The sequence below is a fragment of the Dehalobacter restrictus DSM 9455 genome (assembly GCF_000512895.1).
Classification (GTDB): Bacteria; Bacillota; Desulfitobacteriia; order Desulfitobacteriales; family Syntrophobotulaceae; genus Dehalobacter; species Dehalobacter restrictus.
Map to the genome: position 1 here is coordinate 1,681,532 of NZ_CP007033.1, position 57,671 is coordinate 1,739,202.

A 57,671-nucleotide genomic window follows, 5' to 3' on the forward strand; every position below is an offset into this window, starting at 1 on the left:
GCAACACCGAATTTTCTAGCCAGTTTTTCGCCGACAATATCGAGTTGCATTTCACCGAGCCCGCTTAAGATCGTTTGTTTGGTTTCTGTATTTTTGCCGACGCTGATGGTCGGATCTTCATCGACTAACCTAGCCAGTGCGGATCCGAGCTTATCTTCATCGCCCTTGCTCTTCGGTTTGACGGAAAGCGGCAGCGCAGGTTTTGGGAATTCAATTCCGTCCAGTTGAATACCTTTCTCTTTCGTTGTAAAAGTATCTCCTGTTTTTGTCTCCTGCAGTTTCGCAACGACGGCAATATCACCGGCCTGGACGCTGGCCGTATTATCCTGGTTCTTCCCTCTCAGATAGAACAGCTGGCCCAGTTTCTCCTCGACTTCCCGGTTTGCATTGTAGACAACTGTCTCACTGGTAAACGTTCCGCCATAAACTTTGAAGAAAGTCATTTTGCCGAGATAGGGATCAGCAAGCGTTTTAAAGACCAACGCAGCCTTTTTGTCGATAGGTGTAGGGGCAGGCACATAGTCAGCCAAGAATTGTGCGAATTCCTTTACGCCCAGATTTTTTTCTACCGAACCAAATAAAACCGGAACGATCATATTCTGAGCGAGCCCTTTGGCTGTGATCGTTTTTAATTCTTCATCGTTTAGGGACTCTCCATCCAGATATTTCATCAGGAGTTCATCATCAGCTTCTGCCGCAGCTTCAGCAAGTGCTTCTTTCAATATGGCAATATCATCTATATATTGATCAGGTATGTCGGGTTGGAACATACCAACCACACCTTCGAATGCTGCCTCTTTGCCAACCGGAATCTGCATTTGAACGAAACGGGTATTCGGGTAAGTTGATTTCAACCGATCCAGTACCTTTTCTGCATTGGAATTTTCTCTGTCCAGTTTATTGATAAAAATAACTTTAGGGAGTTGCTTTTCTTCGACCAGATCCCAGATGATCTCAGCCTGAACTTCTAAACCATCAACCCCGCTGATCACAAAAACACTTGTTTCCACGACGCGCAAAGTACTGATGACTTCACCGATAAAATCGGAATAACCAGGTGTATCGAGAACATTAACTTTAACATCCTTATGCTCGATCGGAATTAATGAAGTGCTAATTGAGATGTGACGTTGTACTTCCTCTTGAAGGTAATCTGATACGGTGTTTCCATCGTTTACTTTCCCGATGCGGTTCGTTACTCCGGCATTAAAAAGCATGGTCTCAGCCAGCGATGTTTTACCTGAACCTCCGTGCCCCACAAGACAGATATTACGAATACTCTTGGTGTCATAGCTTTTCAAGAATAATCTCCCCTTTGTCTATTCTTTTTAATAACTTGACTTAAACAAGACTATAGCAATAACATCACTAATATTAAATTATAACATGTTTAATTCTCTTTAATTCTCTGTGGTTTCCACAATTCCTCTAAAAAAAACTGTATCCCTAAAAAAACTTGGAGCATGACCTTCTTTCCCGGTGCATAAGTTGAATAGAAATCAACTATATGTACTCTGACAGAGTATCGGCCAGGGAGGAAGAAATGCCCAGAAATAACCTCATTTTCGGTGCAGTCATTCTTTTTGGGGCGAATCTGGTCAACCGTCTGCTCGGGTTTGTCTACCAATACCTGATTATGCACTATATCGGCAGTGAAGCGTACGGATTGTTCTATATGGTATTTCCTGTCTATATGACTGCACTGGTCTTAACCACAGCGGGAATACCACTGGCTGTCTCCAAAATGGTTGCCGAAAGAGTCTCTATTGGCCGCTATGCTGAAGCCCGGAGAGTATTCCGGACAGCTTTCCTGACTTTATTTATTTCCGGTCTGCTGGTTACCATCACGTTGTACCTGAACAGATCCCTGATCGTTCACAGTTTCTTTGCGGATGAGCGCGTTGGAATTGTTTTTCAGATCTGTATCCCGTCGATTTTTATCGTATCTGTGGCTTCTGCGTTCCGGGGATATTTCCAGGGACTGCAGAATATGGTCCCTTCAGCGGTCAGCCAGGTTTGTGAACAAATCTTCCGGATTGGGATCGGCTTTTCTCTTTCCGTATATTTATTAAAGAAAGGCATTGAATGGGCAGCAGCCGGTCTTGCAGCAGGAATGCTCTGTGGGGAGATCGTTGGTTTGCTTGTGATCCTGATTCAATATCTGATGCAGCGCAAGCACCTGCCTTATGGAAATCAAAACGGCGGGCAATCCAAACCCGTCATGCCGGAGCTGATCAGTTTGTCCTTGCCCGTAACCGGAAGCAGGCTGATGGCTACAGGGCTGTCTTCTTTGGATACCGTCATTATTCCCAAACAGCTTCAGCTTGCCGGCTATTCGGCCAGGAACGCCACCTCTCTCTTTGGAGAGTTCAGCGGGACTGCACTTACGCTGCTCTCGTTTCCAAGTGTCTTTACATTTGCGCTGGCGACATCGCTTGTCCCGGCTATTTCCGAAGCAATGGTCCGAAATGATGTCCGGGCTGCCAGGAATAAAAGCATAGATGCGATCCGCTATACCATTATGCTTGGATTGCCGTGTGTCATTGCACTTTATTTTTTTGCTGAACCGCTTACGCACCTATTCAAAAGTGACCATGTATCTGCAGTGTTGAAGGTCTTAGCCTTGGGCGGGCTGTTTGCCTATATTCAACAGACGACCACAGGAATTCTGCAAGGACTCGGCAAAACCTTTTTACCGCTGGCCCATTCGGTCATCACGGCAGTATTCCGGATCCCGCTTCTTTTCTACCTGACTGGAATTCCGAAATTTGGTCTCGTGGGTACCGCTTTAACTTATGTATTTGGTTTTGCCATGATGGCTTTCTTAAACCTTTATGCCATAAACAAGCACATCGGACTACAAGCTGATCTGAAATCCATGATCCTGCAGCCGGTCCTGGCCGGACTTGGTATGACAGCTGTGCTCAAAAGCATCTTATGGCTGATCCCGGGCCAAACAACGCTGCTTACGAGTCTTACTGTCCTTCTTGCCGCAATCGTGATTTATTTTGGGATCCTGATTTCTCAGGGAGGCATTTCAATAAAAGAAATAAAGAAGACCTGGCGGGCTTTGAGGTTTTGGCCTAAAAATAAATAGTGCCCCATTTACAGCATACCTAGCGTTATGCTTTCACCGCCAAAAATTTCGGATCTTGCTTCCCCACTGCCAATACGTCAGCAGGGCTACCACCAAAACAATCACAATAAGCAAGATCTTATAAATAAAATAAATTTTCACCACGGACAGCAGCGTAATAATGACAGCAAGAACAATCGGAATGATAAATAATTTTTTAAGATTATTCTTTCCACCTTTTTCTCGACTCAGCCAGAAAATAATAATAAACACAGCAAAATAAAAGAAAAAAATCCAAAAGCCCATACATTTCTCCTCCCTATAGTAAATTTCCCATGGTCTTTAACCGTTCATAATCGGTCAGGTCACAGTGTAAAGGCGTAACCGAAACATACCCTTCCTGAATTGCCCTGAGGTCGGTATCCTGTTCTTCTTCAAAAACGAGCGTTCCGGTGATCCAATAATACTCTCTGCCATAAGGAGATTTTCTGTTTTCGAACGCATTGTCGTAAACAGACCTGCCTAGTCTGGTGACTCTTTTTCCCTTCCATTCCTCCCTGTCGCAGGGCGGCACATTGATATTGAGCAGGCCACTCTGATACTGAAGCAAGGGGCTGTTCGTATCAATCAAGCGTTTGATGAGCAAAGCGCTTGGCATATAGTCTTCGTAATCATAATTGGCAAGTGATACCGCAATGGAACGTATCCCTAACAGGGCACCCTCCATTGCGGCTGCCACAGTACCTGAGTAGAATACATCCGAACCGAGATTCGGTCCGTGATTAATTCCGGATATGATCAAATCCGGCTTGGCAGGAAGAATATCCCCCTGTATTGCCAGTTTGACACAGTCTGTCGGTGTTCCGTTGACAGATACACCGATATGATTATCTGGCAAGGAATGATGGGTCACGAAGATTGGTTGAAACAGGGTGATAGACCGTCCAACAGCTGATCGCTGCCCTTCCGGAGCCACAACGTAGATCTCATGCTGATGGTCCGCTGCCAAAGCATCATACATGGTCCTGAGACCGGCAGCAAAATAACCATCATCATTTGTCAGCAGGATTTTCATGCAAAACTAGCCTCCGTCATTCTGCCGCTCATTATTGGATTAGTGTCTGCCCATAATTAATGAGAACGCCTCTGCCCTGGTGGCAGCGCTGGTTTCAAACATTCCTCTGACTGCTGATGTAACGGTCTGCGCGCCGGGTTTTTTAATTCCGCGTACGGTCATGCACATATGCTCAGCTTCAATGACGACAATAACGCCGCGCGGATTAAGCATATCATTCACAGTATTCGCAATCTGGCTCGTCAATCTTTCCTGTAGCTGTGGCCTTCTGGCGTAGTCTTCGGCAACTCTGGCCAGCTTTGACAATCCTGTCACCTTGCCGTGTCTCGGTATATACGCAATGTGGGCCTGTCCAACAAAAGGAAGCAGGTGATGCTCACACATTGAATAAATCGGAATATCTCTAACCAGTACCATTTCCTCGTGGTTTTCCGAAAACAATACAGACAGGTTCTTGCTCGGATCTTCATGAAGTCCGGCAAAAGCTTCCTCATAAAATCTGGCAACTCTTTTGGGAGTATCCTTAAGTCCTTCTCTTTCCGGATCCTCTCCAATTGCTTCTAAAATATCCCTTACAGCTCGTTCTATTTTTGCATGATCTATAGCCATCATGATCGCCTCCTGTTATGGTGTAAATTAGCGGAATATTTTATTAATTAGGTCAACTTGAATTGTATCATTTATTTTCGATTTGACCAAATTTTTTTTACTTTTTCTGCAGATACGCAATTCTCTCGACAATTTTATCATCATAATTTTACTTCTTTAAAGTTTTAACCTGCGTTTCTCAGGCAGCTCCGGCCATTTAAGGATCGGCCCAATTAACTTATACACCAGACTGGATTCCTTGGTCAGTATGGGGCCCAATATGGCGAGAATAAGCACATACAAGGCAGAAAACGGCTGCAGGACTCCCAGCAAGCCTCCTGATAGGGCCAGTGTGGCGAGTATAATCGAAAATTCACCACGTGACAGGATCGTTAAGCCAATCCTGAGTGAAGCGCGATGAGACAGCTGAGCTCTCCTTCCGGCTATAAACCCAGCAATCGTATTACCAAGAAGCGTCAGCAGTACTGCGCCAAGGACCGGCCAAACAGCGCCACCCAGCGTAAAAGGATCGATGCTTAGACCGAAACTGAAGAAGAATAATGCGCCGAAAAAATCACGAAAGGGAACAATAATGTGTTCAATCCGCTCGCGATGCTCCGTCTCCGCCATTACGAGGCCGAGTAGCATTGCTCCGATGGCCTCGGCAATATTCAGGGTTTCGGAAATCCCCGCAACCAACGTCACCGCCGCAAAAGTCACCAGTAAAAACGTCTCGTCCGAAGGAATATCCAGCCGGCGGTTCAGCCACGGAACGAGCTTATGGCCCAAAAACAGAAATGCCCCGATAAATCCAAGTGCAACAGCTGCTGTAAGCAGGACTGTAACGGTCGAAGTCGAACCTGAAAGAACCAAGCCGGAGACAACGGATAAATAAATTGCCACAAACACATCCTGAAACATCATCAGCCCTAAGATAATTTCTGTCTCATCGTTCGCAGCTCGTTTTAACTCGACGATGACTTTAGCTACAATAGCGCTTGACGAAATTGTCATCATCCCTGCTACGACCAGGATTTCTTTGACGGGCCAACCTAAAAGCAATGGGTACAGCAGCGCAACAGAAAAGTTGATGAGCATATAGATGAGGCCGCTGCGGAGAATCGACGGTCCCGATGCCATCAGCTGTTTGATTGAGAATTCTAATCCAAGAGAGAATAGTAAAAATAAAACACCCATCTTTCCCATAAAGTCGATGAGCGCGGCTGACTGAATAAACCTGAAATCAAATACCCCGATATGAGGAGCATGAGGTCCAACAACCATCCCCGCAATAATCAGAATAGGCACAATGGAAATCCGCAATTTACCGGCTATCATCCCCGCCACGGCCGATAAAGCCAGAGCGAGACCAACTTCCAGTAGCAAATGCTCCATTAATGAACACTCCCGTGAAACAGGAGTCCTTTAGCAGCTTTCACCTGTTCTTTTTCTCCCAGAATAACAATCGTTGCACCTTCCTGAAGAACGATGTCGGGATTGGGATTGATCGTTTTATTTTGGTCTTTTTTCACCATCGCAATAATCGTCCCGCCGGTCCGCTTCCGGACCTGCATCTCACCGATTGATTTACCAATCGCATAAGCCCCCGTTTCAATCCTGTACCATTCGAGTACCATATCCCCGATGGCTACCTCAACAGTATCCAGATCTTTGGGGCGATAGGCCATTCCGCCCAGAATTGAGGCAATACAACGCGATTCTTCATCATCAAGTGTTACCATCGAGATCGATTCATTCGGATCCTCGAGGTAATAGTGATACATTTCCCGGCGCCCGTCATCATGGACGATCACGACCAGCTTATCTCCAGACCGGGTGTCCAGCTGATACTTTTTCCCGATTCCCGGCAAGTCTTTTTCCTTGACTAACTTCATGCCAAAAAGCCTCCTTTTCCTTTAAATTTACTTTAACAAATCTACGGATATAAGTAAAGAAACGACAGCATTGGATAAAATAAGAATTCCCCATTCAGACTATGCCTGGTCAGCTAATTACGACACAAAAAAAGACATAACGAAACTTTAGTTCCGATACGTCCTTCTAACTTCTTTTATGTGGTGAAATCTTCATTTTGCCATATCGACGTCAATGTAAATCAAATCACCGCGTTGCTGTAAAGAATACGCGGTCGAAAGTAAATAAAATTTTACCGTCTTTCGAGCCGGCATAATACTTCATAATTTCCAGCATCAGATCACTCTCAAATTCTTTTTGCTTTTTGTCTTCATGAAGACAATCCAAGTAGGGTCTCAGCCCGGTGCTTCGATACAGATCCAGGATATCGTCATAACTGTTCATCAAATGATAATACCTGGTTTCCCATAATTCGATTTCCGGTGTTAATTCACAGAGAATATCATAATAATATTCAGGAGTATGAACCTTATAAGGAATCGCAATGTGATTAAAATAGCCGGACCACTTCGCTGAGGATACCAGGTCTAGAAGCAGCTGATGAATCAGCATTTCATTGACAAACGGAACTTGGACAGCTAATATGCCGCGGGGTTTCAGCATGGCAAACAGTCTGGAGATAAGAAGATCATTATCAGGAATCCATTGGAAGACCGCATTGGAAAATATGAGGTCGAACTGGCCCAGATCGGAAATGTCCCGTCCGGCATCTCGTAATAACCAACATACTGACGGATTTGTTGCTTTGGCAATTTCGAGCATGGCATGTGAATTATCAATGGCTGTGATAGCCGCATTCTTCCATCTCTCCGCTAAAATGCGGGTGCTATTACCCGGGCCGCAGCCTACATCCAGAATGTTTTCAGGCTGTTCAAGCTTAATACGGCTGACTAAATCACGTGACGGTTTGGATCTTTCTTTCTCAAATTTTAAATATGCCTCTGGATTCCAGTCTGCCATGGTAATGCCCCCCAAAAACGTTTCTTTGGTATATCAAACACTCTAAGCACTTTCTGATATATCTAAGTGCAGCTAAGGCTGCCGCCTTCACCAATGGCTTAGCGCCAGCCAAGTTTTCTATAATTGTACCAGAAAATAAATGATAATGAAACCTCTTTGGGAAGTCTGACCTTAAATGGCTTTTTTAACCGTTAAGCCGAAAGATTTATTGTAACAATCAACTGCCACCTTTGTGTTGGACATTTCTTCATACGTATTCCCAAGCAGGATCCAGGCCGCGCTGTTTTTGTTGTCCATGGAGACCAGTCGTTCCAGGATAATTTTAGCGTCGTCCCACAGCCCTTTTTCGGTCATGCAGACACTTAAATTATAGAGCACCGTTTTATCTTCCGGATCAATTTTCAGGGCATTCTGATAATACTCAATTGCTTTGCGCGTTCTTCCGAGCTGAAAACAGATAAAGCCTAAATTATTCAGCAGCAATGTGTCGTTATTCTTCAGCGTATAGGCTTTTCTAAGTAATCGGTAAGCCTGGTCGTCCTGCTGAAACTCGTGGTAAATGCCGGCCAGATTGCATAGGGCATCAAGATCATCCGGGTCATGTTTTAATACTTTCTGGAACAGCTTCCGGGCTTTGCCCTGCTGACCGGTCTGCGCATAGCAGTAGGCCAGCCTGGACATCAGGCTGAAATGCCCCCCGCATTTAATCGCTTTATGGAAAGATTCGACCGCATCCTCGGTCTGATTCATTTTTAGCTGCATCTCAGCTTTCATTTCCCAGTATTCCGGCTGATACGGCTTCACTTTACAGCAGCCGCTGAAACAGTTTAAAGCTTCCCTGTATTGCCCCTGGAACTGATAGATGCTGCCAAGTCGAAAAAGGATATCGGCATCTCCAGGTGAGGAACGCAGAGACTTATCCAGACAATTAATAGCTTCCTGCCATTCCCCAAGTTCGAGGTAACAATCCGTCTGCAGATTCCAGTAAGTACTGTTCGCTTCCAGCTGAAGCGCATTTTCGAGATGAATCAAAGCATCATTGACAAATCCCTGTCCATGACAGCAGCGGGCCAGTAAAAAATGTACTTCAGCCAGCTGTCCGGGCTCTTCGCTATAGATGATTGCTGCTTCCAAATAGGCCTGAGCTTCTTTGAAAACCTTATGATCAATCAGTGTTTTCACCTCTGCCAAATACAGGGCGTCGGAGATATTTTCTGTGTTTAAGATTCCAAACAGGATTTCCAGGGCCTGCTGTTCTTCACCCATGAAAAGCAGCCAATTAATTTGCAGTTTTGTCTTGAGATGTAAGCGGTTTCCCATATCAACACCCCTAAATATAAAATTATCGTCAAAGACGAGTGCCTTGTTAACCTTAAAATTATCATATTACAAAAACTATGACGCCCGGCTAGCTAAGATTTTGGTTAACATGGTACTGGATAGTTATTCTTCTTCCTTCCATTATTTACCTCTTATTTTACTGAAAAACCGCTCCTCAAATAACATCTCAATTAGATATTTTTCCAATTGGAACTATTTTTTTCGTTATTTATTTCTAAAAATATGTATAATAAGAGAAGAGTTGCCAAAGCTCAATTTATTGATAAAGAGGCTGATATTTTGTCCAAAGCAAAAGTACCCTTCTTGATCATCATGATGATCATCATGATAGCAATACCGATAATGTCCGGATGCAGCAAAATATTCTCGTTTTCCGCTGATGAAGAATCCAATCCAGTATCAAACTTGCCACCTGGTGCGCTTTACATAGACGGAGCTGCTATCCGTCCGCTAACTCTGAATGTAATTAATCAGGCCAAACAATCCATTTATATCGAGCTGTCCAGTCTGAATGATCAGGAAATCATTAATTTGCTGATTACAAAAGCGCATTCGGGCATCGAAGTGAGACTGCTGCTCGATCAATGGCAGAGAGATAATACCTCAACCATCAAAGCACTAAAAAATGAAAACATATCGGTCCAGTACTATCCTGCTGAAAAAGGACAGTACCAGACAGTACGCTATATGGTTGTTGATCACAAAACGGCTGTTTTTTATGAAAAGGACTGGACCGCCAAAGGCTTCGATGCGCACAGCATGGCTGTAAAGCTATCCGGAGACTCTGTCGGTGTCATGGACAAATCCTTCGGCAAAGACTGGACCTATACGACAACACTGTCGCTCGATTTACCGGATACTTCCAAATTGCCAGAAGACAATATTACCTTTGCCGTTACTGTCAATGTTAAACAGCAGCTTCTTAATTTAATCAACGCTGCTACGTCTGAGATCTTAATAGAAACCGAACAACTAAGTAAAGACGATATAATTGATGCCCTGATGGAGGCAAAAAAAAGAGGCTGTAACGTGAAAGTGATCGTCAGCCTTTCCAGTGCGATTACCTCGCCCGATGCCATTCAGGAATTAAAGGATGCCCAGATCGAATTACGCTATTACAATCATCCTGACAAAAAAGCGATGGGCGCAAATTTCGGTATTTTTGATCAGACAACGCTGTTTTTTTCCAATTCTGCCTGGACATATCCTTCTTTTGTTATTAATCACGAGAGTTCCTTGACTATCCCTTCCCCTGCTGCCGCCAAAAAAGTTACAGCGCTGTTTGATGAAGAATGGGCTAACAGTACACCTTAATCAGTATTTCTCGTTCCTATCCTTATATAAAACCATATGTAGGGCAAGTCTGTGGGCCACTATACCGCTTTTCGGCAGATTGCGCCCTCCATGGCGAGTCGCCTCCTTGCCATCCATGGCATCGCCGACATTAGGCCATCCGTGGCCGTCAAAAAGCCGCGCTACGCTATCCTGCTCCGCTCGCAGCGGAACTGTGTCCCACAGACTGATCTTAGGGTTATTCAAGCAGGTCTGCATACTAAAATACAGAGCATTTTGCGTAGTTATTATCTGGCATACTGAACTTACTTAAACAACTTTTGACCAGTCTGCGTGCCATAGTTCCAGCGTCAAGCGGAGCAAGGAGGCGAAGTGGCCCCAAATACTTTAGTCTGACTATTATTTACTTATTTACTCAACTTTCCCACCCTGTCGGGTAGGTTGAAACCTTGAAAGTCTTTGAAAGTATGGTTAAATACAACAAGGAAACCACCAAATCTGGTATAATGAGAATAACCACAAACCCAATAATACCAGTACTTTGGAGGTTTCCTATGACCAGTATTATACCAGATTTGACGAGTAACGAAAATGCTGTTTCCTCACGAATCGATCAATATTTTATCCAGAATTCATTTTCCAAGCTCCTTAAACGTTGCAATTTTTATAAAGAATCAGGAATTCCGTGTGTGACTATTTTAAAAGAACTTTTCACCCTTGTTTTTACCGGAAAGAATCTCTTTAGAACACTTGAAATGAAACCCGAAGAATTATCTTTCCGTAAAAATACAGCCTATCGCTTCTTAAACTCCGGTCATTATAATTGGTCAAAACTCCTGTTGTTACTAGCATCTAAGGTCATTGATTTTGTTAATGGTTTGACCAGTGATGATCGGAAATCGGTACTCATTGTTGATGATTCTCTTTACAGCAGAAGTCGAAGTAAGAAAGTTGAACTGATGACTCGGGTCTTTGACCACACAACCCATAAATTTGTGAAAGGCTTTCGAATGCTGACTTTGGGCTGGTCCGATGGAAACACATTTCTGCCTATTGGTTTTTCACTCTTAAGTTCCCAGAAACCGGAGAAGATCTTGAATCCGGCCAAGCCTTTGGATAAGCGAACGATTGCTTACAAAAGAAGAACCGAGGCGATGGGGAGTACAACCGATGCTTTGATTAATCTTCTCCACTGTGCTGCTCATATTCCAGCTAAGTACGTTCTTTTTGACAGCTGGTTTGCCCATCCTAAGACGATCTTAAGGGTCAAACAAGAAAAGCGCGATGTTATTTGCATGTTGAAGATTACAGAGAAAATTCATTACCACTATAACGGAAAATGGCAGCCCCTTCAGGAACTTCGTAAATTGGCAGGTGATATTGCTGATGCTAAAACAGGGATCATCGGTTCAATAACAGTTCAAATACGTGAGACCAAAAATATTCAAGACTTAACCGATGTGAAAATTGTTTTTGTTCAGGACAGACGATCGAAAAACTGGCTGGCCCTCCTGAGTACGGACTTGGAGCTATCTGAAGAAGAAATTGTCCGTATTTACGGCAAACGCTGGGACATAGAAGTTTTCTTCAAAGTATGCAAGTCGTATTTGGCTCTGGCTAAAGAATACCAAGGACGAAACTATGATGCTCAGGTAGCCGCAACATCCATCGTATTTCTAAGATACATTATGTTAGCAGTTGAAAGCAGAAATACTCAGGATGATAGGACAATTGGAGAACTATTTTACTATTACAGTGATGAAATGGAAGATCTCAAACTTTCTCAAGCATTAGTATTGTTAATCGACACTCTCAGGCGTGTTCTAAGCAATTTTCCTGTCATAAGCCAGGAATTAGCCAATATGATTATGGATACTTTTCTTAGCACTATTCCACGGTCTTTCAAAGAACGATTGTTGTTTGCAACCTGATGTGTCAGAAAAATCATGGCTTTAACCATTATTTAATGGTGGGAAAGTTGAGTCATTTATTTAAAATACGCTCTACTTATACTTATTTATTATTGATGGAGGCACCATCCGCACGCGAGAATGAATACGTATTTGATTCTGAAATAACATTATTGAGGCTGTCGATCATCTTTAAAAGAAGCTTGACCGGCTCAGTCTCATTCTGGATTGATTTGGGCAAAGTGGCTGTTAAGACAGTATTACTTACATACTTCGTTTTAACCGGGGTATCATCAATATAAATCTGATAATCCGGTAGGAAGTTTTCTCCTTGAACCTGAATCACATCTTCACTCAGGCGAAGGACCTTTTCGATCTTGGGAAAACGTTCTCCAAGCAGGTACAAAGCATTCTGAACTGGTTTATCCCGTGGTTCCAGCTCATAGGCATACGCATTGCCAATCAGCGAATCATATTGCAGCATTTCATAGTCTGCAGATTCTGTTTCGGTGATTTTTTCATTCTGCTGATAAAGCGCAGCGGTCATAACGTCCGACCCTTTTTCATATAAGGAATAAAGAAAATCCGTCAGGGTATTTCCTTCTTTTTTGCTTTTTTCCAGAATGTAAGGCCCCAAAAAGCTCGAGGAAATACGGATATTTTCTTTATCTTTCGGGCTCGAGAAATTATCCCAGATGATAAAGGGCACCGTATATTTGTTTAAATAATCACTGTAATTATTCCGGTCCTGAAAAAAGTCAGCCTCTTTGTATACTTCCGAGCTATTGCCAAGCAAGGGCAAATGATCTCCGTAAAAAACGACAATCGTTGGTTCGTCAATCTTCTTCAGACCTTCAATCAAAGCTTTCAGGGACTGATCGACATCGGAAATTGTATTCACGTAGTTCTCCAGCAAGGTTTTACTTTTAGCCGAAAAGTTACCCTGGACCTGAATCGTATTTCCGGCATTAGGTTTCTCCGCATAGGGTCCATGAGCCTGCATCGAAATCGCATAGATGAAATCGGGTTTATCATTCTGTCCAAGCTGCTGCAGAATCTTCTTCGTAAGCTCCGTATCGCGGATATAAGTTCCTTTCTTCTCAGGATCTGTAAAAAATTCCTTGCTGATAAATTTGTCAAATCCCATCTCTTCGAAAACAATATTGCGGCGGTAAAACCAGTTATGGTAAGTATGAATTGCCGTAGCCTCATAGCCCTGCTTTTTGTAAATCGCGGGCAGGGCATCCATATCCCTGGTTGCGTACTGGACATACGGAATGATCCCTGCCGGGAGAAACTGGCAGGAATATCCTGTTAGAACCTCAAACTCTGTATTCACCGTTCCTCCGGCAAAGACAGGAACAACCATCTTTCCGCCTGAATAATTTTTTTGCAGATAATGAAAATACGGAATTGGATCTTCGCTGAAGCTTACTTCTTTCATCAGCGTCGGATCCCAGAAAGCTTCACTTTGCACATAGATGACATTTGGGGTGAAATCCGGATCAACCGTGTAATCAGTTTTGGTCTGAGTAATAATCTTTTCAATTTTTCTTTTTGGTAAGAAGCCGGAGCATCATCCGAATAGGCTTTATAATTCATCATAAAGCCGATAATCAAGCCATTTTCTTCATAATTGGACTGCTGGCTCCAGTTTACAAGCCGACAGTTGAAGGTCTTTTGCATAGAAGTATGGGCAACCAGATTAAACAGCAAGAGAAAAGACAGTACCGCAATGGGGACTTTTTGAGCCGAAAGGTACTCTTCTCTTGGTATGTAACGAATGATCATGATGATCGCAGCGATGAGCAAAATCACGAGTCCCAACATAAAAGCGATCGGCATATCCTGAAAGCTCTGGGAAATATTCGCGGCTTCCTTCCCAAGGTTTAAATCCCAGGGCAGCAAAGGCTCTCCTCTTAGGAGTAGTTTTTCCCTGCTGACCAGTGCAATAAAGGAAAGGCCGGTTAGAATGACTACTGCAATGGACAGGTACAAACGCCGGGGCAAAAGATAAAAAGCATTAATCAGTCCAAACAGCATGGCATACGTGGCAATGAATTGATTCGGATAGTGTACGGACCAGACCAGCGTATCGGCGAGACTTCCGCGTGAGACCGTCTCAAACAATATTAAAACCATTAACGGAATTATAGCCAGAAATTTAGAATTAGACACTTTCTCCTCCATAGAATTCCTCATAAATTTTAAAGAGGATGTCCGTTGGACATCCTCTTCCCGCTTTGCCGTTAGACATCTGGTTTTCTGACCCTGCACATGCAGGTGGGAACCTGGACAGATCTTTCCATCTTCTTTTTACAAAGCATGATGTGCACAAGCTGCCACTACTCAGTTCCCGAGAAAAAAATAGGATCAAAACCATGATAGTCCATACAAACAGAGCAGCATCATAGCTATTATAACACCGGGGTGAAGAAAAATCCTCTAGAAACAACTGGAAAACCAATATGTTTTAGCGATGCACTCTATCTTCTAAATCAGCAAGTCTGTCCAAAATCACAGAGATCGTCATCTCCTGGGTACGCACCCTCTGCCGCAGCTGTTCGACGAGACTGGACATATTCTTGATTTGATGCAGTGTCCCTGGATTCACCGTTCCATCATCCACTAAAGCAAGCGTTCTTGTTCTATTAGCGGGATCTTTTGAATTGGAATTCAATTTATTTAAGTACCTGATCTTGCCGTATCGGGTATTTCTGCCCTGGTTAATTTCAATAACCTTGTCGTCTTCCAGCACTTTCAGCGCTTTTTTCAGGGTAATACTTGCTACTCCTGTTTCACGTTGTATTTCGGAATAGGCAATCTCAAACTGATCTTCTTCATGTTTCTTGGACACCTTCTCGAAAAATTCCAAGAACTTATTGTACGTCTTATCTTTCAGCTTCAATGTTATTCATCCTTCCAAGCAAAAATAAAACAACCAAATAGTTTATTGTATTATATCATAAATTAATGATTATTTTCACTTAAATTGTAAAAATATATTAATTTTTTAAGAATAATATTAAGCCTGCTAAACTATTTCGAAAAATCAATAAATTATTTGTCTGTTAGGTCAGCTTGCTTAAGACCTCTTGCTTCATGGAAAAAGAATGTTTGTCGGAAGGAAACGCTCTGTCTTTGACTTCCTCGCAATATTTTTGAACAGCATCAACGATCAGGGGTTCAATCATTGCGTATTGTTTGACGAAAGTCGGTACAGTCTTGTCTGAAGCGCCAATCATGTCATGAATAACCAGGACCTGGCCGTCGCATTGATTCCCAGCACCGATGCCAATGGTCGGCACGGATATCGACTGTGTGATCTTTGCCGCGAGTAGCGCCGGTATTGCTTCCAGGACCAGCATAAAAACACCGGCTTGAGCCAGCATCCCGGCATCACGCAAAAGTTTGGAAGCGCTGTGTATTTCTGTTCCCTGGACTTTATATCCGCCCAGCAGGCCGGCCGTTTGAGGCGTTAAACCAATGTGCCCGACAACAGGAATCCCGGCTTTGGTCAGAAAGCTGACAATCTCGCGGTATTCCTCCCCGCCCTCGAGTTTAACAGCGTCAGCTCCGCCCTCCTGCATCAGCCTTCCGGCATTGCGCAACGCATCTTCAGGCCTCGCATAGGTCAGATAAGGCATATCCACAATCATGAAAGTATTTGGAGCACCCCGGCGGACAGCTTTGGCATGATGCAGCATATCCTCCATTGTCACTGGAACGGTTGAGTCATATCCTAAGACGACCATCCCAAGCGAATCACCCACAAGGATTACATCGACGCCGGCTTTTTCCATGATTCGTGCCGTTGGAAAATCATAGGCTGTCAGCATCGTGATCTTATTTTCCTGTTCGCTCATCTTTTTAAAATCTGGAATCATTTTTTTCATCGTGATCGCCTTCTCCCTAAACCTTCTTTATTTCAAACTTTGTCTAAGCTTTTAAGTCATAAGTTATATGGGCCAAGCATATGGTGTACAGAAATTGGAGAAAAGGGAGGCTGCCGTATGTCAAAATCGTTTCAGCTGTCGTTAGTTACCAAAGGTATAGCGCTGGCCATCGTCATTTCATTTCTGCTGACCGTTGTTCTGAGTCTGGTCTACTTTTTTACTTCGGTGCAGGAATCTTTCCTTTACTCACTGCTCGCTGCCGGAATTGGAGTACTCATCGCCAGTTTTTACATTGCGTATCAATCCGGAGCAAGAGGACTTCTGTACGGACTGGCTGTCGGAATCGGTTTTTTTGTGGTCACTATATTGATTTATTACATTTTCTATGCGGGTGATCCTTCTTGGAAAATACTGCTCGAGAAAGTCCTGATTAGTCCCATAGCGGGTGCGATCGGTGGGAGTATCGGAGCCGTGATGAAGAAATAACGCGGTCCATGTAGTGCGTTAAACCACTCTCCTGAACTATTCACCCTCCAGAACATGCTGTTGGGTGAAAAAACGGGACAAGTACGGCTGTTTCCCACTATACTGCTGGGTGTATACTCCTTGACTCTTTCCACCTAGGCCCTTGGCCTATCGCCCCCAGCTGGGGGTTTTCTTTTTTTTATCTGGCGAGCGCAAATTTGTTGATCCAGTTGACGATAATACGGTCTCCCTGATTCAGCTCGGTCGTAAAATGAGCTTCACTGCCATTGACCTGCATTTCCAGTTTTCCGCCCGAAATTGAGTTTTCAGCAAGATTGATATACGGAAATAGTTCCGACAAAATGGGCTTGCGCGAAAAACCTTCCACTCTGATTTCCATACCGTCTTCAATAGGCTCATCTTCCTGAATGACCCTTCCTTTGCAGTAGATCTTTGCTTCAAACGGCGGTAAACTGAACGCTTCTCCGTTAACCGTAAAAATCATCGGTTCGGCTTCCAGCGCCAAATCCCTGATCAATATTTTTTTTTCAAGAATATCGATACGGTCGTTGTTATTAATAACACAATCAATGGTTACAGCGTGACCATTGACGATAATCTCCAGATCCGATACCAGTTCCCGGGGCTGGTTGTTGACTTTGATTTTCTTTTTGTTGATTTTATTGATATTAATGCCTTTCATGGCCAGTAAATCATAGAGCGTTTCATTCATTTTTACAAGCAGGCTGCAGCCATCCTCAAGCCAGTCTTCTTCATTTGCCGGTTTATTGTTCAGATAGATGAACGGATTGAATTCCTCTTCCTTGCCATCCCAGATAATCTTCTTCGCTGTGGGCCGGGAAATGACATCTTTGACCTGCGCTTTGGCATCTTCTCCGGAATGACCCGGCCTAAAGGTGACCATGTCACCCTGACTAAGCCTCTGATCCAGCTTGGCCGACTGGCCATTGACTGTAATCACCGCTGGACTTCCCAACTCTCCTTTAATAACCTGAATCTCACCGTTTAGCTTATAGATCAGCGCCGATCCCGGACGTCCAAAAAACGTTTTCGGCTGGATGCCTGCTGCGAGAAGCCCTTCCGCCACTGTAGCAAGCTGCAGTTCAAACAACGGAATATTCGTGTTATTCACATTGACTGCATAATAATGGAGACCTTTATTATCCAGCGCGGAAATTGCAATTCCTATCGGCGTAATGACATCCGAACCAAACAAATCTTCTTCCTGGCCGGAGACCGCGGACAACCTTTCCCTGACTTGAATGCCGATTCTACCCCGGGAAAGATTAATCACCTTTGACAAAATATCTCCCATTAAAGGAGTAAGGCTACCTCCCCCGACCATGATCACAGCCTGGGGCGAACAGCTGTTATTCAGCAGCAGGATTTCTCCGCCGATCCTTTCGGCAATCACCTGAACGGTCGGTTTAATGACATCCAGTATTTCCTGACGTGTGACGGAGGACCTGGCACCGAAGAAATTGACGATGTCAATCAGGCTGTTTGGATTTGGATCGTTCCCGTTCAGCTGTTTTTTAATCCTTTCGCCTTCCTGAAAATCGACCAGATAATTGGAACAGATTGCTTCTGTGACCTCATCGCCGGCCATGGGCACCATTCCATAAGCAAAGAAAGTGCCTTCCTTGGTAAACGCAATATCTGCAGTCCCTGCCCCGATATCCACGAGGGCCAGATTAAGTCTTCTCATATCTCCGGGAATTGCGGCCAGTCCGGCGGCAATCGGTTCCAGCGTCAAACTGGCCATCTCAAGTCCCGCCCTTGCTAAAACTGCAATAAGGCCATCGACAACCGTTCTCGGTAAAAACGAAGAAATAACCGTAATTTCTGCTTTTTTCCCTCTCTGCCCGACCAGCGTTGTAATCTGCTGGTCTTCGAGCAGCTGCTTCACCGTACTGTATCCGACACAGTAGAATAGGATATTATCTGTCTCTTCAGCTGAGATTTTCTTCATGGCCTTTTGGACAGCTTCCATTTCCATGGCCAGGACTTCTTCCTGTTCCCAGTGTGTCGGCAGAACTTCCTCTCTCGTGACCGTCGCTGTTTCGGTACAAAGCGCCCTGCCTGCTGCAGCCACAGCCACTTTTGTCAATTTGCAGTTTAGTTTATGCTCAAGTTCATGCTTTACAAATGACACGGCTTTAGCGACTTCGTTCACATCGTGAACCTGTCCGTCATACATGGCTCTTTGCGTATGTTCGGTTCGCGCACTGGCTATGACTTCATATCCCGATACACTCTTTTGCACCACAAGTCCAATAACGACCCTGGTGCCGATATCAAGGGCAAAAACAGTCTCCACTTCTCTTCCCACCTCGCAAAGTTATATATCGTTAAATAGCCAGCTCGTTAGCCAGCTCATAGAGTTTACGGTTAAACATTTTCTTTTCCTTAAAAGCAAGTTCCAGTGGCCTGTCCACAATCTCATTTTGAAAATGTGAGATCATCACCTCAGATTTTCCCTCCATCAGTGCCTCAATGGCCTTGCCGCCCATCATTGCTCCGAGCAAAGAATCGGCTGCCGAGGGTGCTCCTCCGCGTTGAATGTGGCCGAGAATCGTCACTCGGTTTTCCAATCCGGAATAATTCTTTAAGCCTGAAGCAATTTCACGGATATCCCCTGCTCCTTCAGCACAAATAATAATACTGTGATTTTTTCCTCTCCGATATCCCCGCAGCAGTTTCTCACTAATTTCTTGAAGATCAAAAGGGATTTCGGGCGTCAGGATCGATTCGGCGCCAATCGCGAGTCCTGAGTGGAGGGCAATATCCCCGCAGTTTCTGCCCATGACTTCGACAAGAAAAGTCCGTTCATGGGACGAAGCGGTGTCTCTTAATTTGCTTACAGCCTCGACAACGGTGTTCACCGCCGTATCAAAGCCAATTGTTGAATCTGTTCCGGCAATGTCATTGTCAATCGTACCGGGCACGCCAATGACTTTGATACCCAATTCAGCAAGTTTTTTTGCTCCGCGGTAAGAACCGTCTCCGCCGATGACCACGAGTGCTTCGATTCCTTTGGCCTTTAGCTGGTCCGCGGCCAGACGTTGGCCTTCAGCCGTAAACATTTCTTCACATCTGGCAGTTTTCAGAATCGTTCCGCCGCGATGCACAATATCTGCAACTGAGCCCAGCTCCATTTCTTTTATTTCACCGCGCAGAAGCCCATCATAACCATGGAAAACCCCATATACCCGGAGATCATGGTAAATGCCCTTGCGAACAATCGCCCGTATCGCGGTGTTCATTCCGGGAGCATCCCCTCCGCTGGTTAAAACTGCAACCTTGCTATCCGCGCCCATAAGATCTCTCCTTTTCAGCATTATACAGTTTTTTACATAAAGTTTCAAACAACACCTGTTTTCTCTCCCGTATCTTTTCAGACTGATTTGTCAGACTGCCGGTGTTTTTTCGAAAATAGGATGCAATATCGCGATAGGGGTACTGAAATATCTCATGCAGCAGGAGATACACCATCTGCCTTGCTTCCACAATCTCCCCTTTTTTCGTACTTCCCAGGACTTTGTCTTTTTCCAAACCGCAGTATTCACAAACGATAGAAACGACGAGATTGGCCTGTTCTCCGATGCCGGGAAGGTGAAATAATTTTTCGGACTGAGGTACATGGATTTTCTCCTCCGCAAAGTTTGTCGGCTGAATGTCTTTTTTTAGCTGTTCAGCGATCTTTACAGCCTGCTTCATATTTTTAATACCGGAAAGAAGCGCCGGCTGGCAGGGCCGGATCTCCTGAAACAAATCTCCGGTAAGACGATATGCGATGAAATGCTCGAGCTCCTCGGCTGCCGGGTCCTTTAAATAGAGGAAAAATCCGCTTTTAAGCCTTGATGCAAACCGCTGGTTCAAAAAGTCAAAGTTGGGTGTACTGCCCTGATATGTAATGACCGTCTTTCCGCCTTGAGCCAGAATGGTATCTACTGTATGGAACAGTTCTTCAAGCGTTTTCTTCTTTCCTTGCAGCACATTAATATTATCAAGCAGGAAAAGGTCATTGGAACGCACAGAACGGCGAAAGCTGTTAAGGCTGCCATTTTGGGCCGCAAACGCAAATTTCTTAGAGAATTTATCCGCATCGATCAGGACAATCTTCACCTTTTGCGGTTTCATCTTTTGCAGGATACAATTCAGTAGCTGAGTCTTGCCCAGTCCTTCCTGGCCGGCAATTATCGTAACCGGGGGCGCCTTTTGTACTTCATAATTCTCTATGTATTGAAAAGCTAATTGGTTGAACTGGCTGATAAACACTGTTTAGAATACCCCCTGCGAGAAAACTTACTCACCAATTTTTTATGTTAGTGTCATGGAGGGCCACAGTTCCGCTTTAGGCGGAGCAGGATAGCTACCATAATTCAGCAACGCGGTACCAGGGAAGAATAAGGGTTAAGGAATATATCCCTAACCCTTGCCTAGGTTGACAATTTTAGCCATCTATCATTACACGTGCTCTGGCTAATATATTTCGAGATATCTGTCGATTTCCCATTTATGCACGGCGATGCGGAAGCTGTCATATTCTTCGGTCTTTGCTGCAACAAATCGGGAATAGATGTGCTCGCCAAGGGCATCTTTGATGACTTCATCATTGCTTAATAGCGTTAAAGCCTCTTTGAGATCTCCGGGAAGCGAGTCAATCCCCATCTCTTTTCTTTGCCTGTCATCCATGGCAAAAATATTCAAATCAACGGCTTCGGGCGGGTTAAGTTTCCGTTTGACCCCATCCAGTCCGGCCTTAATCTGGACCGCTAAAGCCAGATAAGGATTGCAGGAAGGATCCGGGCTTCTTAATTCAATACGGGTTGAAGAACCCCTCTTGGCCGGAATACGTATCAACGGACTCCGGTTGCGGCCCGACCAGGCAATATAGCAGGGTGCTTCATAGCCCGGAACGAGCCTTTTATACGAATTGACCGTAGGATTGGTAATCGCTGTGAAAGCCTTGGCATGCTCCATAATGCCGGCAATATAATGATACGCTTCGCTCGAAAGGTTCATCGGTCCTTCCGGATCATAGAAAACGTTTTTGCCATTTTTGAATAAGGACTGGTTGACATGCATTCCAGAACCATTGATCCCAAAGATCGGTTTCGGCATAAATGTCGCATGCAGTCCGTGCCGCTGGGCAATCGTCCGGACGACAAATCTGAAGGTGACCATTTTATCAGCCATTTCCAAGGCATCGGCATATTTGAAGTCAATCTCATGCTGTCCGGGAGCAACTTCATGATGGGAGGCTTCAATTTCAAAATTCATCTGTTCCAGCGCCAGAACCATATCTCTTCTGGCACTCTCCCCTAAATCAACCGGTGTCATGTCAAAATAACCGGCTTTATCATGGGTAATCAGGGTCGGTCTGCCCTCAGTATCGACATGGAACAGGAAAAACTCCAGCTCCGGTCCTATGTAACATTTGAAACCCATTTCTGAGGCTTCTGCCAGTACTTTTTTTAGTGTATTGCGGGGGCAACCGTTGAATGGCGTCCCGTCAGGATTATAGACATCACAGATGAGTCTCGCTACCCCACCTTCAGCAGGCCTCCACGGGAAGACGACAAATGTGTCAGGGTCGGGTCTCAGGTACATGTCCGACTCCTCAATACGCACAAAGCCTTCAATGGAAGAACCGTCAAACATCATTTCTCCGTCCAGGGCTTTCTCAAGTTGTTCTACCGGAATAGAGACATTCTTTAATACTCCGAAAATATCGGTAAACTGAAGTCTCATGAATTTTACGCCCTTTTCATACGCCTCTCGCAAGACATCTTCTTTCGTATAATTCAATTCTCAGCGCTCCCTTCAATTGTTTAAAATTTTTACTCCTACAATACCATGTCAACCATAAATCTTATATTTTAAATTTTATGGTTGACATGGTTCTAAATACTTTTTCAATGCTGGGTGAATATATAACAACTGACGGCTTTCCGTAACCGCAGAAAATCTTTGAATATCTTTCCCGTCAAATTGCTGCGAAAAAAACAGTTTAATCGTCGTCCTTTCGTCGTTTGTCCGCAATTCCACCTTATCAGGATAAAATAAGTAATTATACAGTTCATCGCGCCAGCTAAGCTGTAAATTTCCTGTGGAGATCTTGATAATACCAAATTTTTCCACGAGGATGTCCCCTATTCCGGAGAAACCCTGGGTGATATTCTCAGCTTCCACCGCCATCTGACCGGACTTAAATTTCAGGGACAGGATATGCTCAAGAATAAACCTGGCCGGCAAGGAGATTTCCTCTATCATCATCGCATACGCTTTGATTTCATCCTCCCACTGGCGAATTTTTTCGGCATAGGCCGACTTGATCTCCGTTAAATTTTGGGTTTCTTTTTCTAAAAGACAATAAATCCGTTCAAAGCTTTCAAGCAGAACCTGATCATGATGATTCAAGTGAACATCTCCACCTTATTTTGGCTTATAATCTATTCTAACCTATTCCCAATTTTTTTCACAGTCCTTTTTCGGTATATCAGAAAGTATAATTACATTCTGAAAGTTCTAAGCGATTTTACCGATAAAATCGGGAGGTCTTTTTGTGATATCTGATAGTCTGGGACAAATCCTGAATCAGCAGCTCAATTTCTTTTGTTTCATCCTGCAGCGACCTGGCGTACACCAGCGCGATCCAGCCGCAGCGTAGCGCTTCCATATTTTTGCCTTTCTTCATCAAAAGATTGGCAAGCTTTAACATCGCTTCTCCTTTCGGCAATTCCGGCTCGTCATAAAACCTTTTGCCGAGCAGTTTGTACAGATTCTCCTGAAATAAAGTATCCTCATAGCGGATAAGATATGTTAATTCCTCGCTGATTTCGCCGATCTTGGAGCTGTCACCAAAGAACTGAAAATACTTCAGAGCTTCCAGATACTGTTTTTTCGCCTCCGAGTAGTCCTGTTTCATAATCAACAGGATGGCCAGACTGTAATAGCGCACAGCAAAGCCGAATTCGCTTCCTTGATGGTATTGAATGGACAACTCAAGGCTGCTGATTGCTTCATCCAGCAATTTCAAACATTGAAGAAGATTACTTAACATGAAATAACTTTCACTGACTTCAGGATCACGGCCGTTTTTCAAATACAGCGCGACAACTCTCTGCTGCAAAAGCAGGGCTTCCGGCAACCTGTCTTTTTCAAAGTACAAGAAGGCGATATATTGCAGCGCATTAGCCAGAGAAACTTGTTCGCCTAACCTGGCATAGATCTTCGCGGCATGATAAAATCTTTTCTGCGCCGCAATTCTCTGCGCCTGACTGTAATAGATTTCTCCCAAACAGAGGTTGATCTCTGCCTCCCCACTCAGATAACCATGTTTCCGGCAGAGATTCTCGGCATGCAGAAAATTCTCTTCTGCAGCCTGCCACTCTTTAATTTTTATATAAACCTGGCCCAGATCGGAGTACAAGGCCGCTAAACGCAGGGATGATGCTTCTCCCGGATAGTCCCTGATAGCCTGCTTATATAAATAAATGGCTTTGGCATTCTTCCCCTGGCTGAAATAAACACTCGCCAGTCCGGCCCTGGCTTCAGCAATCCCCTTATTGTTATGCAGCTGTTTGCAGTAGACCAGTGCCCTTCGGAATCCAGCTTCGGCATCATTAAATTTGTTATTTTTCACCTGGACCGTTGCTAGCAAGCGCTGGGAAAAAGCGATAATCACCGGCATTTCCAGCGCTTCAGCCTCGAGAAGGCTTATCTGCAGACTTTTTTCAGCTTCTTCAGTGTTTCCTTCACCCAAGCATTTGATTCCATTTTCCAGATACTTCCTCCATACTTCCAGTGTGGTCTCCATGGTATCCCTCCTGAATTTTCATCAAAATATATGAATTTTCTTCACAATACCTGAATTTTCTTTACAATATATGAGTTGGGGCAACTTCATTTGGTCTATAATATGCTATACTGAATCTAAGGGAGCAAATCGGTGCTATGAATGTTTTTGCTCTTGAAAAAATGAAGTAAATCATCCTGCAGGAGGGATTGTAATGAGCACAAAAAGCCCATCTTCAAAAAATATTCTCTGGATCATCGCCAAAGTCCTGATTTTCATACTCTGCATTTATCTGGCCTACCTGGTATTAAAACCGCTGCTCGGCATCATCCTGAGTATCGGCTTTTGGATTATCAAGGTTGCCGTGGCCATTTTCATTTCTTTATTGGTATTACACCTGCTCCTCAGAATCATTTTCAAGGTCGATCTGCTGGAAATCATTTTTGGGGTTCGCTGGCCAAAATAATGCCACCGCGATACACGGTGGATAATATCGGACATTTAAACTTTAAATATAAAAGGAGGCGTCTTTATCGACACCTTCTTTTATATTTAACATGATTTACGGCTCCCCGGAATAATCATGGTTCTAAGGGGGGATAAACAATGAGCGTCTTTGTGGTGAACAGAAAAAAGCTGGCGGTGGGGACCGTGATCCTGATGCTGATTGCGGTTTTGGCCGTAAACAAAGAACAGGTTGTATCCGTTGTTACCGGAAATTCAAAGCCGATTTACTCCGTCAAGACCGAAACAAAGCAGGTTGCGCTTACTTTTGATATCAGCTGGGGCGAAGAAAATGTGCAGCCGATTTTGGATATCCTAAAAAAAGAAAATATCAAGGCCACTTTCTTTCTTTCATCTCCGTGGGCCGAAACAAAACCGGAGCTAGTCAAGCGCATTGCCGCGGACGGCCACGAAATTGGCTCCCACGGGCGGCGTCATGTTGATTTGAACACCTTGACAGCTGATGCCCTCATGAAAGAACTCGATACTTCCAAAGAAGTCCTGGAACGTTTAAGCGGCCAGAAAATCAACCTGCTGCGCGCTCCGAACGGGGCCTATGACAACCAGGTCATCTCGATCGCAAACGAGAGAGGCTACAAAGTCATCCAATGGAGCGTTGATTCCCTGGATTGGAAAAGACCCGGAGCCGACGCAATCATCAATTATGTGATGAACGGGCGCTCCAAAAATAAAGGAGCCTCCCCCGGCGACATTATCCTTTTCCACGCTTCTGATTCCGCGCCGGATACGCCCGAGGCGCTCCCCACTGTTTTGAAAATGCTCAAAGAGAAGAACTATGAAATTGTGACAGTCGGCAAGATGCTCAGCAATGCCCAGGAGAGCTGTCCACCCGGTTCAAGCCTGTAATGAGCACTTGTATCGCGTTCTCAATTTACTCGCTAAATCTGCCGACATAATCCTCTTTATATTACAAGACTAGTATGTTAGGGCTAGTCTCCTTAATGGATGGCCGGCACCAAGCGGAGCATGGATTGCGCAGCGCGGCTTTTTGTGCCACGGATGGCACAATAGCCGAAAGCGGCCATCCATTAGGGAGACTAACCCGAACAAAACAAACGTTTCTGTGTTGACGGGATTTACAAATCGCTTTACTAATGCCCTTTCCAACTTTGGAACCCTTCGCCGACGACCTCTGAAACATCGCCGATGGCCACAAAAGCATCCGGGTCATATTTGTGGACTATTTCTTTGACCTGGGTCAGTTGTGCTCTATTTACGATACTGTAGACCACTCTCTTTTGAAAGCGCGAATAAGCCCCTTCAGCTTGAAGATACGTTACACCTCTGCCGACGAGATGGATGATATCCTCAGCAATCTCGTCCGGCTTTTCTGTGACGACCATGACGCTCTTGGAATAATCCAACCCGACCTGGACGAGATCTATCACTTTGGTAGCGATAAACATATAAATCATTGCATACATGGCCATTTCCGGGCTAAAGATCAGTGCAGCTCCGATAAAGACAACCGCATCGAGGATTAGGATGATCTGCCCGACACTGAATTGTATTCTTTTATTCAACACGATCGCCAGGATATCGGTGCCGCCTAATGAGCCGCGACAGCGAAAGATGATGCCCATTCCGATACCGGATATAACACCCCCGAAAATAGAGGCCAGCAGCGTATCTGTTGTTATCGGAGCCAAAACATCTGTAAACTTCAGCGCAGCAGATAATGTCCCTACGCCCAGGATACTCCAATATAACAGCTGTCTGCCGACTGACTTGTAGCCGAGAATGAATAACGGAATATTCAGAAGGGCCACCAGAATGCTTATATTCCATTGAAACAGATAATGCAGCAGAATCACAATTCCTGTGACTCCGCCGTCAGCAATCTGGTTGGGCAGGATCAATGTATTAATGCTGACAGCTACAATCACTGCGCCTATAATGATTCCAAAAAATCTTTTGAGAAAATGCCATGGTATTTTTTTCAGATTCATGTTTTACCTCAAATTAATCTGGTCATCCAATTAATCTGGTCATCCAAGCTTTCTCCGACAATTTGCTCTTAGCTCTCTTTAACATTATTCTTGACAAAAAGAATTCTATTTAGTAAAGTAATGAAGCAGTTTTATTGCGCTCGTAGCTCAGGGGATAGAGTGACGGTTTCCGAGGCCGCAGGTCGTTGGTTCGAATCCAACCGGGCGCACCATTAGAAAAAATAGACATTGCAAGTTCTTGCAGTGTTTTTTTAGTATCATATATTTTTCACGGCATTTTATTGTTCTCAAGCATAAAAACAGATAAATCGTTAAACCTACTATATAAAAAGGAGGATTTAACGATGAATATTCTAGAAAAAGCGACCGCCAAAAGCAATTCCATTGTTCAAAATATAATTGATCACGAACCTGTTAATTATATTGAGGCGGGTTTGCAGTATCAGATTGTCTTGATGGGTCGTTTTCAAGCCTCAATTATTACCACCCTGTATAATCATGCTGAAGATCCGGAGCTCAGAGTACTGCTTAAAGATGCACGCGATTCACTGGTAGAAAGAACTGTCAAAATGAGTGAAGATTTTTTACGATCCGAGGATGTCAAGCTGCCAACCATACAGTTTCCCGAACGGTCCCTGGAAGAATACCAGGACATCCCAGACCACTTGCACTTCAGTGATATGGAAATTGCGCTGCTGCTGCTGGAAATGAGCGCTTCCAGCCAAATGGCCTTATTGACAGCCATTAATCAAAGCTATCACCTGGAAATTGGGAATCGTCTCCGCAAGGAGCTGAACATGGGATTTGATTGGGCTTACCGGCTGGAGCAGCTGATGCTCCAAAGAAACTGGCTTCCCAAAATTGCAAAAATCGTTCATTAACAACAACGTAAAATTCATTTTTTAGTATTCCATATACATTTAATATGCCAGCCTCAAAGAGACTGGCATTCCTTATATTTTGTGTCCTTTTCAGAATTTAATAACACTTACTCCGGAAAATATAATTGGAAAGCCGCAATGATGTCTTGCTGAACCAACTCCGGCTCCTTTTCCCCATTGATTTCAACAACCGGTTCCCCATTTTTTTGCCACTGTTTGTACAGCTTCTGGTAATTATCTGCAACGTGCCGCAGCGTCTCACTGTTTTCAAATATTTCAGTCTGGAATCTGCCTGCCGCTATTCTCTTGAGCGATGTTTCCGGGCTTACCTTAATGAAAAGTGTAAGGTCCGGTTTTACCGCATATTGGTTGATTTCTCCAATCCAGGACTCATCATTTTTCATTCCCTGATACGCAAACGAAGACCATATATATCTGTCACAGATCACATAGTTTCCCTGCTCCAGAGCAGGAATGACCAGATTGTTGTTGTGATCAAGCCGGTCGGCAGCAAACAGCAACGCCAGACAGTTGTCATTCACGCCGTTGATCCGGCCTGAAAGTACCTGGCGGATCGTTGTCCCGAGCGGACCCTGGCTTGGTTCTCTGGTTAGAATGGTTTTTACTCCGCGTACTGTTTCAAGATATACCTTCAGACGCTCAATCTGCGTTCCTTTGCCTGATCCATCGATGCCTTCGAGCACAATGAACTTTCCTTTCACCTGCACGATCTTTTCAACTCCTTCAGGATTCATTGTAATCTATTTCAGCGCAAATAAAAAGATGCCTCCTCTCTGAGACATCTTTATACACTGAGTGTTCGTTTGTTCGTTTGTTCGTTTGATCGTTCGTTCGTTCATTTATCCAACCTTACTCATCACCCGAAGCTTATCAGCGAGCAGTGCAATGAATTCAGAATTAGTAGGTTTTTGACGTTCTATGTTCATCGAATATCCGAAGATCCGCTTCAGCGTTTCCATATGTCCGCGTTCCCAGGCCAGCTCAATGGCATGTCTGATGCCTCTTTCCACCCTGCTGGGAGCCGTATTGTATTTCTTAGCAATTGCCGGGTACAGTTCTTTGGTTACCGCCCCGAGTAAAGAAACATCTTCGATTACCATGAGTATTGCATCCCTGATGTATTGATATCCTTTGACATGAGCTGGAATACCGAGTTGGTGCATCATTGTCGTTACTTCTACGTTGATATTGACCCCTCTTCCGACCGACGTAACAGAGGAACAAGTCTGCAGCAGCGGTGGATTTGTGATTTCCAGATCCTGCGTCAGCGTCCTGATGCGTTTTCCCAGAATTTCCAGGTCAAATGGTTTCAGGATAAAATAATCAACCCCCATGACCATGGCCTGATGCGTCAGTGTTTCATGCCCGAAAGCCGTTAATAATATGACTTTGGGTTTCCTGACTGATGTTCTGGCATTGATTCTTTCCAGGACTTCCAAACCATCAAGATTCGGCATAACAAGATCCATAATAACGAGATCCGGGTCATGTTTTTGAATCAAATCCCAAGCTTCAAGTCCATTGTAGGCTACGCCAGCAAGCTCAAAGCTATCATCCTTTGAAATGTAATCCTGAAGGATCTGACATAGATTTCGATTATCCTCTGCTACAATAATCTTTACCTTTTTTGACATCTCTACATTTCCCCGCTTTATCATATTTTTCCCGGTTCGTTTTCCGGTAGTATCATTATAAATCAGCGGAGATGTCGAATTCTTAAAAAATAAGGAACACTTTCTAATTTTGGCATTTATTGCAAAGGCCTGTCCCATCTGCAAAAAGCGATATTTGAGAATTATTTTTTTTCGTTAAAATAAGCCAAATTATTTTTCGTCCTACATATTGTCCCGAACTTCAAGAGAATTTCAGTGTAAATATTAAAGTTTTGTCTTGTTCTGACGAGTTACCGTATCTGCATGATGTTTCAGCTGATGATAATTGCTTCCGTCGGACAACCGTCGGCTGCTTCCTGCGCTGATTCTTCAAGAACCTCCGGGACCTGTTCCTGAAGCGTCACAGCCAATCCGTCATCATCCATTTCAAAAATGTCCGGGCAGATTGCAGGACATGCTCCGCATCCAATACAGGCTTCTTTTTCTACATAGGCAATCATGTTGTTCACCCCAAACTTTTTTTGTCAATCGTCGATTGTATTGTTCCCGAGGTGACTAAAGATATGCAGATTTTCAGATTTTCTATTCGTGACTCATCTCTACGATTTTCAGACCATCGTTTTGTTGTTCTACTATAATGTGGTAAGTAAGTACTTTTCTTTGATCAATGGATGACCCCGTCGTAATTTCAACCAAATAACTATTTTGCGCAGAAGTGTTTTGAATCTCCACGTTTTGAACACTTAAAAATGGATTATCCTGAAACATCTGCTGCAGTATGCTATTCGTAGCTTCAGCCTGTCCTGATGCCAGAGCCGAAGCAAGATCAAATTGCCTGTAATCAAGCTTTTCCCAATAATCTTCAATCACTGCCTTCGGATTTGCATAACTTTGCCCATTGGCTATTGCTGAAACTGCAGTATTCGGATTCTGCCACCAGACAATGACGCCAATAAAAAAAATACTGCAGACAAGTATAAAAAAATAACGGTTCAATAACATAATTTCCCTCCTAGACCTTTTACTATAATATAGGAGGGAAATTGGAAATTCATGACACCCGGTAATTATTTGTTGAAGATTTTTTTCAGAAGATTAAGTACGGACTGAGGCAGCTTGATATAGTACATTTTCATAGGATTTTTCCTCCTTCCAGCACTGCTGTCTTGAGAATAATTTATGCGGCAGCCTGATTTTATACGACGTGGTAATTTTTAACAGCATCTTCAAGCTGTTTGACTAGTTCGATTTCCTCCGCAGTTTTTGCCGTGAAATAAAGTTTTCCTACGATTGACGTCAGCATTTTCAAAACATCTTCAAATGTCAGTTTATCTGTGAGCGCCAATTTTTCACTTGTTTCAATCATGGCAATTCCAAATTGATGTCCGACACCGTCTTTCATCATCTTCGTACAGGATTTTCCCAACAGTTTCATGACAAGTGCAGCTTCCTGCGTATCGAGCTGCCGTACGGCATCAATGGTGGTATAAAATCCCTGGACGATCCTGACGCCAACATTGGACCAATCTACCGGCTGAGCCATTTCCATTCCTCCTCAAAAAATAACCTGTGCCTTACTATATGCACTGGTTAGATGAGGGGTGAAATCAGTTCCTGAATATTCTGCGTCTTTACGCTCTTGAATTGCCGATTACGGGTACCTGAACCGATGAAACCTTTTGGAGGACGCGCTCCGAACTTCCCTGATAGAAAGAAGTAATCGGCAGGGCCTGCAGAAAATATCGGCCATACCTTTTTTTAATAATCCGGTCATCCAGAACAATCACGACGCCTTTATCCTCTCTCGTTCGAATCAAACGTCCAAAGCCCTGCTTGAAGCGGATAATTGCTTCAGGCAAATTTAACGCATAAAACGGATCAAGTCCCTGACTTTCCAACAGGCGGGCCTTCGCTTCCAGAATGGGCGTATCCGGCGGCCAAAACGGCAGTCTGACCATGATAACACAGCGCAGCATGTCCCCGGGAAGATCGATGCCTTCCCAAAAGCTGTTCGTTCCAAGCAGGACACTGCTGTTGTTCTGCATAAACTCCTGCAGAAGGTCTTCCCTGGTGCCGTCAATCCCCTGGGCCAGCACATTCAGGTGCTGGCAGCATTCTTCATTCCCCAACAAGTGGTATACCCGCTGCAAATACCGGTGGGAAGTAAATAATACCAGTGTACCTCCATTCATCTCTTCGGCAATTCTCCCAATAAATGAAGCAGTCTTTTCTGCGAGCCTATCCTCCGGTAGATTTACAGGTAAATCATTGACGACACAGAAAACCATTTGTTTTTCATAATCAAACGGTGAATCCAGCTTCAGGCTGATATAGCGTTCTACTCCGATATCCCTGGTCAAATACGTAAAATCCTCACCGACACTTAAGGTGGCAGAAGTTAAAACCGTGCAATTATTTTTTCTGAATATTTTTTTATTTAATAACGGAGCAACATTGATCAGCGTGTTTTTTAAATAGACTGTGTTGCTTTTTTCGAGATAGGTTACACGTTCTTCCTCACTTTTACTAACGATCTTGCCAAATCCGTCAACGATTTGGGCAATATCACTTTTTATTCTGCTAATCTCATATCTGGTTTCTTCCAACTGCTCACTTTCAAGGGCCAGAAAGGTATTAATTCTATCCAGCACCTCCACAATACCTTTAAACCTGATGATCAGATTTTCCGAGGCCAGCAGGATCATCTGCAGGATATCTTCGCCAACCTTTTCAGGGTCTAAGCGAAAACTCAACTGTCGGCCAAGCACGCTTTGCAGCATGCTGAAAAGTTCTTGGGCCTGATCCGCAGCCGCCCTGCAGCGATCCGGAATCTCTTCAAGATTGCTTTTAAAATAGGTCCAGTTAAAGGCAGGGAAGACCTCTGCCCAAACAGCATGATTTCTTTTCAGATAAGCGAATAGATTGCCTTTCCCACCATAGATATTGTCCGTCAGCCGCAGCATCTGTTCGAGGCAAATTTCAAATCCAAGTTGCTTGAGCGCAGTCTGGTAAATATTATGCGCTTCATCAATGATAAGATTGCTGTATTCCGGCAGAATCTTATAATTCGTTTTGATATCGGCAAGGAGCAAGGAGTGATTAATCACAAGAACATCAGCAGCCTCGGCTCTCTTCCTGGCATTATAAAGGTAACAACGTGAAGTAAAAGAACACTCTCCGGGTTGACAGGCCGGATTATCCGCGCCAAATTTTCGATAAGTCGGAACGAAGCTTTGATTATTCGGCAGTTCTCCAAAATCCCCGGTTTTCGTTTCAGAAGCCCAGGAAAAGAATGCGGCCTGCCGGAGTTGTTCATCATGGGTTGTATAATCCGTAAACAGCGATTCCTGATAAAGGCATTTCAGACATAAATAATTGCTCTTACCCTTAAGCAGTGCTGTTTCAAATGGAAAAGGCAGGATTTTCTGCAGCAGCGGAAGGTCTTTGCTGAAGAGCTGCTCCTGCAAAGTGATGGTGTGGGTCGCAACAATCACCTTCTGCTGATGCCTTTTGGACCACCAGAGTGCCGGAATCAGATATGCAAGCGTTTTCCCTGTTCCTGTACCGGCTTCAATCACAACATCTGTCGCTTCGGTAAACCCTTTTAGGATCTCAGCGGCCATGACGGTTTGAATCTCTCTGTTTTCAAACCCTGGAATATTGCTGGCGAGTAAGCCGTCCTGGCCAAAACACTGCACAGCCCAAGCCGGCGAATCAGGAATTTTAGCCAAATCATCCGAACCGGGGCTAAAAAGATTTTGTACCGTCTCTCCCCGGTAAGGTGCAATACGGATGGGCCTGTCCGGATACGTTCGCACGATTTCCTTTTTCAATTCGATTAGCACAGGCTGACAGGAAAGGCCCTTTGTATATTCTTCCAACTTGCTCAAGAAGCCCAAATCAGCCTTCAACCCCTTTTTCCAGCACTGCAGAAGCAGGTCATGGGTCAGCCGGACCTTTTTTTGGGCCGCAGATATAAACCTGTGATGTTTCTTTATCTTAAGTTTATCGGTTATTTCCTCTAAGCTTTGCTGGCTGACTGTCGGGAAAAACACTGCGGCAAGTTCCTGAACCTCAATCACGTTCTGGTTCAGATTAATTTCAAAATATTTTTTTAAATCTGGCAGGACTTTCTTCTGCTCATAAACAAATATAAGGGCATCATGGGTAAAATCTTCAAGACTTTTTTTATGCTGTTCCATCCTACCTGGGGCTTCGCCTTCGCTCTGGAACGAAAACAACAGATATTTTGGAAATACCCCTTTTCCCAAGCGCAGAGCTGCCAAGTATCCACGTTCTGAGGGAGTTCCCGGACGTATTAGAGATAGGATGACACAAGTCTGATTCAATCAGCCAAGCTCCCTTCAAAAAAAATATACGCACTTAACAATAAATCATAACATTCCTAATAAACTAAATACAGAGAAGATTCATAAAGAAAACTTGACTGGTGCCAAATCAATCAAATCATACAAATTTTAGGAGGAAAAGAATGAAGCCAATCTATTTGCGAACGGATTTCCCCGACGGCCGCTCTCACATCCTGATCCGAGATCTTGCCTCAGTGAATACAGAACTGCATCACTTTATTCTATTTTTGACCAACAAGGGGAAGCTCTGGATCGATGTTTTTTGGCCGCATGACGAGGAATCCGAAAAGTATACGGTCAGTATCTCCGAAGAAAAATTCTGGCATACTTTCCGGGAATGGCGTCTGCATGGACTTGTGCTGGGCAGCAATGAACGCGTGGCCGAAATATTTGCCCAAAGGCATTTAAATAAAAGGACTAAGCCAAAATCAGTTTAAGGCGTATCCTTTTTCGTCCCCTTCATTTTGTCCAAGCGATAAATAAAAGCCAGTACTTCAGCAACCGCCTGATAAAGCTCAGGCGGTATTTCTTTGGACATCTCTACCTGCATCAAGGCTTCTACAAGGGTGTCGTCATTTTGGACCGGAATGCCCTGCTCTTCAGCCAATTCGATTATTTTTTTGGCCATATACCCTTCGCCTTTGGCGACAATCCTCGGAGCACCAACATGATCATAGGCCAGAGCAGCAGCTTTTTTCATATTTTGTTTTTTACTACTTGGACTTTCCCTTTTCATCCTTTGATATCCACCCCTGAAAAGTTCTTTCCGGCCAGGAAATGCGCAAACTGGGGAAATTCATCGTAGGTCTTCAGCGATATTTTTTCTAAAGATAAGCCAATATCCGCGAAGCCCTGCTTGATTTGATCATAGATATCTTCAATGAGTGGATTCAGCTCCTCGCGATGATCATTTAAGAGGCAGATATGTAGTTTGTTGTCGTAAAGCGTAAGGTCGGCTCCGAGCTGGTCAAGGTGTTCCGTCTCGACCTGCAGCGCCAGATGGCAGTGTTCAATATCCATCTTATGGCCTTTGCGGGAACTCTCCACGGCAAGCAAACAATTATATATCTCATTGTTATTTTGCAGCGGGATATGCATAAGAAAATATGCGGCATTTTCTTTATTCCCGGTCTGGATCCAGATCTGCTGTCCGGTAATCTCATCCAGAAAGCCCTTCAGCGCGCTTTTTTCAGGAGAGGCAGAATCTTCAGCCAGCGCGTTTAAGAGCATTGTTTTTACATTTTCCGTTTGTTCTGCTTCCTGACCGGCATTATTTTTTAATTTAAACAGCAGCTGATTCTCGTGCTCGAGACCCAGGCTTTTGAAATAATGCAGGATATTTTCAAACTGCTCACCGCTGGTATCCTCCCACTTCGGGATAATCTTCCAAAGCAGGTCTGCAAGCGTGCTGAGCGGGGATTTCTGATCTACTGGACTTTGACTCGTTGAACTTTGATTTATTGAGCTCTGATTTGCAGAATTTTGATCCGATAGCATCGTTTTAAGAACACTGCTGTTTTGCTGATTCAGATATTTTGCCAAGATGACAGAGATCTCAGGAGTTAGGTTAATTCCCCTGTTTAGAATCGTTGTGATCTGCTCCGGGGTCAACCGAAGAGCTTGCCTGGCTGCCTGGCTGGATACCTGTCCTGCGCCGGCATTTGTCTCCTGCGGCGCTGTTCCGAAAGCTGTCTTGCTTAATAAATTACCCTGGTTTTTTCCTTCCCGCAAAATCGTCCACAGCTTATCAGCGGCCTGGTATAGTATTTCAGGCGGAGCACTCTTGCTGCCTGCTGCCGTGTTCTGATTGACCATGCTGTTGACCAGAAAGTCCGCTTCATCGGCTGAAAGGCCAAATCCTTTGGTTATCATTGAAGACAGTTGTTCCGCAGACAAGCTGCTCAACTGGCCGGTGCTCTGACTAACCCGGCTCAAAACAACGCCTTCCGTATTGACCTCTTTGACAACCGCCAGAAATCTTTCACCTTCCAGAAACTGCGGTTCCAGCTGGGCTTTAATTTTTGCCCGGCAATGGAGATCAGTCCTTCCTGGTTCCCATTTCTGCTGATAATTTCCACCGGAAGAAGCTGTCCGGTTTTCAATTGTGTAAAATCTATCAAAGGAGAAATCTTGCCAATGCTCTGGATATTGTTTATGATCATTAGAGACTCCCTCGCAAAAAAATCTACCATAATAAAATGATAAACAAAAATTATCGTAGTCTAGAATTAAAGGAATGATTGTGTTGAGTATTTTTGAAACGATTATGCTGCTATGTTTTGGTTCGGCCTGGCCTTTTTCGATCTACTCGTCCTACAAAGCCGGAACAGCAAAAGGAAAAAGCCTGTTTTTCCTGGTTGTATTACTTATCGGCTATTTATCCGGCATCCTGCACAAGATGATTTATTCGTTCGATTATGTCATTATACTATATATCCTGAATTTTTGCCTGATCGCAGTTGATACGGGGCTTTATTTTAGGAATAAACGGTTGGATGCATTAAGGAATTTTGAATAATCCGGGGGAAGTCTGCATACCACAATACCCGCGTGCCATGGATGGCTCAATCCTTAAAAAGTCCGCGCTTCGCATCGTGCTCCGCTCGCAGCGGAACTGTGGCACACAGACTGATCTCATGCTTAAAGCACGTTTGTTATGTAATATCCCGTTCATTTATATAGTAGAATATTGAATGTCTTAATTGTAGGTTACCAACGTCTTATTTGGATAATAAGACAAAAATAAATATCAATAGGAGATATTGTGATGAATAATGAATTTAAGTTAGTGGAACCTGAGCAGTTAACGGATAACTCCTTTAAACTGGTCGGAAAGGACTGGATGCTGATCACAGCGGGAAATATAGAAAAGTATAATACGATGACGGCCAGTTGGGGTGGATTCGGAGTCTTGTGGAATAAAAAGGTATGCTTCTGTTTTGTCCGGCCTTCGCGTTATACCTATCAGTTTATGGAAGAAAACGATACTTTCACGCTTTCGTTTTTTGAAGAAGACTATCGAAAGGCTTTATCTTTCTGTGGAGCAAATTCCGGAAGAGATGTGGACAAAGCTTCCGCTACCGGGATTACACCCGTTGAAAGCATGTCCGGATCCGTCTATTTTGAAGAAGCAAGGCTCGTTCTGGAATGCAAGAAGCTGTATTATCAAGATTTAGACCCAAGTCATTTTCTTGATCCCGCGATTGAAAGTAATTATAAGCAAAATGATTATCACCGTGTTTATGTCGGCGAAATCATTCAGTGCTATGCTAAATAACAAGCTGCTGGCATAAAAAACTTAAATATTGTTGACTTACACAGCGACGTGAGCCAAATTGAAAGACGCCTCATTTTTTGAGGCGCCTTTAATCATACGGATCTTATTTTATTTGCTTACATCTTCGCTTCAATGGCTTTAACCAGATCCGGTTTTCCTCTGAAGCCGACGATCTTATCAACGATTTCACCGTTTTTAATCAGCAGCAGTGTCGGGATACTCATTACGCCGTATTTCTCGGCGATTTCTCCCTGCTCATCCACATTTAATTTGCCGATGGTTACTTTACCGGCATATTCATCTGCCAGTTCTTCCACTACAGGAGCTATCATTCTGCAAGGTCCGCACCAGGCAGCCCAAAAATCGGCCAATACCAGCTGGCTTGAACTGAGTACGTCACTCTGCCAGTTTCCGGCTGTAAACGTTTTGACATTAACACCTGCCATCTTAAATCCCTCCATTTCTTAACATCACCATAGAAAAATTCGTTTGTTTGTCCGTATGATTAATGGACAAACCGGTTCATCATATCAATCAGATCATCCAGGGCTTTATCATTTTCCGCTTCAAGCGCACCTTTCAAGCAGGTTCTGGAGTGCTCTTCAAAAATCATAATGCCAACTTTATTAATTGCTGCTTTGACTGCCGCAACCTGAACCAGAATATCAGAACAGCATTTTTCTTCATCAAGCATACGCTGCAACCCTTTGACCTGTCCCTCAATCCGTTTCAATCTGATCATGATATCGTTTCCCGGCCCACTTTTTTTCTTTGGTTCCATCTTACCCCTCGCCTCTATACCCCATAGGGGTATGTTCTAAGATTATTATATGGTCAGTCTGGTTATTCTGTCAAGAGGCTTTGCAGGATATTTCTGGACATTTCAGGATATTCAAAGATATTACATAGGCTTTGCCGGATATGAAATATATTATGCCTGTTTTTTATGAATAATAAACCGGCAAAGCCCTTATCGAAAGTTCTTTTAATAAGATAAGATGAATTAAATTAATAGTTAATTATGATAAATGATTAATTAGAAGGCTGTTTTGCTTTCAGGTCCAGTTTAATATGAAGCTCTTTGAGTTGGCTGTCCACGACCGGTGAAGGCGCCTGGGTCAGCAGACATGAAGCACTCTGGGTCTTCGGAAATGCGATGACATCGCGGATATTGTCCCGTCCGGAAAGAATCATCGTAAGTCTATCCAGCCCAAACGCAATTCCCCCATGGGGTGGTGTGCCATATTCGAACGCTTCAAGCAGATAGCCAAATTTTTCTTTGGCCTCTTCACTGCTCAAACCAATCAGGTCAAAGATTTTTTCCTGAACATCCCTTTGGTGAATCCGGATGCTTCCTCCGCCGAGTTCCATTCCGTTCAGGACCATGTCATAAGCCTTTGCTCTTACCTTCAGCGGATCGGAATCCAGGAGGGCAATATCTTCATTCATCGGACTGGTAAACATATGGTGAATCGCCACATAGCGTTTTTCTTCTTCATCATATTCAAAGAGCGGGAATTCCGTAACCCAAAGACAGTTAATCATATCTTCCCGAATAAGCTCCATTCGTTTAGCCAGCTCTAGTCTTAAGTTTCCAAGCGCATTATGAACGACGGCTTCCTTATCGGCAACGAAAAATAGGATGTCTCCGGTTTCTGCTTCCATCGCAGCCAACAGTGCGTTAATCTCCTGTTCGGTGAAGAACTTCAGAATCGGTGATTTCATTCCTTCAGGATCCATCACGATGTAGGCAAGCCCTTTTGCACCGTAAATGCTGACAAATTTGGTTAGCGCGTCAATTTCCCGCCTCGGCATACCGGCACAGCCTTTGGCGCAGATTCCTTTAACTCTGCCGCCCTTTGCGACAACGTCGGCAAATACTTTAAATCCGGAATCTTTGACAACCGGAGCCACATCAATCAGTTCCATGGTAAAGCGGGTATCCGGCTTGTCCGAACCATAGCGTTCCATCGCCTCCTGATAGGTCAGCCGCGGAATGGGAAGCGGAATCTCAATACCTTTGACTTCCCTGAATATCTTAGCAATCAGGTTCTCCATCATCGGCAAAAGGTCTTCAATCTCAATAAAGGACATCTCCAAATCGAGCTGGGTAAATTCCGGCTGGCGATCCGCACGCAAGTCTTCATCGCGGAAACAGCGGGCGATCTGAAAATATTTTTCCATGCCAGCGACCATCAACAACTGTTTAAAGATCTGCGGTGATTGGGGCAGCCCATAAAATGTTCCCTGATTCACGCGGCTGGGCACGAGATAGTCTCTGGCCCCTTCCGGTGTTGACTTAGCCAGAATTGGCGTTTCAATTTCCAGGAACCCCTCACTGTCCAGAAAATCACGCATGATTTTCGTGACCTGGTGTCTGATCTTAAAGATGTTCTGCATTTCGGTCCGGCGGAGATCAAGATAGCGGTGTTTCAGCCTGACACTTTCATCGACATCCACATTGTCCTGGATATAGAAAGGCGGAGTTTTCGCTTTATTGAGTATTTCCAGGTTTTCAATCACAACTTCAATTTCTCCGGTAACCATATTCGGATTTTCTGAACCTTCAGGTCTCACCCGAACGAGACCTTCGGCCTTTATCACATACTCCGAGCGGAGTTTTTCAGCCTGATTAAAAGCGTTTGCAGGCATATCCGGATTGAAGACAATCTGGACGATACCGGACCTGTCGCGCAAATCAACGAAAATGACGCCTCCATGGTCTCTTCTGGTCTGAACCCAACCCAACAACTTTACTTTTTCGCCTGCATTTTTCCTGTTCAGCGTACCCGCTCCGATTCTTTCTGCTAACATGGACATCCTCCTACATTTCACATTTCGTATGATTCAACAAAAAAGCTTTGATTTGATCCAGCGGGATTTCCTGCTGTTCTCCCAACCGCATATCGCGGACGATCACCATTTTCCGGGCAAGCTCATCGTCACCCAATATTAGTACATAGCGGGCTTGTTCCCTGTCTGCATATTTAAGCTGACCTTTAAGCCCTTTTCCAAGAAGGTCCATGACTGCCGGCATCCCGGCCTGCCGCAGATCACCTAAAAGTCTGAACCCTTCCTGTCTGGCCGCCTCACCCAGCGCTGCAATCACGACCGGCGCTTCAACCTCAGGCAACATTTCAACACTCTGCTTTTCCATGACACTCAGAATACGTTCCAGTCCCATGGCAAAACCAATTCCCGGTGTGGCCGGACCGCCAATTTCCTGGACAAGACCGTCATAACGCCCGCCACCACAAATCGCGTTCTGGGCGCCGATACCTTCAGCTGTGACTTCAAAGGCTGTTTTTTGATAATAATCCAGCCCGCGAACCATTCTGGGATTAATCCGGTAGGCAATCCCAGCGATATTTAAATATTCCTGAGTCTTCGCGAAATGTTCCGCACAGTCTACGCAGAGCGTATCCAGGGTCGTCGGAGCATTTTCCGTCAGCTTTTGACAGGAACTGTTCTTACAGTCTAAAATCCGCATCGGATTTTTGGTAAAGCGGTTCTGGCAATCCGGACAAAGATCATCCTTGCGTTCCTGCAGGAACTCTTGCAGCCTAATCCTGTGCTCAGCCCGGCACGTTGGACAGCCCACGGAATTGATCTCAACCACGAGTCCCTTAAGGCCGATCCTGCCAAAAAAATCCCAGATCAGACAGATGATTTCAGCATCGACAAGTGGATCCTCTCCACCGAGCACCTCTGCTCCGAACTGGTGGAACTGCCGGAAGCGTCCGGCCTGGGACTTCTCATAGCGGAACATCGGGCCGAGGTAATACATTTTGACCGGCTGCTGCAGCGCATAAAGCTTGTTCTCGGTATACGCCCTGCAGACGGAAGCCGTCCCTTCAGGACGCAGTGTGATGGATCTCTGCCCTTTGTCCATAAAGGTATACATTTCTTTATTGACAATATCCGTTGTCTCTCCGACGCCGCGCTGAAAAAGTTCGGTCGCCTCAAAGACCGGTGTTCTGATTTCTTTATATCCATACTCGGAACAAATCTTCCGGATTTGTTCTTCGAGAAACTGCCACTTTTCTATGGTACCCGGAATGATATCCTGTGTACCTTTCGGCCGTTGAATCGACATGATCATTTCCTCCTGCACAACGGTAGATCACCAGATCATCCGGCGTGTCCAATCTAAAAAATAAGCTTATCTATTATAACACAATTATCCTTCAGTCTCATCAGGATTCTGTATTTTTTCATAAAACAGGCAAAAAATCTGTTAATGATTGCTTTATTTTTTGGTGGACCTGCATCAGTTGGTCCTCATAACACTGCAGGTCCAGCGGATGATAGATATTCTCATGGCCGGAACCCCTCTTCCGTATTTTGCTGACACTGCCTGCGCCAAGACCAATGATATTTTGCTGTTCTTCGATCACCGCAATATTATAGCGGCATTCTTTGCCCTGCAGGGCATAGCCGATATTCTCAAGGTTACCGGCAATATACTTTTGTCGGTACAGATAATACGGAATATATCCGCGCTGTTGAATCCTGCGATGGACTTCGCGCTGAATATCCTGCCAGTCTATAGCATCTTCACGGTTTGAAGCCGAATGGTTCTCCCAGGCCGCAGAGCCTCGTTTCAGCGCCAGGGCATGGACGGTAATGTTATCCGGTTGCAAAGCCAGTACTTTTTCCACACTGTCCAGGACTTCCTCAGATCCTTCACCCGGCAGTCCAAGGATCAAATCCATATTGATCACCCAGTCGGAAACATCTCTGGCTAGAAGAAAACATTCCCGGATATCGGCGGCCGTATGCCTGCGTCCAATCACGGGCAGGGTTGCCTCCTGCATGGTCTGAGGGTTAACGCTTATCCGGCTCACCCCAAAATTCTTCATGACTGTCAGTTTGGTATAGTCAATCGTATCTGGTCTACCGGCCTCAACAGAATATTCACACCGCTCAGCCTGTGGAATCTCGTCACGGATGGTTTCCAGCAGCATCTGCAGGTCGGCAGCGCTTAGCACCGTCGGTGTACCACCGCCGATATAAAGGCTATCGGCCTTCATACCCAGTCCCCGCATCATTTCCCCGGTTAGTTTGACTTCCTTCTTCAGAGCTTTCAGATACCGGCAAAGCTGTTCGCTTTGCTTCCCAGCCAGGGAGTTGGACGGAAACGAGCAGTAGAAACAGCGGGACGGACAAAAGGGTATCGCAAGATAAACGCCGGCAAAATGCTCGGCTTCTTTCATCGTTTGACGGAAAGGCTGCTGAACCTGTTCGATCTGGTGAAGCAGGCTCACCTTTTCCTGGTCAACGAGGTAAAGTTCTCGCAGGATTTTATTCTTTTGTCCTTCGTCATATCCGAGATCGGTCATTTTGCCGATGATTTTACCAGGCCGTATCCCGGTCAGACTTCCCCATGGAAGCTTTTTTCCGGTATATTCGGATAAAAATGTACATAATCCTCTCTTTAAAATGATCTGGGACAGCGGTTCTTTGCCGGGAAGCTTCAGTCTGTAGAAATCATCCGCTGATCCCGTCTGCACTGCCTTCGCATATTTTTTTCCGGTAGTTCTGTCGGTTAGGCAGATTTCATAAACCTTTTCCGAGGCAGTATTCACGGACTCTATGTTCAAGCAAAAACCTTCAGCATCAGACCGTTCATTATCAGCGGCAGACCGCATTATTCCAGCATCGGATCGAATGGCGGCTGATGGCATGTCATCCGATAGTACGTCGGAAGATAACTCTCCTGCCATGAGATTTCTGCCTGTTCTAAACTTTTTTCCCGGAAAAAAAGCTGCTATGATTTGTGAGCAGCTGGTCAGCATTTTCGGATCGATTGTGGAACTGCAAAGAAGAATGCTTTCCTCCATCAGGCCAGGTCTCCACTGATATATGGATTTCTGGCCCTTTCCCGGCCAATGGATGTAAAGGATTCATGTCCGGGATAGACCAGGATTTGGTCATCCAAAACCATCAGTTTATCATGGATGCTGCTGAGTAGTTTATGAAAATCCCCCCCTGGAAAATCCGCTCTGCCGATGGAACAGTCAAAGAGCGTGTCCCCGCTGAACAGTACACCGTCCGTCAGCAGGCAGATGCCGCCCGGTGTATGTCCCGGTGTATGGATTACTTTCATTTGAACTTCACCAATAAAGAATTCCTGACCGTCTTCCAGCAGTATTTCAGCTGGGGACATCACATAGTCCTTACTGAACATTCTGGAAAGGTTTTTCTGAGGATCCGTCAGCATCCCTGCATCCTCCCTGTGGACGGCGACTTCAGCATGCAGGGTTTTTCTCAATTCTTCAGCTGCCCCGATATGGTCATAATGTCCGTGCGTCAAGATGATCCGTTCAACCTCGAGGTTATGCCTCCTCAGCAAATCCTTGATCATCGCACTACCCGATCCGGGATCGATGATTGCAGCCTTTTTAGTCTTGTCACAAGCCAGCACGTAGCAGTTCACACCCAAGACAGGCATAACTATTCTTTCAATCAAGCGATATCGCCACCTCTAAATAATATACTTTCATCAATATACTGCTAACCCGAGCCAAAGCTAAGTTGATAACCGTATTTACGAATCAATCTACTAGTTAAAACTGTTTCTTACTGTCCAGCAACAGCGTAACCGGTCCGTGGTTAACCAGTTCGACGTCCATGTCGGCCTGAAAAAGGCCCGTTTCAACCTTAATCCCGGTTTTTTGCAGGTACTCTGTCAGGCTTTCAAACATTGCTCTGGCCGTTTCCGGGGGAGCTGCCTCAGAAAAGCTTGGCCTCCTACCCTTCCGGCAGTCACCGAACAAAGTAAACTGGGACACGAGCAGTAGTTCTCCGCCGACATCGGCCACCGACAGATTCATTTTAGCCTGATCATCTTCAAATACTCTTAAATTTAAGATTTTATCAGCAAGCCACTTGACATCGTCCCTGTTGTCTTCCTGTCCGATCCCGATCAGAACCATGAGTCCTACCCCAATCTGGCCTACAGTCTGATTCTCAACCCGTACGGCTGCGCTTTTGACCCTTTGTACAACACCCCGCATCAAGTGTTTCCTCCACCCTGAATTCTCTCGACTACGGTAACATCTTTGACTTTACGGAACTTGTTAAGAACAAAGTTTAAATGGTCAAGGTTTTTCACTTCGATTCTCAGACGGATATGGGAGACGCGGTCTTTGCCTACCCGGGCACTCATTCCGAGCATATGGGTCCGTGTTTCGGTAATTACGTTCATGATATCGCTGACCAAACCCACGCGATCCAGACCGATAATCTCGATGTCTACAGGATAGATTGACTCGACAGCGGCTTCCCACTCAACCTCAACGATCCGCTCCTGCTCTTCTGCCGTAAGGCCAACGAGCTCCGAGCAGTCCGCCCTGTGGATTGATACGCCGCGCCCTCTCGTTATATAGCCGATGATTGAATCTCCGGGAAGCGGATTGCAGCACCGGGAAAACCGGATCAGGATATTGTTTACCCCCTTGACCGATACTCCCTGAGAATGCTTCACCTGGTGCTTGTGTTCTGCCTGAATCGGAAGAAGCGGTGTTTTCAGCTCTTCTTTCAGGATTTCTTCCTTCAAACGGCCCAGGGCCTTTTTAAAAGTAATCGCACCATCACCCATTGCCGCATATAGATCATCAATGTTGTTAAAACTGAAGCTCTTGGCTAATTTGATCATGTTTTCTGATTTTAAGGCTGTTGACGGTTCAAGACCAAGCTTCCTGGCTTCACGCTCGAGGCCTTCACGTCCTCTGATAATATTCTCTTCTCTTTTTTCTTTCTTAAACCACTGGCGGATTCTATTTTTGGCCTGAGAGGTCTTTACGAGGCAGACCCAGTCCCTGCTTGGGCCGGTGGGCGTCTTGGTTGTCAGAATTTCAACAATATCCCCGTTTTTCAATTTGGTGTCAAGTGGAACAATTCTTCCGTTGATTTTAGCACCGATACAGCTATGACCGACATCCGTATGAACCCGATACGCAAAATCGATCGGACAGGAATCGGCCGGCAATTCAACGACATCGCCTTTGGGTGTAAATACAAACACAGTATCCGCAAACAAGTCTATTTTCAGCGATTCCATAAATTCGCCGGCATCGTCCTTGGAGTCATGCTGTACCTCCAGGAGCTGGCGAATCCAGGATAGTTTCTGTTCGAAATTACTCTCAATTTTTTTGCCTTCTTTGTATTTCCAGTGGGCAGCAATCCCGTATTCAGCCGTCCGGTGCATTTCCCAGGTCCGGATCTGGATTTCAAACGGGTCCCCGTGGTTTCCGATTAATGTCGTATGCAGGGACTGGTACATATTCGGTTTCGGCATCGCAATATAATCTTTAAACCTTCCGGGAATAGGCTTCCATAGGGTATGAATAACCCCCAGTGCTCCGTAGCAGTCATTCACAGTTTTGACAATGACCCGGACTGCCGTCAAATCGAATATTTCACTCAGATCTTTGTTCTGATCGAGCATCTTTTTATAGATACTAAAGAAATGCTTCGGACGGCCGGCAATATCGGCTTCAATTCCGACTTCATCGAGCCTGATTTTAAGCTGTTCGATCACCTCATCGATCTGTTCCTGTCTTTCTTTTCTCTTTAAAGAAATACCTTCAACTAAATCGTAGTATTCCTGCGAATGCAAATAGCGAAAAGCGAGATCTTCCAGCTCCCACTTGATCCTGAATATCCCGAGCCTATTGGCTAAGGGCGCATAGATCTCGATCGTCTCCTGCGCAATTTCCTTTTGTTTAGATTCAGACTGATATTTCAGGGTCCGCATATTGTGCAGGCGGTCGGCCAGCTTGATTAAAATAACCCGAATATCCTTGGCCATTGCCAGAAACATTTTCCTTAAGTTCTCAACCTGAACTTCAACCTTGCTCTTGTACGAAATTTTGCCGAGTTTGGTTACCCCATCGACGAGTCCCGCAACTTCATCGCCAAAATTCTTACGGATATCTTCAAGCGTCCTGTTCGTATCTTCAGCGACATCATGCAGCAGCGCAGCAATGATCGTCGAATCGTCCATCTCCAATTCGGCAAGAATCGAGGCGACTTCCAGCGGATGATAGATATACTTTTCGCCGGAATTGCGGAGTTGGCCGCGATGGGCAAGTTCCGCATATTCATAGGCCTCTTCAATTTTTTCCAGGTTGTATTGCGCATTATTGGAAATCAATGTTTCCTTCAGTTGTTGAAAATTCATTAAGCCACCTCTGGGTTCCTATTCGCTCCAGACTCTGAAACGCAAAGAAGTCTGCAAGTAGGTTTTCTCGATATTGTTTAATTTAAATAAATACGGGCCTGTTCCGCCATACCAGCTGATGATGCCAAGTTCCTCGAATATTTTCATGATGTTCAGCTGCATTCCAGGTTTTTCCGCAGACGGTCCCCACCAAATAAAACCGCGTTCATCCGTTATGTGCTTAAGGTTTCGATAGAAATCCGCTAGCATCTTTCTGGAAAGACGCGGTGCCGAAATCTTTTCTTTGAAAGCGGCAGTCTCGAAATCCGGAAGGCTCCCACTAATGGCTGGCTCCGATTCGGAATATCCCTCAGCCGTACAGGCGATTTCCTGCTCGGCTTCGACACCGGAAGGACGGAAATCCTTGACAACGGCCTGGATGGTTTCGACATTACCGTAGCTGTTCAGCTCAAGATTATAAATAATATCGATCATATCGATGTTTTTGACCAGATCAAATTCTTGTCCCTTTTTAAACGCCATAGCTTCCCGTTTAAGCTTTGCTGCTGCGAGCGTCATTTTCAAATGTTCCCGGCCTTTACCGACAACAGAAACGCTTTGGACGGCAAGGCCGTCCGTTCTTAAGACAGGTGCTGGATTTCCTGCCCCAAACGGAGCCATTTGTTCCAGCTCTTCCAATAACTGAACATTCAATTCATCCCACGATATAATAGAATCGATCTGAAAACGTTCCTTAAAGATGATCCCAAGTTCAAGAAAACTATTGTTAAGTCCTTCCCTGAGCTGCGGGATCTGGTCAACAGGAACCGTAAATCCGGCTGCCTGCTTATGACCGCCAAATTTACTTAAAGTATCCGCCTGTTTTTTTAATTCGTCCAGAACATGATAGTCCGCGATTCCCCTGGCTGAGCCTTTCCCAGTATCTCCTTCCTCGGCAATAAGGAAGACCGGCCGCTTGTAGCGCTCCACGAGCCGCGAAGCGACAATGCCGATCACCCCGTGATGCCAGTTTGGCGAGGACAAGACAATGACATCGGGTATCGGGCCTTCAGCCAGTATGCGTTCGGCATCACAAAGGAGCTCCTTTTCGGTAAGCTGTCTCTGATTGTTTTCCTTGCTAAGTTCCCTGGCCATCTCCAGCGCATCATCATAGCTCTCTTCAAGCAGTAGGTTCAGTGCCAGCCTCGCCGTATCCATCCTCCCGGCGGCATTGATTCTCGGGGCAACAATAAACGAGATCTGACCTGCCTTAAGCTTCTTGCCGAGAAGGCCGCATTCCTCCAGCATCGCCCTGATCCCGGAGTGCCTGGTATTTTCCATCACGGTCAGCCCGTTTTTGACAAGGATTCTGTTTTCCCCGACGAGTGGGACAATATCCGCAATCGTTCCGAGTGCGACCAAATCAAGATAATCGTTCTCCGAGCCAAATGTCGCCTCAGAATAACCTAAATGTGCGTATAAGGCCTGCAGGAGTTTAAAGGCTACCCCGACACCGGCCAAATGCGGAAACGGATAACCTGAATCCGCTATTTTGGGATTTAATATTCCGACTGCACAAGGCAGCTCATCCGGTGGTTCATGGTGGTCCGTGATAATCATATCGATGTCCAGAGTTTTGGCAAAGGCCGTTTCTTGAACTGCTGAGATTCCGCAGTCCACGGTAATCATCAACGAGACATTGTTGTGGCTTGCTTTTTCGATCGCTTCCGAGTGCAGGCCGTAGCCTTCTTCCCGGCTCGGGATATAGACAACGACCTGATACCCAAGACTGATCAGGCCCTTATACAGTAAGGCTGTTCCGGTTACACCATCGGCATCGTAATCCCCGTAGATCAAAATCTTTTCCTGATCTGTCCTGGCCTTGGCAAGCCTTTGCAGGATGACCTCCATATCTTTAAACAAGAACGGAGAATGCAGGTCCAGCAGCGACGGCTTCAAAAATTCCAAAACACTGTCTCTCGAAGAATAACCCCGGTTATGAAGAATACTCAGGGTACTGCGGGAGAGTCCCGCTTTTTCTAAAAATGCTTCACCAGAATACGTTTTTTGTGATAAAATCCACAAGTTGTTTTCCATAAATCATTCCTATTTCTGATATTCAGAAGCGCCGGCAGTATTTTCTTTGGCAACAGTTTGACTGTCTTTGTTCTGACTATCCTTCTGCGGTATATCAATCGGATCAGCATCCGAAGCTGGAGCCCTTTTGCTGGTAAATCGTTTATTGACTTTGGTTTCTTTCCTGCACTTCAATTCCCGGCGGAGTGCAAGGCAGAACATCAGTAAGGCACCGGCAAAGACCGAACAGAAAATAACGAGAACCAGCGGCAAATCTGCTGTCCAGAATAAGAAATGGATTGGAACAACTGCTGCATTTTGAACCGCAAAAATCACCACAATGAGCGCAATAATGATTGAAACTAACAAAATGACCATACTTTTCCCTCCTTTGTATCATTAATTCGTATCATTAATATAGTATATTTCCTATAATAAGCCAACCTGTGCAAAAAATAAACTTAAAAATTGCTTGAAGCACAATCGCTCTGGAAATACTCCGATAGTTGAAAACGAGCGGGATGCCTATAATAGCAGTCCAAATCAGGATCGCCGGTATAAACGGCAGTAGCATTCCAAACAGGAACAGCGAAGTAACACTTCCGCCAGCTACCTTGAGGACACGAAAATTGTGTGTTTTCCTATTCAACAGATACGCCGTAATTAATCCAAAACATATATAGGCAAGAATGATGATTTCCCAGAACAGAATACTTCCTGGTTCATTCACCACAAAATTGACTGCAGATACAATTAGGCCCGCAATCACGAGACCGGAGTAGTTACCAAGAAGCGTTATACCCGCCGCACAAATCAGGATTGATTCCAAACCCAGCAGATTCCAAAACAACAATCCGTCACCCTGCTTTTTGTCAATGTCTAATCTTGTATAGTATTGCCCCGTTCGCGCTGGAATAATTATACTTTGCGGTCAAATCTTATAAACTCTTGATGAAAAAATAGTCCCTGCTACTATTCGAGCAAGAACTACATTCAATTAGAGATCAATTTAAAACTTTAGATTTTAGATGTCTTACTTCTCTTTCAGGTACAACTCATCAAGGTTAAGCCAATAATTGATCCGATCTTCACGGGGGTCCATGCTAATATCAATGTTGCTGAAGACCAGCAGTACGCTCACTTCCGGTGTCTCCAGCTTCAGGCACATATCATCCAAAGCTGCCTGATAGGTTTCCGCCTTACCCGGCGGGAACTTTGCAGCAATCTGGTCGAGATAACCGTTCATATCCTGTTCGAGAATCACACGGTCATCCTTCATAATTTTCAAAGACGGGATATTGTTATTGGCAGGGTACGTCCAATAGATGCTATAGGTGCCTTTGTCGCCGTCAATTGTGATATATTCCTTCCCATTTACAGTTCCCATCTGCTTTACAGATTCCATCTGCATATTAATAGCCCAGCGGTAACCGCTGATATCTACGGGTTCGGCCGGTAACATCAGGGATGTTGCGATATAATTGTCTTTTCCCGGCATATCCTCAGGTTCCGGCCAGGTTTTATCAAAACCTAGTTTGTCTTTGAAGACATCGCTCTGGGCAAGACGTCGATCAAACCAGGACGGCAGCTTTGCCTCACTGGCACTGGCCAAATAGTCAACTCCATCGGTAATCGATTCACGTACTGCGCGTTCCGGTTGGACAGCTGAAGGAGTCAGCTGGTTATCCTGCAGTATTCCCTGGCTGACCAAGATCTTTTCCAGTCGGTTTACCTGCGCAGTGACCGGCAGTGCCTGATAGCCAACGACTGGTAATACGGAGAATACCGCAAGCACACAAGTCAGGACAGCAATTACAGCATGTGATCTGGCCTTTCGTATCATCAGCAGGACAGCCGCTGCTAAGGCCACAATCCAGATCAGTATGAAGGAATATTCAATCGTTTTAAGTCCTGACTTACCCAGCTGGATCACGACTGCCCAGGCTTCGAAGGCAAGAATCACCAGGGCGGCAATCGGATAAATTCGGCGATAGAATTTTGCCAGTGCGGATTCGTAATTGGTGACCATCATATGGAGCCAAATCCCGCCGATAGTATAAGCTGAGGCAATGCCTGAAAGCTGGACGAAAGACGATGCACCTATGCCGCTCATCGTCGTTTTGCCCGCCCATAGAAGCAGAACTGCGGTCAACGCCAGGATAATCGGAATCATGATGCTGCCAAACAGAATTTCAACAAACCGCGGCTGTTTCTGGGCCACTTCACGATGTTCGTCGACTTTTCCTTTGCGAAAATCCGGAAAATAGCCCACAAAAATCGTAAAAACCAAAAAGCCGGTCAGGGTCCCGATAACCATATAAACCTTGCTGCTCATGCCGTGATACAGCAAGGCCTGGACAGCACCTGCAACCCCGGAAGCCCCGCCCATAATCACTGCTCCGTAAATGATAGCGATAAAGAAGGCTTTTTGCGTCATGAATAAGGACCTGGAGAAATCAGACTGGTCTTTGGGATATCCGGCCAGGATGATAAAAACCAGAAAACTGACCAGCATTGCCATACTCACACGGGTAGCAGCCAGAGTTGTAACTATAGCATAGCGGGATCCCTCCGGGGTCGTTCCTCCAAACTGGTAAAGCGCCAGGAAGGTTACAGCTGCGGCCATGACACCGAGCAGGTTGGCAGCCAAAAACGCTTTTTTCTGGTTGATCCGGCTTTGGGCAGCCGTAATTACGGTCAGACTGAATACCGCACCCATTGCAAAGGCCCAATGCAGACAGTTAAACAGAAAGTTATAAGGTTCTTGTTGCGGCCAGTCAAGCTGAATCCTGATCAACGTTACGACGGCAAAACCGAAAGCACAGGCAATTGCAGCTGGAAAAGTTTGAAAGGCCTTCGCTGACCCACGCAAAACCTGGACAATTGACCGGGTAAAAGCATTCATCCGTATACCTCCTTGCTGAAAAATTCCATTCAAAGTAACAAATCAATTTTGAGTTAGTCTTAACAAATTTTCTACATACATACGCTTATCCCTTCTTCATCGCCGGGGCCTCGTTTATTACGAATATGACAGCAACTACAGACCATCTGGGATCCGCAGTTGCAATTCAATATTTGGTTAGACGTCTTTGGCGGCTTTTGGTCCCCGGCAGATGGCTATCTTGCCGGTCCTGACGATTTCGATGATTCCGTAGTCATCAAGCAGTTCGCAAATCGCATCAATTTTGACATCTTCACCGGTCAACTCGATGATCATAGTCTCTTTATTAACATCGACAATATGGGCCCGGAAGATTTCGGCAAGGTTTACAATTTCCGCCCTGTTCTCCGGCGAAGCCTTCACCTTGATTAAGGCCAGGTCTCTGTGTACCCTGTCCTTTCCGGTAAGATCAATGATTTTAATCACATCAATTAGCTTGGAGAGCTGATTAACAACCTGTTCCAATTCATATTCATCATCGGCATCAACCTCAATAGTGATTCTGGACATGTCGGCTTCCTCGGTATAGCCGGCGTTAATGCTTTCAATATTAAAATTCCTGCGGCTGATCAACCCGGAAACATGGGTCAAAACACCCGGTTTATTTTCCACCAATACGACTAAGGTATGTTTCATTTTCAGCCCCCCAATATCATTTGGTTTAAACCGGCCCCGGTCGGAACCATCGGCAAAACATCCTCTTCTTCAGGAATACGGATATCTACCAGGAATGGGCCTTCCGAGAAGATTGCTTTTTTCAGTACAGCTTCAATTTCTTCTTTCTTATCAAGACGGACGGCAGGAACGCCCATCGCTTTGGCGATCTCGACGAAATCTGCTTTCGTTCTCATACAGGAATGTGCATAATGGCTGTTGTAAAATTCCCGCTGCCATTGGGCAACCATCCCCAAGGATTGGTTATTTAAGATCATGACTTTGACAGGCAAATTTAAGTCGGCAATCGTCATCAGCTCCTGGCAATTCATCATAAAGCCTCCATCGCCGCATATGCAAATGACCTTCTTATTTGGTTCCCCGACCTTGGCTCCCATGGAAGCCGGAAGGCCGTAACCCATCGTTCCAAGTCCTCCGGAAGTCAGCAGGGATCTTGGGTGTTTAAAACCGTAGAACTGGGCGGTCCACATTTGATTTTGCCCTACATCCGTAACCATAACTGCATTTCCTTCTGTGATTTCACAAATCTTTTCAATCACAGGCTGTGGCAGTATTTCATCTGTATCCTTTTTATACGTGAGCGGTTTTTCTTTTTTCCAGCCAGACAGCTTTTCCAGCCACGGTTTAAACTGATCCTTCCATTCTTGGGCAGGTTTCTCCTGCAGTTTTTGATAGAACTTCTCGAGTGTCCAACGCAAATCGCCAATCACCCGGATATTTGCCCGGACATTTTTATTGATTTCAGCCGGATCAATATCAAAATGCACGATTTTAGCGTTAGAAGCAAACTGATCCAACCGTCCTGTGACCCGGTCATCGAAACGCACGCCGATCCCAATCAGCAGGTCCGTCTCGGTGGTGGACATATTCCCGGCATACGTGCCGTGCATCCCGATCATGCCAAAAAAATGCGGATCATCGCTCGAGACGCAGCCCAGCCCCATCAGGCTCGAGACCGTTGGCACCCCGGTATAGGCTACTATTTTTCGCATGATCTCAGAAGTGTCCGACAGATTTAGGCCGCCCCCGACAAAAAACAAAGGCTTTTGGGCGAATTTAAGCTCGTCAAATACGGCATTCATCGTCTGGCTATCTCCCTCACAGATCGGGGTATAACCTCTTAAATTAACCTCTGCGGGATACTCAAAATCTATTTCTTCAGCAAAGATATTTTTCGGAATATCAATTAAAACAGGACCCGGACGGCCCGTACGTGCAATATAAAAAGCTTCTTTCACGGTCTTCGGCAAATCCCTGACATCCCTAACCAGGTAATTATGTTTGGTAATCGGGGTTGTAATCCCGCGTATATCCGCTTCTTGAAAGGAATCCCGCCCTAAAAAAGGTACGGCAACCTGACCGGTAATCAGCACCAGCGGGACAGAATCCATATAAGCTGTAGCAATTCCAGTGATAAGATTCGTGGCCCCGGGGCCGGAAGTCGCCATACACACGCCGACCTTGCCGGTTACCCTGGCGTAGCCGTCGGCAGCATGGATTGCGCCCTGTTCATGCCTTGGCAGAACATGAGGAAATTCAGACATATACAGCGCATCATACAAAGTTAAGACCGATCCGCCGGGATAGCCAAAAACGACTTGTACATCTTCCTTTTTAAGACATTCGATGATTGCTTGTGCTCCGGTCATTTTCATTCTGCTATCTCTCCTCTCTCTTGTATGTATTATAGTACAGAACACAAATAAATGCACGAACTATATCAGTTCAGTCTATTCATTGCTCATGTTGTTTATTAACTTACTTGTTGTTTATTAACTTAAATGAAGGACGCACACTGTCTCCAATTAAAATTCTACTGTAAGATTGGTTTTTGCCAGATAGATTTTGCCGGCATAACACCGGGAAGCCTCCGCAGCCAGGTTGGCCGTCTCACCAATATGCGGAAAATGACTCAGCAGAAGTGCTTTCGCCCCGAGTTGTTTTGCCAGGGATGCAGCTTCGACAGAAGTCAAATGCCCCTGGAATAAGCCGGTTTCATGGGCATACAGGCTTGATTCAGTAATCAACAAATCTGCTCCGCCCTCAAACCGGCTTAAATCAGATGCAGGCCCAAGATCACCGGTATAGACCAGGACTTTGCCGGCATATTCGAACTTCATTGCCAGGTTGTAGGCATCATGAACGGTTGGCGCAAAGGATATTTTCAAGCCGTCAAGATTGAGAACCGCATCCGGCTTTATTTCGATACCGTTGCTATATTCACCAAAGGTTAATTCCTTAAAACGTCCCGGCTGATTACTTGCATAAACAGGAAGCGGCTTTGTTCTTTTCTTGAACGCAAACGCAAATTTACTCGCATACAAAAGGCATCCGAGGTCTGCCGTATGGTCATGGTGAAAATGGGAGATAAAAACCGCGTCGATCTGCTCGTGGGAAACATGCTTCCATAAATTTGCCAATACCCCGCTGCCGCAGTCCAACAGGACCTTATGCCTGCCTGTCTGCAGAAGATACCCTGATGTCGCCTCTCCTGCTTCGGGATATGCTCCCCAGCAGCCCAGAACTGTTAGCTTCATTATTCCACGTCCTTTCTAAGCGTATGTGGTATCTTAGTTGGGCTGGTCTCCATAATGTATAGCCGCTGCGCAATCCATGCTCCGCTTACGCTGTCTATACATTATGGAGACTAGTATTATGTAATTATGTATGAATTATATCAGCAAAAACGCTTCTCTTTGCTGTCCTTGGTACTGCTCCGGCAGCATTAACTTCTCCATGAATGTCAAAAAGACCCCGGAAAATCCGGGGTCCTCAAATGATAGCGTAAATTTAGCTTTCGACCGGATTATCTTTCTTATTGTCTTCGCTTGTTCTCTTTTTGATCTCAACGACAAGCTGGCTGGCAATGCAAATGGATGAATAGGCACCGAAGAATACGCCGATAATCATTGCCAGGGAGAAGGTTCTGGTCGATTCTCCGCCCAGGAGGAAGATCGCGAGCAGAGCAATCAGCACGGTGCAGACAGTCTTTACGGAACGGCCCATCGTCTGCCAGACAGATTTGTCCACCATATCCTTGAAGCTGTCTTTCTTTTTCATGCGTCTTTCATTCTCTCTGATACGGTCATAGATGACGACGGTATCATTAATCGAATAACCAAAGATGGTGAGAATTGCCGCGATGAACGCTGCATCAATTTCCCACTGGAATATTGAGAACAAGCCCAACGTAATAAGTATATCATGCAGAAGCGCAATGACGCTCGAGACAGCATAAACAAAACGGAAACGGAACGAAACATAAATCAGGATCAAAACAGACGCAACAGCCAGCGACTTCATCGCTCCCGATTTCAGTTCGTTGCCGATAGCAGGCTGAACAAGCTGTTCTTCAACATTTTTTATATCGAACGTTCCAGCCTGTTTCTGAATTGCCGCCAGAAGCTCGTCCCTCTTGGTCTGATCCAAAGCTTCCGTTCTGACGATAGCCGAAATGTCACCATTTGTCAGCTGTACGCTACCGGTCAGCCCAACAGAATCCATGGCCTGGTTGATATCCGCCTGGGTTACTTTTTCGTTAAACTGAATATTGAACATCGAACCGCCTTTATAGTCGATGCTGAGATTCAGTCCTTGCGTACAAAGCGAAATAATACCAGGAATCAAGAGAAGCAAAGAAAGCGCAAACCAGATATAGCGTTTTTTTACTATATTAAAATATAATCTATGTTCCTGTTTGACATCATCGTAACTGGCCTCGCTGGCGGCAGGGGTAACGACCGGGGCCGCATTTTTAGGTGTTTTTTTGTCTTTATACTTGTCAGCCACTTATTTTACCTCCTTTACGCCAAACAGCCATTTGCTCATTCGCGGGTTGATTCCGACAATCCAGCGCATAACCCAGCGGGTAAACGTGATGGCCGTAAACAGGCTCGCAACAATACCGACGATCAACGTAATTGCAAAACCTTTGATCGAAGCAGACCCGAGCAGGAATAATGCCAGGGCAGCAAAAATGGTCGTAATATTGGAGTCAAACACCGTAATGAAGGCCCGGCTGAATCCGGCATCCACGGCAGCCCGCAGCGATTTGCCAAGCTTTAGTTCTTCCTTGATTCTTTCGTAGACAATAATATTCAAATCGACGGCCATTCCAATAGAAAGGACAAATCCTGCTATGCCTGGCAAAGTAAGAACCGTCCCGATTCCGTATAAGACCCAGAGTACAATCACCGAAAAAACGATAAGCGAAAAGTCAGCGACCAACCCTGGTAAACGATAGAGCACCAGCATGAATAAGAAAATAAAGATAAGCGCAATGACGCACGCATTTAAACTCTTATTCAAAGAATCCGCACCTAGAAGCGCACCCACCTGGTTTTTTTCAACAATGCTCATGCTGACCGGCAATGCACCGGAACGGAACATAACAGCATACTGGGCTGCTTCTTCCAACGACGAATAGCCCTGGATCTGACCTTGCCCGTCCACAATCGGCACAGAAACTTCCGGATCTTGGATCTTCCTCTCATCCATATAGATACCAATCTTTTGACCGAGATATTTCGTTGTGATATCCGCAAACTTTGAGGTACCCTCAGAAGTAAACGATATTTGCACGACATAATCCGTGCGACCTCTGGAAGTATCGACCGCTGCCTGGGCATTCTTCAGCATGGAGCCGTCCATCAGGATATTTCCATCCGGATCCCGGAAAGTCAGCTTAGCGGTTGTTTGCAGAACTTTAACAGCCTCATCGGGATCAGCGACTCCGGCCAATTCAATAATAATTCTTTTTTTATCATAGTTCGTCTGAATATAGGGTTCGGATACTCCGAGCCCGTTAACACGTTCTTCAATGACAGCCCTTGCTTTATCCATATCGTCGTTGGTAATCGCTGCGCCATCTTTACCCGGTTCAGCCTGTAAAACCAGATGAACGCCACCGCGTAAATCAAGTCCTAACGGAATCCCGGTTTCAGAATTCGTCAGCGGCTGAATCGAAAAGAAAACGACAACAGCAACGAGAATGACAGTTACTGCAAGTTTTAAAGTATTTCCCCGTTTCATTCTTTTTCCTCCTAATAGAATAAAGGGACTTGCCCATACAAGCATCATTATATCCCTTTTGCATTTGAGGTGTCAATTTCAAAGCTATAAGCAAGTGTTACAGCACTTGCTTATATTTGGATACTATGCAATAGATTTCAAACTTCGCCAATAACAAATTTCCGTAATCAGAACTGTTGTTTAACGCAGTTTATTATTTAACCTCAGCATCGTTGTCTTCATCGATTACTTCAGTCTCTTCAACCTCTTCTTCAGGTTCAGGCTTATTCTTCTTATTACTCTTGACAGGTGTATCTTTGCCGCCTTCAGCACTTTTGATCGCGGACTTCAGTATTTCAATTTCAACGTTATTGGCGATCTTGATGACAAGCGTATCTTCTTTTATTTTGGTAATGGTGCCCAATATCCCGCCAATCGTTGTGACTTTAGCCTTCATTTTAATGGACTCCATCAGTTTCTGCCGCTCTTGTTTCTGCTTTCTGCTCGGCAAAACAAACATAAAGATAATCATAACTACAAATAGTACAAAATACATCATCGTTGTCGTGGTTTGATCCATAAGTAAAGAATCCCCCTTAATTGTAAATTACCTAAATATGCATACTTCATTTCATTATATCATCTTTATTCCGCAAATTCAGCATGTATTCAGATTATTTTCTATTTAAATTTTTCTATTTTAACTTAATTTCTAAGCTAGTTTTCAGAACTTTATTATCTGTACATACATTTCATATGATTGTCTTATTTTTTATAACCATAGTCCGCAAAGAATTGTT

The 57,671-nt window shown here is 44.9% G+C and carries 57 protein-coding genes, 1 tRNA gene and 1 other RNA gene (2 of these 59 running past the window's edge); 11 read left to right on the forward strand and 48 right to left on the reverse strand.

The genetic code is table 11. The features are described 5' to 3' along the window. Positions 1 to 1,301 carry the 5' portion of an elongation factor G gene (locus tag DEHRE_RS08065; RefSeq protein WP_019226269.1) on the reverse strand. It extends 679 nt beyond the left edge of the window, so the window shows 1,301 of its 1,980 coding nt (coding positions 1-1,301); its start codon is at positions 1,299 to 1,301; the stop codon falls past the left edge of the window. Between the two features lie 242 nt (positions 1,302 to 1,543). On the opposite strand from DEHRE_RS08065, the gene spoVB reads away from it, so the two are divergent. After that, positions 1,544 to 3,097 (forward strand): stage V sporulation protein B, encoded by a 1,554-nt coding sequence (gene spoVB / locus DEHRE_RS08070; protein ID WP_019226268.1) that lies wholly within the window; start codon positions 1,544 to 1,546, stop codon positions 3,095 to 3,097. A 33-nt stretch (positions 3,098 to 3,130) separates the two neighbouring features. Here spoVB and DEHRE_RS08075 read toward each other — a convergent pair whose 3' ends face one another. The 7 genes from DEHRE_RS08075 to DEHRE_RS08105 all read right to left on the reverse strand — a co-directional run bounded on the left by DEHRE_RS08075 (position 3,131) and on the right by DEHRE_RS08105 (position 8,954). Continuing rightward, positions 3,131 to 3,382: a hypothetical protein gene (locus DEHRE_RS08075; protein WP_015042869.1), complete on the reverse strand. Its 252-nt coding sequence runs from the start codon at positions 3,380 to 3,382 to the stop codon at positions 3,131 to 3,133. Positions 3,383 to 3,395: 13 nt separating this feature from the next. Then, positions 3,396 to 4,151, reverse strand: coding sequence for a 5'/3'-nucleotidase SurE (surE, locus tag DEHRE_RS08080; protein ID WP_019226267.1), 756 nt, complete (start codon positions 4,149 to 4,151; stop codon positions 3,396 to 3,398). A 39-nt stretch (positions 4,152 to 4,190) separates the two neighbouring features. Further along, the gene (gene folE, locus DEHRE_RS08085) at positions 4,191 to 4,763 is read right to left on the reverse strand and encodes a GTP cyclohydrolase I FolE (RefSeq protein WP_019226266.1); all 573 of its coding nucleotides are present in this window, start codon (positions 4,761 to 4,763) and stop codon (positions 4,191 to 4,193) included. Between the two features lie 153 nt (positions 4,764 to 4,916). Continuing rightward, entirely contained in the window at positions 4,917 to 6,134 is a 1,218-nt protein-coding gene (locus DEHRE_RS08090; RefSeq protein WP_019226265.1) for a cation:proton antiporter, read from the reverse strand. Then, positions 6,134 to 6,634 carry a cation:proton antiporter regulatory subunit gene (locus DEHRE_RS08095; protein WP_015042873.1) on the reverse strand — a complete coding sequence of 167 codons (501 nt, stop codon included), beginning with the start codon at positions 6,632 to 6,634 and terminating at the stop codon, positions 6,134 to 6,136. The genes DEHRE_RS08090 and DEHRE_RS08095 overlap by 1 nt, the downstream gene beginning before the upstream one ends. 226 nt (positions 6,635 to 6,860) lie before the next feature. Further along, positions 6,861 to 7,634: a methyltransferase domain-containing protein gene (locus tag DEHRE_RS08100; RefSeq protein WP_019226264.1), complete on the reverse strand. Its 774-nt coding sequence runs from the start codon at positions 7,632 to 7,634 to the stop codon at positions 6,861 to 6,863. A gap of 171 nt (positions 7,635 to 7,805) precedes the next feature. Next, on the reverse strand, positions 7,806 to 8,954 hold the full coding sequence (locus tag DEHRE_RS08105) for a tetratricopeptide repeat protein (RefSeq protein ID WP_019226263.1): 1,149 nt from the start codon (positions 8,952 to 8,954) through the stop codon (positions 7,806 to 7,808). A gap of 243 nt (positions 8,955 to 9,197) precedes the next feature. Here DEHRE_RS08105 and DEHRE_RS08110 point away from each other — a divergent pair, with 243 nt between their 5' ends. Both DEHRE_RS08110 and DEHRE_RS08120 read left to right on the forward strand, forming a co-directional pair. Then, positions 9,198 to 10,289: a phospholipase D-like domain-containing protein gene (locus DEHRE_RS08110; protein WP_019226262.1), complete on the forward strand. Its 1,092-nt coding sequence runs from the start codon at positions 9,198 to 9,200 to the stop codon at positions 10,287 to 10,289. A 533-nt stretch (positions 10,290 to 10,822) separates the two neighbouring features. Then, complete coding sequence (locus DEHRE_RS08120) at positions 10,823 to 12,199, forward strand: IS4 family transposase (protein WP_025205691.1); 1,377 nt, start codon at positions 10,823 to 10,825, stop codon at positions 12,197 to 12,199. Between the two features lie 82 nt (positions 12,200 to 12,281). Here DEHRE_RS08120 and DEHRE_RS15295 read toward each other — a convergent pair whose 3' ends face one another. From DEHRE_RS15295 to panB, 5 genes are all read right to left on the reverse strand, one after another. After that, entirely contained in the window at positions 12,282 to 13,622 is a 1,341-nt protein-coding gene (locus DEHRE_RS15295; protein WP_242836911.1) for an LTA synthase family protein, read from the reverse strand. Next, positions 13,622 to 14,356, reverse strand: a complete 735-nt coding sequence (locus tag DEHRE_RS15300) for a hypothetical protein (RefSeq protein ID WP_242836912.1) — start codon at positions 14,354 to 14,356, stop codon at positions 13,622 to 13,624. The genes DEHRE_RS15295 and DEHRE_RS15300 overlap by 1 nt, the downstream gene beginning before the upstream one ends. 53 nt (positions 14,357 to 14,409) lie before the next feature. Then, a non-coding RNA gene (gene ssrS, locus DEHRE_RS14420) (6S RNA) lies at positions 14,410 to 14,590 on the reverse strand. 61 nt (positions 14,591 to 14,651) lie between these two features. Next, complete coding sequence (locus DEHRE_RS08130; RefSeq protein WP_019225985.1) at positions 14,652 to 15,086, reverse strand: hypothetical protein; 435 nt, start codon at positions 15,084 to 15,086, stop codon at positions 14,652 to 14,654. 163 nt (positions 15,087 to 15,249) lie between these two features. Next, positions 15,250 to 16,074, reverse strand: a complete 825-nt coding sequence (gene panB / locus DEHRE_RS08135) for a 3-methyl-2-oxobutanoate hydroxymethyltransferase (protein WP_019225984.1) — start codon at positions 16,072 to 16,074, stop codon at positions 15,250 to 15,252. 117 nt (positions 16,075 to 16,191) lie between these two features. On the opposite strand from panB, the gene DEHRE_RS08140 reads away from it, so the two are divergent. Beyond that, the gene (locus DEHRE_RS08140) at positions 16,192 to 16,560 is read left to right on the forward strand and encodes a TIGR04086 family membrane protein (protein ID WP_019225983.1); all 369 of its coding nucleotides are present in this window, start codon (positions 16,192 to 16,194) and stop codon (positions 16,558 to 16,560) included. Between the two features lie 178 nt (positions 16,561 to 16,738). Here the strand turns inward: DEHRE_RS08140 and DEHRE_RS08145 are convergent, their stop codons facing one another. From DEHRE_RS08145 to DEHRE_RS08170, 6 genes are all read right to left on the reverse strand, one after another. Next, complete coding sequence (locus DEHRE_RS08145; protein ID WP_019225982.1) at positions 16,739 to 18,880, reverse strand: cell division protein FtsA; 2,142 nt, start codon at positions 18,878 to 18,880, stop codon at positions 16,739 to 16,741. A 31-nt stretch (positions 18,881 to 18,911) separates the two neighbouring features. Continuing rightward, positions 18,912 to 19,880 (reverse strand): 6-phosphofructokinase, encoded by a 969-nt coding sequence (pfkA, locus tag DEHRE_RS08150; RefSeq protein WP_019225981.1) that lies wholly within the window; start codon positions 19,878 to 19,880, stop codon positions 18,912 to 18,914. Next, positions 19,867 to 20,841: a DnaA ATPase domain-containing protein gene (locus DEHRE_RS08155; RefSeq protein WP_019225980.1), complete on the reverse strand. Its 975-nt coding sequence runs from the start codon at positions 20,839 to 20,841 to the stop codon at positions 19,867 to 19,869. Before DEHRE_RS08155 ends, pfkA begins: the two co-directional genes overlap by 14 nt. Before the next feature lie 204 nt (positions 20,842 to 21,045). Beyond that, positions 21,046 to 22,374, reverse strand: a complete 1,329-nt coding sequence (gene glnA / locus DEHRE_RS08160) for a type I glutamate--ammonia ligase (RefSeq protein WP_019225979.1) — start codon at positions 22,372 to 22,374, stop codon at positions 21,046 to 21,048. 78 nt (positions 22,375 to 22,452) lie between these two features. Then, complete coding sequence (locus tag DEHRE_RS08165; protein WP_019225978.1) at positions 22,453 to 22,986, reverse strand: hypothetical protein; 534 nt, start codon at positions 22,984 to 22,986, stop codon at positions 22,453 to 22,455. A 118-nt stretch (positions 22,987 to 23,104) separates the two neighbouring features. Further along, entirely contained in the window at positions 23,105 to 24,385 is a 1,281-nt protein-coding gene (locus DEHRE_RS08170; protein ID WP_019225977.1) for a tetratricopeptide repeat protein, read from the reverse strand. A gap of 193 nt (positions 24,386 to 24,578) precedes the next feature. Here DEHRE_RS08170 and DEHRE_RS08175 point away from each other — a divergent pair, with 193 nt between their 5' ends. Together DEHRE_RS08175 and pdaB are read left to right on the forward strand one after the other, a co-directional pair. Continuing rightward, a complete protein-coding gene (locus DEHRE_RS08175; RefSeq protein ID WP_019225976.1) occupies positions 24,579 to 24,830 on the forward strand; it encodes a hypothetical protein in 252 nt (83 codons plus the stop codon). Between the two features lie 140 nt (positions 24,831 to 24,970). Then, a complete protein-coding gene (gene pdaB, locus DEHRE_RS08180; protein WP_019225975.1) occupies positions 24,971 to 25,735 on the forward strand; it encodes a polysaccharide deacetylase family sporulation protein PdaB in 765 nt (254 codons plus the stop codon). Between the two features lie 245 nt (positions 25,736 to 25,980). Here pdaB and DEHRE_RS08185 read toward each other — a convergent pair whose 3' ends face one another. Next, on the reverse strand, positions 25,981 to 26,838 hold the full coding sequence (locus DEHRE_RS08185; protein WP_019225974.1) for a YitT family protein: 858 nt from the start codon (positions 26,836 to 26,838) through the stop codon (positions 25,981 to 25,983). 136 nt (positions 26,839 to 26,974) lie between these two features. Between DEHRE_RS08185 and DEHRE_RS08190 the strand changes: the two genes are divergently transcribed. Beyond that, positions 26,975 to 27,050 (forward strand) — tRNA-Arg (locus DEHRE_RS08190). 132 nt (positions 27,051 to 27,182) lie between these two features. After that, positions 27,183 to 27,719 (forward strand): spore coat protein, encoded by a 537-nt coding sequence (locus DEHRE_RS08195; RefSeq protein ID WP_019225973.1) that lies wholly within the window; start codon positions 27,183 to 27,185, stop codon positions 27,717 to 27,719. 107 nt (positions 27,720 to 27,826) lie between these two features. Here the strand turns inward: DEHRE_RS08195 and tmk are convergent, their stop codons facing one another. From tmk to DEHRE_RS08225, 6 genes are all read right to left on the reverse strand, one after another. After that, entirely contained in the window at positions 27,827 to 28,474 is a 648-nt protein-coding gene (tmk, locus tag DEHRE_RS08200) for a dTMP kinase (RefSeq protein ID WP_019225972.1), read from the reverse strand. 105 nt (positions 28,475 to 28,579) lie between these two features. Beyond that, complete coding sequence (gene spo0A / locus DEHRE_RS08205) at positions 28,580 to 29,374, reverse strand: sporulation transcription factor Spo0A (protein ID WP_025205791.1); 795 nt, start codon at positions 29,372 to 29,374, stop codon at positions 28,580 to 28,582. Positions 29,375 to 29,664: 290 nt separating this feature from the next. Next, positions 29,665 to 29,853, reverse strand: a complete 189-nt coding sequence (locus DEHRE_RS08210) for a ferredoxin (protein ID WP_019225970.1) — start codon at positions 29,851 to 29,853, stop codon at positions 29,665 to 29,667. An 82-nt stretch (positions 29,854 to 29,935) separates the two neighbouring features. Continuing rightward, positions 29,936 to 30,355 carry a hypothetical protein gene (locus DEHRE_RS08215; RefSeq protein ID WP_019225969.1) on the reverse strand — a complete coding sequence of 140 codons (420 nt, stop codon included), beginning with the start codon at positions 30,353 to 30,355 and terminating at the stop codon, positions 29,936 to 29,938. Positions 30,356 to 30,548: 193 nt separating this feature from the next. Next, positions 30,549 to 30,896 (reverse strand): hypothetical protein, encoded by a 348-nt coding sequence (locus tag DEHRE_RS08220; protein ID WP_019225968.1) that lies wholly within the window; start codon positions 30,894 to 30,896, stop codon positions 30,549 to 30,551. 88 nt (positions 30,897 to 30,984) lie between these two features. Further along, positions 30,985 to 33,702 (reverse strand): ATP-dependent DNA helicase, encoded by a 2,718-nt coding sequence (locus DEHRE_RS08225; RefSeq protein WP_242836913.1) that lies wholly within the window; start codon positions 33,700 to 33,702, stop codon positions 30,985 to 30,987. A gap of 143 nt (positions 33,703 to 33,845) precedes the next feature. Here DEHRE_RS08225 and DEHRE_RS08230 point away from each other — a divergent pair, with 143 nt between their 5' ends. Then, positions 33,846 to 34,160 carry a hypothetical protein gene (locus tag DEHRE_RS08230; RefSeq protein ID WP_019225966.1) on the forward strand — a complete coding sequence of 105 codons (315 nt, stop codon included), beginning with the start codon at positions 33,846 to 33,848 and terminating at the stop codon, positions 34,158 to 34,160. Here DEHRE_RS08230 and DEHRE_RS08235 read toward each other — a convergent pair. Genes DEHRE_RS08235 through DEHRE_RS15305 form a run of 3 tightly spaced genes read right to left on the reverse strand, consistent with a single transcriptional unit; the run spans position 34,157 to position 35,885 of the window. Further along, on the reverse strand, positions 34,157 to 34,459 hold the full coding sequence (locus DEHRE_RS08235) for an EscU/YscU/HrcU family type III secretion system export apparatus switch protein (protein WP_019225965.1): 303 nt from the start codon (positions 34,457 to 34,459) through the stop codon (positions 34,157 to 34,159). The two genes, DEHRE_RS08230 and DEHRE_RS08235, sit on opposite strands and share 4 nt — an antisense overlap. Further along, the gene (locus DEHRE_RS08240) at positions 34,456 to 35,658 is read right to left on the reverse strand and encodes a hypothetical protein (RefSeq protein ID WP_242836914.1); all 1,203 of its coding nucleotides are present in this window, start codon (positions 35,656 to 35,658) and stop codon (positions 34,456 to 34,458) included. Before DEHRE_RS08240 ends, DEHRE_RS08235 begins: the two co-directional genes overlap by 4 nt. Beyond that, entirely contained in the window at positions 35,655 to 35,885 is a 231-nt protein-coding gene (locus DEHRE_RS15305; protein ID WP_242836915.1) for a hypothetical protein, read from the reverse strand. Before DEHRE_RS15305 ends, DEHRE_RS08240 begins: the two co-directional genes overlap by 4 nt. Before the next feature lie 74 nt (positions 35,886 to 35,959). On the opposite strand from DEHRE_RS15305, the gene DEHRE_RS08245 reads away from it, so the two are divergent. Beyond that, positions 35,960 to 36,241 (forward strand): hypothetical protein, encoded by a 282-nt coding sequence (locus DEHRE_RS08245; protein ID WP_083221878.1) that lies wholly within the window; start codon positions 35,960 to 35,962, stop codon positions 36,239 to 36,241. A 249-nt stretch (positions 36,242 to 36,490) separates the two neighbouring features. Beyond that, positions 36,491 to 37,000 (forward strand): flavin reductase family protein, encoded by a 510-nt coding sequence (locus tag DEHRE_RS08250; protein ID WP_019225962.1) that lies wholly within the window; start codon positions 36,491 to 36,493, stop codon positions 36,998 to 37,000. Positions 37,001 to 37,116: 116 nt separating this feature from the next. Here DEHRE_RS08250 and trxA read toward each other — a convergent pair whose 3' ends face one another. The 19 genes from trxA to tgt form a co-directional block, all read right to left on the reverse strand. Beyond that, positions 37,117 to 37,446, reverse strand: coding sequence for a thioredoxin (gene trxA, locus DEHRE_RS08255; protein WP_019225961.1), 330 nt, complete (start codon positions 37,444 to 37,446; stop codon positions 37,117 to 37,119). A 59-nt stretch (positions 37,447 to 37,505) separates the two neighbouring features. Next, complete coding sequence (locus DEHRE_RS08260; RefSeq protein WP_019225960.1) at positions 37,506 to 37,781, reverse strand: metal-sensitive transcriptional regulator; 276 nt, start codon at positions 37,779 to 37,781, stop codon at positions 37,506 to 37,508. Between the two features lie 251 nt (positions 37,782 to 38,032). Next, positions 38,033 to 39,820, reverse strand: a complete 1,788-nt coding sequence (aspS, locus tag DEHRE_RS08265) for an aspartate--tRNA ligase (RefSeq protein WP_025205798.1) — start codon at positions 39,818 to 39,820, stop codon at positions 38,033 to 38,035. Between the two features lie 4 nt (positions 39,821 to 39,824). Next, positions 39,825 to 41,096: a histidine--tRNA ligase gene (gene hisS, locus DEHRE_RS08270; protein WP_019225957.1), complete on the reverse strand. Its 1,272-nt coding sequence runs from the start codon at positions 41,094 to 41,096 to the stop codon at positions 39,825 to 39,827. A 118-nt stretch (positions 41,097 to 41,214) separates the two neighbouring features. Further along, positions 41,215 to 42,843: a coproporphyrinogen dehydrogenase HemZ gene (gene hemZ / locus DEHRE_RS08275; RefSeq protein WP_019225956.1), complete on the reverse strand. Its 1,629-nt coding sequence runs from the start codon at positions 42,841 to 42,843 to the stop codon at positions 41,215 to 41,217. After that, complete coding sequence (locus DEHRE_RS08280) at positions 42,843 to 43,472, reverse strand: MBL fold metallo-hydrolase (RefSeq protein WP_019225955.1); 630 nt, start codon at positions 43,470 to 43,472, stop codon at positions 42,843 to 42,845. The genes hemZ and DEHRE_RS08280 overlap by 1 nt, the downstream gene beginning before the upstream one ends. Before the next feature lie 97 nt (positions 43,473 to 43,569). Then, complete coding sequence (dtd, locus tag DEHRE_RS08285; protein ID WP_019225954.1) at positions 43,570 to 44,019, reverse strand: D-aminoacyl-tRNA deacylase; 450 nt, start codon at positions 44,017 to 44,019, stop codon at positions 43,570 to 43,572. Continuing rightward, positions 44,019 to 46,187 (reverse strand): RelA/SpoT family protein, encoded by a 2,169-nt coding sequence (locus DEHRE_RS08290; RefSeq protein WP_019225953.1) that lies wholly within the window; start codon positions 46,185 to 46,187, stop codon positions 44,019 to 44,021. Before DEHRE_RS08290 ends, dtd begins: the two co-directional genes overlap by 1 nt. 18 nt (positions 46,188 to 46,205) lie before the next feature. After that, the gene (gene recJ / locus DEHRE_RS08295) at positions 46,206 to 48,263 is read right to left on the reverse strand and encodes a single-stranded-DNA-specific exonuclease RecJ (protein WP_025205801.1); all 2,058 of its coding nucleotides are present in this window, start codon (positions 48,261 to 48,263) and stop codon (positions 46,206 to 46,208) included. Positions 48,264 to 48,272: 9 nt separating this feature from the next. Continuing rightward, the gene (locus DEHRE_RS08300) at positions 48,273 to 48,620 is read right to left on the reverse strand and encodes a LapA family protein (RefSeq protein WP_019225951.1); all 348 of its coding nucleotides are present in this window, start codon (positions 48,618 to 48,620) and stop codon (positions 48,273 to 48,275) included. A gap of 34 nt (positions 48,621 to 48,654) precedes the next feature. Next, a complete protein-coding gene (locus tag DEHRE_RS08305; protein ID WP_242836917.1) occupies positions 48,655 to 49,092 on the reverse strand; it encodes a hypothetical protein in 438 nt (145 codons plus the stop codon). Between the two features lie 183 nt (positions 49,093 to 49,275). Next, positions 49,276 to 51,147 carry a DUF4153 domain-containing protein gene (locus DEHRE_RS08310; RefSeq protein WP_019225949.1) on the reverse strand — a complete coding sequence of 624 codons (1,872 nt, stop codon included), beginning with the start codon at positions 51,145 to 51,147 and terminating at the stop codon, positions 49,276 to 49,278. A gap of 177 nt (positions 51,148 to 51,324) precedes the next feature. Further along, positions 51,325 to 51,822: an acetolactate synthase small subunit gene (ilvN, locus tag DEHRE_RS08315; RefSeq protein WP_019225948.1), complete on the reverse strand. Its 498-nt coding sequence runs from the start codon at positions 51,820 to 51,822 to the stop codon at positions 51,325 to 51,327. A gap of 2 nt (positions 51,823 to 51,824) precedes the next feature. Next, positions 51,825 to 53,516: a biosynthetic-type acetolactate synthase large subunit gene (ilvB, locus tag DEHRE_RS08320; protein WP_019225947.1), complete on the reverse strand. Its 1,692-nt coding sequence runs from the start codon at positions 53,514 to 53,516 to the stop codon at positions 51,825 to 51,827. Between the two features lie 150 nt (positions 53,517 to 53,666). Beyond that, entirely contained in the window at positions 53,667 to 54,398 is a 732-nt protein-coding gene (locus DEHRE_RS08325; RefSeq protein ID WP_019225946.1) for an MBL fold metallo-hydrolase, read from the reverse strand. A gap of 253 nt (positions 54,399 to 54,651) precedes the next feature. Next, the gene (gene secF, locus DEHRE_RS08330; protein WP_019225945.1) at positions 54,652 to 55,650 is read right to left on the reverse strand and encodes a protein translocase subunit SecF; all 999 of its coding nucleotides are present in this window, start codon (positions 55,648 to 55,650) and stop codon (positions 54,652 to 54,654) included. Next, positions 55,651 to 56,892, reverse strand: a complete 1,242-nt coding sequence (gene secD / locus DEHRE_RS08335; RefSeq protein ID WP_019225944.1) for a protein translocase subunit SecD — start codon at positions 56,890 to 56,892, stop codon at positions 55,651 to 55,653. A gap of 193 nt (positions 56,893 to 57,085) precedes the next feature. Beyond that, positions 57,086 to 57,451, reverse strand: a complete 366-nt coding sequence (yajC, locus tag DEHRE_RS08340; protein ID WP_019225943.1) for a preprotein translocase subunit YajC — start codon at positions 57,449 to 57,451, stop codon at positions 57,086 to 57,088. Between the two features lie 185 nt (positions 57,452 to 57,636). Next, positions 57,637 to 57,671: the 3' portion of a tRNA guanosine(34) transglycosylase Tgt gene (gene tgt / locus DEHRE_RS08345; protein ID WP_019225942.1), read on the reverse strand. The gene runs 1,087 nt beyond the window's last position; 35 of the gene's 1,122 nt are visible here — the last part of the coding sequence; the start codon falls outside the window, past its right edge; the stop codon is at positions 57,637 to 57,639.

Coding starts and splice junctions, on each gene's coding strand:
- spoVB (WP_019226268.1), top strand. CDS start 1,544: ATGCCCAGAAATAACCTCATTTTCGGTGCAGTCATTCTTTTTGGGGCG.
- DEHRE_RS08075 (WP_015042869.1), bottom strand. CDS start 3,382: ATGGGCTTTTGGATTTTTTTCTTTTATTTTGCTGTGTTTATTATTATT.
- surE (WP_019226267.1), bottom strand. CDS start 4,151: ATGAAAATCCTGCTGACAAATGATGATGGTTATTTTGCTGCCGGTCTC.
- folE (WP_019226266.1), bottom strand. CDS start 4,763: ATGATGGCTATAGATCATGCAAAAATAGAACGAGCTGTAAGGGATATT.
- DEHRE_RS08090 (WP_019226265.1), bottom strand. CDS start 6,134: ATGGAGCATTTGCTACTGGAAGTTGGTCTCGCTCTGGCTTTATCGGCC.
- DEHRE_RS08095 (WP_015042873.1), bottom strand. CDS start 6,634: ATGAAGTTAGTCAAGGAAAAAGACTTGCCGGGAATCGGGAAAAAGTAT.
- DEHRE_RS08100 (WP_019226264.1), bottom strand. CDS start 7,634: ATGGCAGACTGGAATCCAGAGGCATATTTAAAATTTGAGAAAGAAAGA.
- DEHRE_RS08105 (WP_019226263.1), bottom strand. CDS start 8,954: ATGGGAAACCGCTTACATCTCAAGACAAAACTGCAAATTAATTGGCTG.
- DEHRE_RS08110 (WP_019226262.1), top strand. CDS start 9,198: ATGTATAATAAGAGAAGAGTTGCCAAAGCTCAATTTATTGATAAAGAG.
- DEHRE_RS08120 (WP_025205691.1), top strand. CDS start 10,823: ATGACCAGTATTATACCAGATTTGACGAGTAACGAAAATGCTGTTTCC.
- DEHRE_RS15295 (WP_242836911.1), bottom strand. CDS start 13,622: ATGAAAGAAGTAAGCTTCAGCGAAGATCCAATTCCGTATTTTCATTAT.
- panB (WP_019225984.1), bottom strand. CDS start 16,074: ATGAAAAAAATGATTCCAGATTTTAAAAAGATGAGCGAACAGGAAAAT.
- DEHRE_RS08140 (WP_019225983.1), top strand. CDS start 16,192: ATGTCAAAATCGTTTCAGCTGTCGTTAGTTACCAAAGGTATAGCGCTG.
- pfkA (WP_019225981.1), bottom strand. CDS start 19,880: ATGGGCGCGGATAGCAAGGTTGCAGTTTTAACCAGCGGAGGGGATGCT.
- DEHRE_RS08170 (WP_019225977.1), bottom strand. CDS start 24,385: ATGGAGACCACACTGGAAGTATGGAGGAAGTATCTGGAAAATGGAATC.
- DEHRE_RS08175 (WP_019225976.1), top strand. CDS start 24,579: ATGAGCACAAAAAGCCCATCTTCAAAAAATATTCTCTGGATCATCGCC.
- pdaB (WP_019225975.1), top strand. CDS start 24,971: ATGAGCGTCTTTGTGGTGAACAGAAAAAAGCTGGCGGTGGGGACCGTG.
- DEHRE_RS08185 (WP_019225974.1), bottom strand. CDS start 26,838: ATGAATCTGAAAAAAATACCATGGCATTTTCTCAAAAGATTTTTTGGA.
- DEHRE_RS08195 (WP_019225973.1), top strand. CDS start 27,183: ATGAATATTCTAGAAAAAGCGACCGCCAAAAGCAATTCCATTGTTCAA.
- tmk (WP_019225972.1), bottom strand. CDS start 28,474: ATGAATCCTGAAGGAGTTGAAAAGATCGTGCAGGTGAAAGGAAAGTTC.
- spo0A (WP_025205791.1), bottom strand. CDS start 29,374: ATGTCAAAAAAGGTAAAGATTATTGTAGCAGAGGATAATCGAAATCTA.
- DEHRE_RS08210 (WP_019225970.1), bottom strand. CDS start 29,853: ATGATTGCCTATGTAGAAAAAGAAGCCTGTATTGGATGCGGAGCATGT.
- DEHRE_RS08215 (WP_019225969.1), bottom strand. CDS start 30,355: ATGTTATTGAACCGTTATTTTTTTATACTTGTCTGCAGTATTTTTTTT.
- DEHRE_RS08220 (WP_019225968.1), bottom strand. CDS start 30,896: ATGGCTCAGCCGGTAGATTGGTCCAATGTTGGCGTCAGGATCGTCCAG.
- DEHRE_RS08230 (WP_019225966.1), top strand. CDS start 33,846: ATGAAGCCAATCTATTTGCGAACGGATTTCCCCGACGGCCGCTCTCAC.
- DEHRE_RS08235 (WP_019225965.1), bottom strand. CDS start 34,459: ATGAAAAGGGAAAGTCCAAGTAGTAAAAAACAAAATATGAAAAAAGCT.
- DEHRE_RS15305 (WP_242836915.1), bottom strand. CDS start 35,885: ATGATCATAAACAATATCCAGAGCATTGGCAAGATTTCTCCTTTGATA.
- DEHRE_RS08245 (WP_083221878.1), top strand. CDS start 35,960: ATGATTGTGTTGAGTATTTTTGAAACGATTATGCTGCTATGTTTTGGT.
- DEHRE_RS08250 (WP_019225962.1), top strand. CDS start 36,491: ATGAATAATGAATTTAAGTTAGTGGAACCTGAGCAGTTAACGGATAAC.
- trxA (WP_019225961.1), bottom strand. CDS start 37,446: ATGGCAGGTGTTAATGTCAAAACGTTTACAGCCGGAAACTGGCAGAGT.
- DEHRE_RS08260 (WP_019225960.1), bottom strand. CDS start 37,781: ATGGAACCAAAGAAAAAAAGTGGGCCGGGAAACGATATCATGATCAGA.
- aspS (WP_025205798.1), bottom strand. CDS start 39,820: ATGTCCATGTTAGCAGAAAGAATCGGAGCGGGTACGCTGAACAGGAAA.
- hisS (WP_019225957.1), bottom strand. CDS start 41,096: ATGTCGATTCAACGGCCGAAAGGTACACAGGATATCATTCCGGGTACC.
- hemZ (WP_019225956.1), bottom strand. CDS start 42,843: ATGGAGGAAAGCATTCTTCTTTGCAGTTCCACAATCGATCCGAAAATG.
- dtd (WP_019225954.1), bottom strand. CDS start 44,019: ATGCGGGGTGTTGTACAAAGGGTCAAAAGCGCAGCCGTACGGGTTGAG.
- DEHRE_RS08290 (WP_019225953.1), bottom strand. CDS start 46,187: ATGAATTTTCAACAACTGAAGGAAACATTGATTTCCAATAATGCGCAA.
- recJ (WP_025205801.1), bottom strand. CDS start 48,263: ATGGAAAACAACTTGTGGATTTTATCACAAAAAACGTATTCTGGTGAA.
- DEHRE_RS08300 (WP_019225951.1), bottom strand. CDS start 48,620: ATGGTCATTTTGTTAGTTTCAATCATTATTGCGCTCATTGTGGTGATT.
- DEHRE_RS08310 (WP_019225949.1), bottom strand. CDS start 51,147: ATGAATGCTTTTACCCGGTCAATTGTCCAGGTTTTGCGTGGGTCAGCG.
- ilvN (WP_019225948.1), bottom strand. CDS start 51,822: ATGAAACATACCTTAGTCGTATTGGTGGAAAATAAACCGGGTGTTTTG.
- ilvB (WP_019225947.1), bottom strand. CDS start 53,516: ATGAAAATGACCGGAGCACAAGCAATCATCGAATGTCTTAAAAAGGAA.
- DEHRE_RS08325 (WP_019225946.1), bottom strand. CDS start 54,398: ATGAAGCTAACAGTTCTGGGCTGCTGGGGAGCATATCCCGAAGCAGGA.
- secD (WP_019225944.1), bottom strand. CDS start 56,892: ATGAAACGGGGAAATACTTTAAAACTTGCAGTAACTGTCATTCTCGTT.
- yajC (WP_019225943.1), bottom strand. CDS start 57,451: ATGGATCAAACCACGACAACGATGATGTATTTTGTACTATTTGTAGTT.